This is a genomic window from Falsirhodobacter xinxiangensis (assembly GCF_004959935.1).
GTDB classification, from domain to species: Bacteria; Pseudomonadota; Alphaproteobacteria; order Rhodobacterales; family Rhodobacteraceae; genus Falsirhodobacter; species Falsirhodobacter xinxiangensis.
The window spans coordinates 1-55,949 of record NZ_SMYN01000013.1 but is presented as its reverse complement, the minus strand read 5'-3'; the positions used below and the strand labels follow the sequence as shown (position 1 = coordinate 55,949).

Sequence of the window (55,949 nt, the reverse complement as noted above, 5' to 3'; positions counted from 1 at the left end):
CGGGCCAGTCACCGCCAATCCTGCGGCCAGAGGCCATGCAGAACGAAGCCCCGCTGCTGCTCGCACTGCGCGCCCTCGTTCCCTTGGGCGCACCATGTCGGCGACCATGACAACGATAGGATGTAATGGTCGAACGCTGCCGCCGGGGATGCCAGCAGCATCAGCGCAAGGATCAGACGCATTTTCCCTTCCCCTTCGCTGCGGCCCGGACTATATAACGGGTCAATTCCCGAAAACGAAACCTCGCGGGTCCCGCCCGCAACCGTTTTCCCGGTGCGGGAGAGATTTGTAAAGGAGTGATCCCATGTCCAAGCCCCTGATGTCCAAGGCGACGGCTGTCTGGCTTGTCGATAACACCACGCTGACGTTCCGGCAGGTCGCGGATTTCTGCGGCATGCACGAATTGGAAGTGCAGGGCATCGCGGATGGCGACGTGGCGACCGGCGTTAAGGGGTTCGATCCCGTCGCCAACAACCAGCTTGACGCGATCGAGATCGAGAAGGGCCAGAAAGACCCGCTCTACAAGCTGAAGCTGAAATTCAACGCGGCGGCGCAGGGCGAGGACAAACGCCGCGGCCCGCGTTACACGCCCCTGTCGAAGCGTCAGGACCGCCCGAACGCGATCCTGTGGCTGGTGAAGTTCCACCCGGAACTGTCCGACGGGCAGATCGCGAAACTGGTCGGCACCACGAAGCCGACGATCCAGTCCATCCGCGAACGCACGCATTGGAACATCGCGTCGATGACGCCGATCGACCCGGTCGCGCTGGGCCTGTGCCGCCAGTCGGAACTGGACACCGCCGTGCAGCAGGCCGCCCGCAAGCGCGCAGCCGAAGGCGGGGTGATGTCGGATGACGAACGCCGCAAGCTGGTCTCGACCGAGCAGTCGCTGGGCATGACGGACGAGCCGCGCGTGCCGTCGGCGCTGGACATCTTCAAGAAGGACGAGGTCGAGGAAGAAGAAAAGTCGCCCGCGGACTTCTCGGACGCGGAAAGCTTCTTCAACCTGCCGCAATCTGACGATGACGAGGATGAGGACGACGACCACCGTCGCTGATCCTGAAGGGGCCGAAAGGCCCCTTTTTCAATCGCGCCAGGGCAGCACGCCCTCGCGCCCCCGGCAGGCCCGGTCCAGCACCAGCGCCAGCCCCGCGACCAGCAGCAGCGACAGCACCGACAGCGCGGCGGCCCCGGTCGAATTCCCTTCGTATTGCAGCGAAAAGATCATCACGCCCAAGGTCTCGTTCCCGCTGGACCACAGCAGGGCGGACAGGGTCAGTTCGTTGAAGGCGGTCATGAAGATCAGCACGGCCCCCGCCAGCGCCGGGGCGGCGACGGGCGGGGCGAAGATGCGCGCGATCCGGGCGCGGACGGGGGCGCCGAAGATGCGGGCCGCCTCGTCCAGCGCGGGGTCCGTGCTGGCGGCGGCGGCGGAAAGCGGGCGCAGCGCCAGCGGCAGGAACCGCGCCAGATAGGCGAGCAGCAGGATCGCGGGCGTGCCATAGACCGAGACGCCGAGGATCGGCAGCGGCGGCAGGAAGGTCAGGATCACCGCCAGCGCCAGCACCGTGCCCGGCACGACGAAGGGCGCATCGGCCAGCCAGTCCAGAAGGCGCATCGCCCGGCTTCGCGCCACCTGCGCCAGCCATGCGAAGGGCAGGGCGATCGCCGTGGAGATCACCGCCGCCGCAACCGACAGCAGCAGCGAGTTGACGAAGGCGCGGCGGATGGTCGGGCTGGCCGCCACCTGCGCGAAATTGGAAAGGCTGGCGGTGTCCAGCGACAGCTTCACCCCCAAGGCGGGCGCGAGCGCCGTGCCCAAGAGGGCCAGCATCGGCGTCACCATCAGCAGCACAAGCCCCGCCCAGACCGCCATCGTCACCTTGCGCGGGGCAGGCGGGCGGTCGAACGCGCGGCCTTGCGGCACCGGAACGGCCAGCCGCAGCGTCAGCGCGCGCAGGGCCAGTGCCGCGCCCGCCAGCGCCACCAGCAGCAAGGCCAGCACCGCCACTTGCCCAAGGATCGACGGCCCGAACCCGTTCAGCCTTTGATAGATCAGCGTGGTCAGCATCGGGAACCGCCCCGGAATGCCCAGCAATGCGGGCACCCCGAAATTGCCCACCGCCGCCGCAAAGGCCAGCGCCGACCCCGCCCCGCAGGCCGGAAAGCACAGCGGCAGGATCACCCGCCGCAGGATCGCCCCTTGCGAGGCGCCACCGATCCGCGCCGCCTCGACCAGATCCGCCGGGATCGCCTTCAGCGCCGCGCGCACGGCGATGAAAACCAGCGGCATATGCTCGACCCCCATCAGCAGCGCGATGCCGGTGCCGGAATAGATCGGGTTCGGGCCGGGGATCAGCATGCCCGCAAGCTCGATCCACGCCAGCGCCATGATCTGCGACGGGATCAGCAGCGGCGACAGCGCCAGAAACGTCATCGCCACCCGCCCGCGCATGCGGAACGCGCCCAGTGCCAGCGCCAGCGCGGTGCCAAGCACGACCGAGATGACCACCGACCCGGCAGAGGCGGTCAGCGTGTTCTCCAGCGCGCGCCATGTTGCACGGCTGTCCCACGCCTCGGCGATCACGGTGGCATCGGCGGCGCGGGCGAACAGGCGCAACAGCGGCCACAGCCCGATGGCGATGACATAGAATGCGATCAGGGCGGCAAGCAGATGCCCGCCGCCCCGTCGCCGGATGCCCGTGATGTCAGCCGCCGAAAAGATCTGCGAATTCCTGCTTGTTGGCCTGATCGTCCGCCAGCATCTTGGCCGGGTCGGCCTCCAGCACCTTGATCGTGGCCGGGTCGGGATAGCCTTCGGGCGGGGTCATGCCTTCGAGGATCGGGAAATATCCCTGCGCGACCGACTGTTCCTGCGCCGCCTGTCCAAGCTGCCAATCGACGAAGACCTTCGCTGCCTCGACATTGTCGCTGCCCGCGATGATCGCGACGGGCTGCGTGATGGTGGACACGCCTTCCTCGGGGAAGACGAAATCGACGGGCGAGCCTTTGGCCTTGGCGTTCATCGCCATGTATTCGACGATCATGCCATAGGCCTTCTCGCCGCGGGCGACGGCTTCCAGAACGGTGCCGTTGCCCTGACCCGCGACCGCGCCGTTATCGGCCAGCGTCTCGAAATACTCCCACCCGAAGTCGGGCTGCTGGACCATCGTGCCGACATGGACGACCGCCGCCCCGGAATAAAGCGGGCTGGGCATGATCGTCTGTGCCGCAGCCTCGGGGGTCGAAAGGTCGGCCCATTTCGTCGGCGCGGTCTTCACCAGATCGGTGTTGTAGATGATGCCCGTGGTCAGCAGCTTGGTGCCGAAGAAGGTCTTGTCGGGATCGACCAGCGCGGCGGGGATGCCGTCCAGCGGCGCATCCGCATAGGCCAGCAGACGGTCCTGATCCTTCAGCTGCGTCATCGCCAGCGTGTCGGCGATCAGCATGATGTCGGCCTGCGGCGCACCGGCGGCATATTCGGCCTCCAGCTTCGACATCAGCTCGGTCGTACCCGAACGGAAGACTTCGACCGTGATCTCGGGATGGTCGGCGTTGAACGCTTCGACCACCGCCGCCATCTGGTCGTTCGGCTGCGAGGTATAGACGGTGATCGTGCCCGACGCCTGCGCCAGCGCCGCGAAGGGCAGCGCGGTCGAGAGCAGAAGGCCGAGGGAGATGGAGCGGAGGGTCATGTCGTATGTCCGGTTCTTGATGCTGCGCGCGTTCTATTGCGCGGGTGCGACGGAAAGGTGACAGGCCGCGGCGCCTTCGCGTGGAATGACCCAGCCGCCCGCGATCGCGATGCGGATCGGCCCCGGCGGCACCGGCCCGCGCGAGGGCACGTCCACCTCGGCATCGGCCAGAAGCGCGTGGACCATGTGCATCCCATTCTCGAACCGCTGGCCCGTGGCTTCGGCCGGGATGCCCGCCGGGTCGAGCGCCAGATCGCGGGCGTGCAGGCACAGCCAGCCGGGGCCGGGGGGCGCATCGCCCGGCAGGGTCAGCCGATGCCCCGCCAGCAGCAGATCGCAATGCCCGTCGCGACTGCCCAGCACATCCACCGGCACCGTCCGCCCCGCGCCGACGAACCGCGCGACCATCGCGGATGCGGGACGGTCGAACAGCACCTGCGGGCTGGCCACCTGCTGCAGCCGTCCGGCATCCATCACGGCCACCAGATCGGAAATCGCCATCGCTTCGTTCTGGTCGTGGGTGACGAAGACGAAGGTCGTCCCGGACTGGCGATGGATGCGCCGGAATTCGGCCAGCATCGACTGGCGCAGATGCGCGTCGAGGTTCGCCAGCGGCTCGTCCAACAGGATCAGGCGGGGGCGCACGGCAAGGCTTCGGGCCAGCGCGACCCGCTGGCGCTGCCCACCCGAAAGCTGATGCGGGCGGCGATCCGCCAGATGCGACAGGCCGACCATCGCCAGCGCCTCGGCCACGCGATCCTTGGCGGGGATGCGCCGCATCTGAAGCCCGAAGGCGACGTTGGCGGCGACGGTCATATGCGGCCACAGGGCATAGGACTGGAACACCATGCCCAGATCCCGCTCGCCCGGTTCGACAAAGCGCCGCCCTTCTGCGACGACCTGCCCGTCCAGCGCGATGCGGCCCGTCTCCGGCCGCTCCAGCCCCGCGATCAGGCGCAGAAGCGTGGTCTTGCCGCAGCCCGACGGCCCCAGAAGCGAGAAGAACGCCCCCGAGGGCATGGACAGCGACACGCGGTCCACCGCGCGGGTGCCGCCGAAGCTGAGTGTCACATCCGTAAGGTCTATGCTGGCCATCGCGCCCCGCCTATACACCGGATGTGACAGGGTGTTGAAGCCGAAAGGGGAGACGATGGAGCTTGCACTGGACCGCGTTTCGCGCCGTTTCGGCGGGGTGCAGGCATTGTCGGACGTCTCGCTGGGCGCGGGTCGGGGCGAGGTGGTCTGCCTTGTCGGGCCGTCCGGATGCGGGAAATCGACGCTTCTTCGCCTGATCGCGGGGGTGGACAGGCCGGATGCGGGCACGATCAGCCTGCTGGGACAGGACATCACCCATGTCGCCCCCGAGGATCGCCATGTCGGGTTCATGTTTCAGGACTATGCGCTGTTCCCGCATCTGACGGCCCGTGACAACATCCTTTTCGGGCTGAAACGCCACAGGGATGCGGGGGCCATGGCCGAGGAGATCATCCGCCGGCTTGGCATCGGCCATCTGGCCGCACGGTTTCCCCACATGCTGTCGGGGGGCGAGCAACAGCGGGTCGCGCTGGCCCGCGCGCTGGCCCCGCGCCCGCATGTGCTGCTGATGGACGAGCCGTTCTCCAACCTCGACCGGACCTTGCGCGACGGCATCCGCGAGGAGACGCTGGCGATCCTTGCCGCGCTGGAGGCGACGGTCGTGATGGTGACCCACGACCCTGAGGAGGCGCTGTCCTCGGGCGACCGGGTGGTGCTGATGCGCGCGGGTCGCGTGGTGCAGGCAGGGCGGGGCGAGGATGTCTATGACCGGCCCCGGACCGCCTATGCCGCCGGGTTCTTCTGCGACTTCAACCGTTTTGACGGAACGACCCGTGGCGGCGCGGTGGCGACACCCTTCGGCCCGGTCGCGGCCGGTTTCGTGGACGGCACGGCGGTGCAGGTCTTGCTGCGCCCGCAATCGCTGCATCCGGCGGACAGCGGCACGCCCGCGACCGTCACCACGGTCACGCTGATGGGAGAGATCGAGCAGACCCGCCTGCGTCTTGCCTGCGGGCAAGAGATGCGGATGCGGTCCAGCAGGCGGCACGGGCTGCGGCAGGGCGATGGCGTCTTCCTGCGGGCCGATCCGGCGGGCGTGCTGGTCTTCCCGGCAGATGCGGCATAGGGGCGCATCCGAATTTCTTTACTGTTTAAGTCGGATGACGCAAAAATTGCGCATCATCCGCTTGGGGAGGCTGAAATGAAACATCTGGCACTGGGCACCGCCCTTTCGTTTCTGGCGGGCGCCACCGCCGCGCAGGAACTGAACCTGTACACCACGCGCGAGCCGGGGCTGGTCGAGCCGCTGCTGGCAGCGTTCACCGCATCCAGCGGGATCGAGGTGAACACCATCTTTCTGAAGGAAGGTCTGCCCGAACGGGTGGAGGCCGAGGGCGACCGTTCGCCCGCCGATGTGATGATGACGGTGGATATCGGCAATCTGGTCGATCTGGTGGATCGCGGCCTGACCCAGCCCGTGGAATCGGAGGTGCTGGAGGCGGCGATCCCCGAAAGCATGCGCGATGCGGATGGCCAGTGGTTCGCCCTGTCGCTGCGCGCCCGCGCGCTTTACGCCGCCAAGGATCTGGAGTTGACCGAATTCCATTACGAGGATCTGGCAGATCCCGAATGGAAGGGCCGCGTCTGCATCCGTTCCGGCCAGCACCCTTACAACATCGCACTGACCGCGGCCTATATCGCCCACTATGACGAGGCGGAGGCCGAGGCCTGGCTGACCGGGGTTCACGACAATCTGGCCCGCAAGGCCGGGGGCGGCGACCGGGACGTGGCACGCGACATCATGGGCGGGCTGTGCGACATCGGCATCGCCAATTCCTACTACGTCGGGCAGATGCTCTCGGGCAATGGCGGACCGGATCAGCTGGAATGGGTGAACGCCATCCGGCTCGTCTTCCCCACGTTCGAAAATGGCGGCACGCAGATCAACGTGTCGGGGGCGGCGGTGGCGAAACATGCGCCCAACCGCGACGAGGCCGTCGCGCTGCTGGAATACCTCGTCTCGCCCGAGGCGCAGAAAATCTATGCCGAGGCCAATTTCGAACATCCGGTGAATGCCACCGCCGCCGTCAGCCCGCTGATCGTGCAATTCGGCGATCTGGTGCCCGACACGATCAGCCTGACCGAAGTGGCCCGCAACCGTAAGGCCGCGAGCGAGCTGGCCGAGAAGGTCGGTTTCGACAATTGACGCGGGCATGGCTGGGCGGGGCGGCCGCGGTCGCCCTGCTGGTCTGCCTTCCGGTCGTATCGCTTCTGGCAATCGCGGCGCAGGGCAGCGCGGGGCTGTGGTCGCATCTGGCGGCCAATGTCCTGCCCGCGGCGCTGCGCGATACGCTAATTCTGCTGGCCGGGGTCGGCGTTCTGGTGGCCGTGGTCGGCACGGGGACGGCTTGGCTGGTCACGGCGCATGACTTTGCGGGGCGGCGGCTGTTCGAATGGGCGCTGCTGCTGCCGCTGGCGGTGCCGACCTATATCTCGGCCTATGCCTGGCTGGACATCCTGCATCCGGTGGGTGCGGTGCAGGGCTGGGTGCGGGCCGTCCTTGGCTATTCATCCCCGCGCGAATTCCGGCTGCCTGATGTGCGGTCGATGACGGGCTGCGTGCTGCTGCTTGGGCTGGTGCTGTATCCCTATGTCTATCTGACGGCGCGGGCGATGTTCGTCACGCAGGCCGCGGGGCTGATCGAGGCGGCGCGCACCTTGGGCGAGCGGCGGGTGTTTCGCCGCGTCGCCCTGCCGCTGGCGCGTCCGGCGGTGGCGGTGGGCGTGTCGCTGGCGTTGATGGAGGCGTTGAACGACATCGGCGCGTCGGAGTTTCTGGGCGTTCGGACGATGACGGTGTCCGTCTACAGCACATGGATCGGGCGGGCGGATTTGCCGGGGGCGGCGCAGATCTCGCTTGCGATGCTGGCGCTGGTCGTGGCTCTGGTGATGCTGGAGCGTTGGGCGCGGCGGAACCAGCGCTATGCCGTCGGGCAGCGGCCCCGGCCCATCGGGCGCAGCGCCCTGCGTGGCTGGCGGGCGGGGCTGGCGATGCTGGCCTGCGCGGTCCCGGTGCTGCTGGGCTTTGCCGCCCCTGCGACCTATCTGATGGTCGAGGCGTGGAAGCGCGTCGCCTTCGCCGGCATCTCGCCCACGTTGTGGACCGAGGCGCTGAACACGGTGCTGCTGGCAAGCGCGGCGACGGTGATGGTGCTTATCTGCGGCACGGTCGCGGCCTATGCCGCGCGGCTGCATGGGCGGGGCGGGCTTTTGGCGCGGGCAACGACGCTGGGCTATGCCGTGCCGGGAACGGTTCTGGCGATCGGGCTGTTGCCGCTGGTGGCGGCGCTGGACCGGGGGTTGATCGCGGCGGGGCTTCCAGCGGTGCTTTTGCTGGGCGGCAGCGGGGCGGTGCTGCTGGCCTATATGGTGCGGTTCATGGCCATTGCGACCGGCGGGGTCGAATCCGGGTTCGCGCGTATCCCGCCGTCCCTTGACCACGCCTCGCGCAGTCTGGGGCAGGGGCCGTCGGGGACGTTCCTGCGGGTCCACCTGCCGCTGTCGCGCCCCGCGCTGGTGGCGTTGGCGCTGCTGGTCTTCGTCGATTGCGCCAAGGAGCTTCCGGCGACGCTGCTGCTGCGGCCGCTGAACGTGGAGACGCTGGCAACGCATCTGTATGGCGAGGCGGCGCGCGGTACCTACGAGGAAGCCGCGATCGCCGCGCTGGTCATCGTGGCCATCGGCATGGCCCCGGTCATCCTGCTGGCGCGTCAGCCGCGCCCGCGATACCCCGGCACGCCCTGATCCGGCACCCACACACCGTTCGGCACCGGCCCGGTCTGATAGAAGACGTCGATCGGGATGCCCCCGCGCGGATACCAGTAGCCACCGATCCGCAGCCATTGCGGTTCGAGGAAATCGGCCAGACGCCGGGCGATGGACACCGTGCAATCTTCGTGGAAGGCGCCGTGGTTGCGGAATGCGCCAAGGTAAAGCTTCAGCGATTTCGATTCGACCAGCCAGCCACCGGGGACATAGTCGATCACCAGATGCGCGAAATCGGGCTGCCCCGTCATCGGGCAAAGCGAGGTGAATTCGGGCGCGGTGAAGCGCACGCAATAGGCGACCTCGGCCTGCGGGTTGAAGACACGCTCCAGCACCGCGTCTTCGGGCGATGCGGGCAATTCGGTCTTGCCGCCCAGTTGCGTCAGGTTGTCGTAGATCGTCGTCATGTCAAACCCATTGCCCCGGCTCCATCAGCCCAAGGTCCATCAGCTGTTGCGAATGCCAGCGGAACTCGACCGAGTTGTGCCAGCGCATATCGGCGACCCCGTATCGCGAGGCGGGGTTGGTCTTCAATGCCTTTGCCGTGCGGAAGGAACAGGTGGCGATGGTGGCGCTGTGGTGCCACGGACAGGAATAAGTGTTGTATTCCTGATCGTTGAAGGTGAAATCGGGGCCCAGGACCAACCCCTCTTTCGCACGAAAAAGTGCGATCCGGTCGATCTTGCGCCGCACGACGGGGATATGTTCCTCGTATCGCCAGCGCAGCCCGCCGAAGAAATCCAGCTGTCTTTCGCGTGGATCGCCATCCGGCCCCTTTCGGCCCAGCGCGTAATAGCCGGACTTGTCCAGCAGCGCCTCCTCCAGCGAAACCGCCAGCGGAAAGCGGTGCAGATCGCCCGTGTAAAGATCGACGACATAGCTGAGAAAGGCATCGCGCCGTTCTTCGGCATGGAATGCGATCAACTCGCGCACGCGCCGCGTCTCGCAGAAGGGGAAGAACAGGTATTCGGCGTTGAAGCAATAATGGATCCAGACGCCCGGCGCGGCGGCGATCAACCGGTTCACCGCACGGGGCAAGGCATTGTCGGCATGGGCGTCATGGCCGATGCGGACGGCCCTTGCGTCGATTTCCACCCGGATCTCGGACGGGGCGAGCAGCAGGACCGTGGGAAACCCGATCTTCAGGCAGTGGGCGACGGTGGATGCGATCTCCACCTCGTCCTCGGCCATGACCATTGCGACCGGGCCTTTCGGAGTGCCGATGGCAAGGTAACTGTCCAGACTGTCGTATCGCATGTATGCCCCGGCCCGTTTGCAACCACAAAAAGCGATGGCGCCGGGATGGGCAAGGGGGGTCCGTTGCCCCTTCCCCCGGTTTTCGTGTAGAAGGCCCCAATTCAGCGGGATTTGCCACCATGTCGGAAGCGAAGAAACTGTTCATCAAGACCTATGGGTGCCAGATGAACGTCTATGACAGCGAGCGTATGGCCGAGGCCATGGGCGCGAGCGGCTATGTGCTGACCGACACTGCCGAAGATGCCGACATGGTGCTGCTGAACACCTGCCACATCCGCGAAAAGGCGTCGGAGAAGCTCTATTCCGACCTTGGCCGTCTGCGTCCGCTGAAGAATGCCAAGCCCGACCTGAAGATCGGTGTCGCGGGCTGCGTCGCACAGGCCGAGGGGCAGGAGATCATCCGCCGGATGCCGCTGGTCGATCTGGTGGTCGGCCCGCAGACCTATCACCGCCTGCCCGAGATGGTGGCCGGAACCGCGCCCGCCGTGGATACCGAGTTCCCGCTGGAGGACAAGTTCGACCACCTGCCCAAGCGCAAGGCGCTGCGCGGGCCGACCGCGTTCCTGACGGTGCAGGAGGGCTGCGACAAGTTCTGCGCGTTTTGCGTGGTTCCCTATACCCGCGGGGCGGAGGTGTCGCGCCCGCCGGAACGTCTGCTGACCGAGGCGCGCGATTTGGTGGAGCGTGGCGTCCGCGAGATCACGCTTTTGGGTCAGAACGTCAACGCCTATCACGGCGGGGACTGGACGCTGGCGAAGCTGGTTCGCGAACTGGCCAGGATCGATGGGCTGGAGCGTATCCGCTATACCACCAGCCATCCCAACGACATGGAGGATGACCTGATCGCCGCCCATGGCGACGAGCCGAAGTTGATGCCCTATCTGCATCTGCCGGTTCAGTCGGGGTCGGATCGCATCCTGAAGGCGATGAATCGCAAGCACACGGCCGAGCAATATTTGCGCGTGATCGAACGCATCCGCGCGGCGCGGCCCGACATCGTGCTGACCTCGGACTTCATCGTGGCCTTTCCGGGCGAGACGGATGCCGATCATGCCGCGACGCTGGATCTGATCCGGGCCGTCGGCTATGGCGCGGCGTTCAGCTTCAAATATTCCGCGCGTCCCGGCACCCCGGCTGCGGAAAAGCCGGAACTGCCCGCCGAAGTGGCCGACGCGCGGTTGCAGGAATTGCAGGCGCTGATCACCCAGCAGCAGCAGGCTGTGCAGCAGGCGATGGTGGGTCGCGAAGTCGGCGTGCTGTATGAGAAGGTCGGGCGGCTTCCGGGGCAGATGGTTGGCAAATCGGACCATCTGCACGCAGTGCATGTGGACGATCCCGCAGGACGCGTGGGGGAACTGGTGCGGGTGCGCGTCACCGGGGCTTCGACCAACTCGCTCGCGGCGGTGCGAATCGGCTGACAAGATGATGTGGGTGGCTTTGCACTGCCCACGTCATCTGGGTGTCATGGCGCAGGTTCACAGTTTGCCTGTCCCGAAGGCAGAATCGGGGCGATTGCGGGGGCGATGCTGCATAATCCTTGCCAGATGCCCTCCGCGATCCCACATTGAAGACATGGCACCTCGCCTGTTCAAAAGGAGACTTCCTTGGGCATCAGCGCGCTGACCCCCCCGACCCGTCCCGAAGACATCGTGGAAACCCTGCTGGAATTTCCCGACAACCGCCTCCTGATCGACCTGTGCGGCGAATTCGACCGCAATCTGGCACAGATCGAACATCAGCTTGGCGTCCACATCCTGCGAAGGGGCAACCGATTGGCGGTGATAGGGGACAAGGCGGCGCGGGAACAGGCGGCGGCAGTCTTGCGCGGCATCTATGCCCGGCTTGAATCGGGGCGCGGGATCGCGGCGGGCGACATCGACGGCGCGTTGCGCATGGGCATTCCGATGTCCGGCGAGGCGCAGGAACAGATCGAGATGTTCCAGCCAGGTAAATACGAGATCCGCACCCGCAAGAAGCCGGTGGAGCCGCGGACCGAGGCGCAGAAAGCCTATGTCCAGAACCTGTTCGACAATGAACTGGCCTTCGGCATCGGGCCTGCGGGCACGGGGAAAACCTATCTGGCGGTCGCGGTCGGTGTGACCATGCTGATCGGCGGTGCGGTGGACAAGATCATCCTGTCGCGTCCGGCGGTGGAGGCGGGGGAACGGCTCGGCTTCCTGCCCGGCGACATGAAGGAGAAGGTCGATCCCTATATGCAGCCGCTCTATGACGCGCTGAACGACTTTCTGCCGCAGAAGCAGCTTGCCAAGCTGATGGAGGAGAAGCGGATCGAGATCGCACCGCTGGCCTTCATGCGCGGGCGCACCCTGTCGAGCGCCTTTGTGGTGCTGGACGAGGCGCAGAACGCGACGACCATGCAGATGAAGATGTTCCTGACCCGCTTGGGCGAGGGATCACGCATGGTCATCACCGGGGATAGGACGCAGATCGACCTTCCGCGCGGCACGGCCTCGGGCTTGCAGGACGCCGAACGCATCCTGAAGGACGTGCGCGGGATCAGCTTCAACTACTTCACGTCGAAGGACGTGGTGCGTCACCCGCTTGTGGGCCGCATCATCGAGGCTTATGAAGCCGACGATGGAACCGCTGGTTGATACCGTAATCGAAGACGACCGCTGGGAGGCTTTCGGCCTTCCGGCCCTGGCAACCCGCGCGGCAGAGGCAACCTTTGCCGCGCTTGGCGTTCATGGCGTGACGCTGGCCCTGATGGGCTGCGACGATGCCGAGATCGCCGAGTTGAACGCCCAGTTCCGCCAGAAGGGCAAGCCGACCAACGTGCTGTCATGGCCGTCAGAGGATCGGGCGGCGGGCGAGCCGGGCGGCATTCCCGACTTGTCGGGCGGCGATGCGGATGATCCGGACGAGCTGGGCGATATCGCCATCGCGTGGGAAACCTGCATGGCCGAGGCTGCGGATCAGGGGAAGACCCCCGAGGCGCATGTGACGCATCTGGTGATCCACGGTATCCTGCACCTTTTGGGATACGACCATATCGAGGACGCCGATGCCGAGCTGATGGAGGCGACGGAGACGCGCATTCTTGCCGGCATGGGCATCGCCGACCCTTACGCGTAGCGCTCCCGCCCGTCATCGACGGCTTTGCCATCTCTTCCCGTTGGGCCGGGCCGGACTTCGTCCGGCGTTGTGGCGCTTATGTCCACGGCGGCCCTTGTCAGGGCAGCGATTCGTGACCCATATTGGCAGACAGGCGCCCCTTGGAGGGTGTCGTTTCCGGATAAAGGACCAATGGGAAGTAGCACCGACGGCTCTCCTGCGGCGCAAGGCGCGCAGGACACCGCAGAGGACGAGTCGCGACAGGCGTATGAGTCCACCGGCGACAGGGAACAGCGTGGGTTCTTTGGCCGCCTTTTCGACGCCTTTTCGCCCAATGACGATCGCGAGGCAGAGCGCGACGCACCGCGCGAGGAAGGCCACGGGATCGCCAACCTTCGCCGCCTTCGCGTCGATGACGTGGCCGTTCCGAAGGCCGAGATCGCCGCAGTTCCGGTCGAGATCGGGCTGAAGGATCTGGTCGGCACCTTCCGCGAGCAGGGCTATTCGCGTCTGCCGGTCTATGAAGGCTCGCTCGACAATCCGCTGGGCATGATCCTGCTGAAGGATCTGGCGCTGCATCACGACTTCACCTCGACCGAGCCGTTCGATCTGCGCAAGCTTCTGCGTCCGATCATGTTCGCGCCGCCGTCGATGTCGGCTGGCACCCTGCTGCAGAAGATGCAGCGCGAACGGATGCATCTTGCGCTGGTGATCGACGAATATGGCGGGGTGGACGGGCTGGTCACGATCGAGGACCTGATCGAGACCATTATCGGCGAGATCGACGACGAGCATGACGAGGTCGCGGGTGCCCTGTGGATACAGGAAAAGCCGGGCAGCTATGTCGTGCAGTCGCGCGCATCCCTTGATGCGTTCGAGGCGGAGACGGGGCTGGAGCTGCGCCGCGACGACGATGACGAGGATGTGAACACCCTTGGCGGGCTGATCTTCGTGCGCACGGGCCGCGTTCCGCGCAAGGGCGAAGTGATCGAGCATGAAAGCGGCGCAAGCTTCGAGATCCTTGACGGCGACCCCCGCCGGATCAAACGGCTGCGCGTGCGCCTGCCGGAGCCTGCCCATAACTGACCTTGACGGCCCCGTCCAAGGGGGGTGAAAACACCCGCGACCCTTGGGCGGAGGCTTTCCATGCGTTCATTTCCCGGCTGGCGCGTGGTTGGCGCGGCCTTCGCGCTTGGCGCGGTGGCGGCGCTTGGACAGGCCCCGCTGGGTTGGTGGCCCGCGACGATCGCGGGGCTGGCCGGTCTTGCGTGGATGCTGGGGCGGGGCGGCGGCTGGATCGGCTGGTTCGGCGGCGCGGGGTATTTCGCATTGGCCTTGAACTGGATTATCGAGCCTTTTCTGATCGACATCGCGCGTCACGGTTGGATGGCCCCGTTCGCGGTGGTGCTGATTTCCTTCGGGCTGGCGCTGTTCTGGGCGGTGGCGGCCGAGGCGGCCGTGCGTCTGCCGCGGCCCGCGCTTGGCTTTTCGGTGACCCTGACGCTGGCAGAGTTCGCGCGGGGGCATGTGTTGACCGGGTTTCCCTGGGCGATGCCGGGGCATGTCTGGATCGGCTGGGCTCCGGCGCAGGTCGCGGCGCTGATCGGGCCGAACGGGCTGACGCTGATGACGGTGCTGATCGCGGTTCTGGCGCTGACATGGCGCTGGGCAGCGGTCGCGCTTCTGGCTGCGGCTTTCGCCTTCGGCTTCTGGCGGCTGGATCAGGCAGAACCTGCCCCGATGGACGTGACTGTCCGGCTGGTGCAGCCCAATGCCGACCAACATCTGAAATGGGACCCGCAGCAGGCGCAGATCTTCTTCGACCGCGCGATGGCCCTGACGGCAGAGCCGGGATCGCCCGATCTGGTCATCTGGCCGGAAACCTCGGTGCCCTATCTGCTGGATACGGAATCTGGGCTGCTGCCCGCCATTGCGCGCGCGGGGCAGGGGGCGACGGTGGCGGTGGGCATCCAGCGGGTCGATGGGGCGCGCGGGTTCAACAGCCTGGCCGTGATCGCGCCGGATGGGCGGCTGGTCGATACCTATGACAAGCATCATCTGGTGCCGTTCGGGGAATACATCCCGTTCGGTGACACGCTGGCTCGGGTCGGGATCACGGCCTTCGCCTCGCAGCTTGGCAACGGGTATTCGGCGGGGCCGGGGGCGCGGGTGCTGGACCTTGGGGCGGCGGGCCGGGCGCTGCCGCTGATCTGCTACGAGGCGGTGTTCCCGCAGGACGTCGCCGCCGCGCCGGAACGGCCCGGCTGGCTGATGCAGGTCACGAACGATGCGTGGTTCGGCACGCTGACCGGCCCGTATCAGCATCTGGCGCAGGCGCGGCTGCGGGCGATCGAACAAGGGCTGCCCTTGCTGCGCGCGGCCAATACGGGCGTGACGGCGGTGATCGACGCAAAGGGCCGGGTTCTGGACAGCCTGCCGATGGGCGAGGCGGGCAAGCTGGACACCCCGTTGCCCGCTGCGCTGGCGCCCACGCCTTATGCACGCTGGGGTGAATGGGCCGCGCTTGTGCTTATTCTGGCGCTTGTGCCGCTGGCGCTTGGCAGGCGCAGGGTTGACCCAAGCGCACAGGTCCGTTAGCGCGGTGTGATCGAACCGTCACAACGGCTTCCTGGCGTGGCGGGGATAACCCAACGGAGCACTTTTCCATGTCGCGCAAGAACTTCATCTTCACCTCCGAATCGGTTTCGGAGGGGCACCCGGACAAGGTCTGCGACCGCATTTCCGATGCCATCCTCGACGCTTTCCTGGCCGAGGAGCCGAACGCCCGCGTTGCCTGCGAAACCTTCGCCACCACCAATCAGGTCGTTGTCGGCGGCGAGGTGGGGCTGTCGGATCAGGGACGCCTGCATGAATATCTGGGCAAGATCGACGGCATCGTGCGCGATTGCGTCAAGGATATCGGATACGAGCAGGACAAGTTTCACTGGAATACGGTGAACGTGCTGAACCTGCTGCACCCGCAATCGGCCCATATCTCCCAGGGCGTGGACAAGGACGGCGCGGGCGATCAGGGCATCATGTTCGGTTACGCCGTGGATGAAACCCCCGAGCTGATGCCGGCGCCCATCCTCTATTCCCACGCGATCCTGCGGAAGCTTGCCGAAGTTCGCAAATCGGGCGAACAGCCGACGCTTGGCCCGGATGCGAAATCCCAGCTTTCCCTGCGTTACGTCGATGGCAAGCCGGTGGAGGTCACGTCGATCGTGCTGTCGACCCAGCACACGCATGACCACCAGACCTCGGACGATATCCGTGCCATCGTGGAGCCTTATATCCGCGAGATCCTTCCTGCGGGCTGGCTGACGAACCAGACCGAATGGTGGGTCAATCCGACGGGCAAGTTCGTGATCGGCGGTCCTGACGGCGATGCGGGCCTGACGGGCCGCAAGATCATCGTGGACACCTATGGCGGTGCGGCCCCGCATGGCGGCGGCGCGTTTTCGGGCAAGGACCCGACCAAGGTGGACCGTTCGGCAGCCTATGCCGCGCGGTATCTGGCCAAGAACGTGGTGGCCGCCGGTCTGGCGACGCGCTGCACCATTCAGGTCAGCTATGCCATCGGCGTTGCAAAACCGCTGTCGGTCTATGTCGATACCTTCGGCACGGGCGAGGTCGATCCCGCCGCGATCGAAGCTGCGATCCCCAAGGTCATGGACCTGTCGCCCCGCGGCATCCGCGAACATCTGTCGCTGAACCGTCCGATCTATGCCCGCACGGCGGCCTACGGCCATTTCGGGCGCGCGCCCGAGGCCGATGGCGGTTTTTCGTGGGAACGGACCGATCTGGTCGATGCGCTGAAAGCTGCGATCTGACGTGACAATCGCGTGATGCTGGTGCAGCATCGCGCTATGCCCGCCGGGTTCGCCCGGCTGGCCATCCCCACGGGGGCGGCCTGAAACCAGCGACGAGCAAGGCATGAAACTCTCTGATCTCATCCGCCCCGAGGGGCTTCTTCTGGACGTGGCGGCAAAGGACAAGGACAAGGTCCTGCGTCTGCTGGCGGCGAAGTCGGCGGAACTTTGGGGGTTGGAGGAGGAGCGCGTGTTCGACAAGCTGAACGCGCGCGAAGATCTGGGATCGACCGGGGTGGGCGGCGGCATCGCCCTGCCGCACAGCCCGATCCCGGGGCTGGAGGAGCCGGCGCTGCTGCTGGCGCGGCTGAAGACCCCGGTGGATTTTCACGCTGTGGACGATCACAAGGTCGATCTGGTGCTGATGTTGCTGCTGCCGGAAAACAACGCCTCGCAGCACCTGAACATCCTGTCCAGTGCGGCACGGGCGCTGCGCAGCGAGGGGTTTGCGCGCGAATTGCGCAATGCCGATGCGGGCCGCGTCCACGCGCTGCTGCTGGAAGCCGCTACCGAGGCTTGCGAGCGCTGAGGGCTTTCCAAGCCCCGCGATCGGCGTTAATCGCGGGGCATGAGCGATACACCCAAACCCGACGCCCCCAAGTCTCATGGCCGCCTTTCGATCCGCGCTTCGGCGAAGCCGCGCGATCTGATGGCCGATGTCCACGTGCAGGGCGCATGGCGGGCCAAGGTCATCACCCTGTTCCCCGAGGCGTTTCCCGGCACGCTGGGGCTGAGCCTGACCGGCAAGGCGCTGGATTTCGGGCTTTGGGCGCTGGAGACGGTGGACCTGCGCCCCTTCGGCGAGGGCAAGCACAAGAACGTCGATGACACGCCTGCGGGCGGTGGGGCGGGAATGGTGCTGCGCGCCGACGTGGTCTCGAAGGCGCTGGATGCCGCGGCCGAGGGGGCGGACTGGCCGGTCATCTACCTTTCGCCGCGTGGCAAGCCGTTCACGCAGGCGATGGCGCAGAAATGGTCCGAAAGGCCGGGGATAACCATGCTCTGCGGCCGGTTCGAGGGCGTGGACCAGCGTGTGATCGACCATTACGGGATCGAGGAAGTCAGCCTTGGCGACTTCGTCATGACCGGGGGCGAGATCGCAGCGCAGGCCTTGATCGACGCAACGGTTCGCCTTATACCGCGCGTCATCGGGAATCATGTGTCCACCGAGGAGGAGTCCTTCTCGGATGGACTTCTTGAATTTCCGCAATACACGAAACCGCCCGTCTGGCAGGGTCGCGAGATACCGGAAGTGCTTCTGTCCGGCCATCACGCGAAGATCACCCGCTGGCGGAAGGGAATGGCCGAAAGGCTGACAAAGGAACGCCGACCTGATCTCTGGCGGGCTTATTGCGAAGATCGCGATAGGGACCCGGATGAAGACCGAGAGCTCTGAGGCTGGCATCAACATCCGCGGGAAAACCGCGCGTCAGAAAGGAACAGCGATGAACCTGATCGCACAGATCGAGGCGGAGCAGATTGCCGCACTCGGCAAGACCATCCCGGATTTCAAAGCCGGCGACACCGTTCGCGTCGGCTACAAAGTGACCGAAGGCACGCGTTCGCGCGTCCAGAACTATGAAGGCGTCGTGATCGGCCGCAAGGGCGGCGCGACCATCTCGGCTTCGTTCACGGTCCGCAAGATCTCGTTCGGCGAAGGCGTGGAGCGTCAGTTCCCGCTGTATTCGACCAACATCGAGGCGATCGAGGTCGTTCGTCGTGGCCGCGTGCGCCGCGCGAAACTCTACTACCTCCGTACGCGTCGCGGCAAATCGGCCCGGATCGCGGAAGACACCAACTACAAAGCCAAAGCCTGAGGATCGGACCGATGAAAGCAGACATCCATCCCGACTATCACTTCATCGACGTGAAGATGACCGACGGCACCGTGTATCAGGTCCGTTCGACCTGGGGCAAAGAAGGCGACCAGATGGCGCTGGATATCGACCCGCTGGCACACCCGGCCTGGACCGGCGGCTCGGCCCGCCTGATGGACACCGGCGGCCGCGTGTCGAAGTTCAAGAACAAATACGCCGGCCTCGGCTTCTAAGACACAGGCGCACCCTCGGGTGCGCCTTTTCCGTTTCGCCTCTTGCGCGACTTCCTGCCAGCCGTTAGCCCTGTTCACGGAATAGAGAGGGCTGCCGTGGCGCATATCATCGTCGTGGGGAACGAGAAGGGCGGGTCGGGCAAGTCCACCACCTGCATGCATGTCGCGACCGCGCTGGTTCGCATGGGCCACCGGGTCGGCGCGCTGGACCTTGATGTTCGCCAACGCAGCTTCGGCCGTTACGTCGAAAACCGGAAAGCCTTCGTGGAGCGGACCGGGCTGGCTATCCCCTCGCCGAATTATCTTATGCTGCCGGAACTGGACCCGGCGCTGGCAAATCCCGGCGAAAACCCTTTCGATCAGCGCCTGTCGGCTGCCGTGGCGCAGTTGGAGCCGGTTTCGGATTTCATCTTCATCGACTGCCCCGGATCGCACACGCGTCTGGCGCAGGTGGCGCATACGCTGGCCGACACGCTGATCACGCCGCTGAACGACAGTTTCATCGATTTCGACCTGCTGGCGCGCGTGGATGCGGAAACGGGCAAGGTCAAGGGGCCGTCGATCTATTCCGAGATGGTCTGGAATGCGCGGCAGATGCGGGCGCAGGCGGGGCTGAAGCCGATCGACTGGATCGTTCTGCGCAACCGCCTTGGCGCGCAGCAGATGCACAACAAGAAGAAGGTCGGCGCCGCGCTGGAGGAACTCTCGCGCCGCATCGGCTTCCGCGTGTCGCCCGGCTTTTCCGAACGGGTGATCTTCCGCGAGCTGTTTCCGCGCGGGCTGACGCTGCTGGATCTGAAGGATACCGGGGTGGAAAGCCTGAACCTGTCGAACATCGCCGCCCGGCAGGAGGTGCGCGATCTGGTGACGGAACTTCAGCTTCCGGGCGTGTCGGTCAATTTCTGATCGACGAGGAATGCCTCGAACGCATCGAGGTCCACGGGGTCGAACTGTCCGAACCCCTGCATCCAGACCGAGGCCGCGCGCAGGGCGTCCGGCTCCAGCTTGCACCATTTCACCCGCCCGCGCTTTTCCTGCGTGATCAGGCCCGCATCGGCCAGAACCGAAAGGTGTTTGGAAATCGCCGCCAGCGACATCTGAAAGGGTTCGGCCACATCGGTCACGGCCATGTCATCCTCCAGCAGCATCGAGAGGATCGCGCGGCGGGTCGGGTCGGCAAGGGCGGAAAAGACGGTGTCGAGCGCGTTCATCGCCGCAGCTTTGGGGGTGGGGAAGGGGGGCGTCAATGGGCGATGCTAAACCACCGGGTTGAACTTCGTTCACGGGGGCGAGAGGTGATGAGAGAGGGTGCTGTCTTAAGGTGCTGTATTGATTGGTTTTCCTTCGTGTTGACTCGGAGGGGTTTGCCCATTAGCAAGCTGGCAACTGCTAAAGGGACGTTTTCTATGTCGGAGGACCCCGATCACCAACGCATGCGCGACCTTGAGGCGCGGATTGCGAAGGTCAAAGGGGGTCCGAAGGCGCGGACCGAGGCGGGCAAGGCGTTCTCCGGTGGAGAGATCGGCTGGCGGATGGTGACGGAGCTTCTCTCGGGAATGCTGATCGGGCTGTCCATCGGATACGGTCTGGACTGGCTGTTCGGCACGATGCCGATCTTTCTGGTCACGTTCTGCCTGTTCGGCTTTGCTGCCGGCGTGAAGACGATGCTCGGCACCGCGAAAATGGTGCAGGAACAACACGAAAAGGGTGGCGACACCCCGAAGAAAGGGAACTGAGATCGTGGCGACGGAAGCGGCAGGCGGCAGCGGTTTTGCGATCCATCCGATGGATCAGTTCATCGTCAGGCCGCTGTTCGGCGACGGGCCGATCCAGTGGTACACCGTTACCAACGTGACGCTTTGGCTCGCACTGGCCGTCGTTTGCGTCGTGCTGGTCATGGTCTTCGGCACCAGCCGCCGCGCCATCATCCCCTCGCGCAGCCAGTCGGTGGCCGAGATGATCTATGGCTTCGTGCACAACATGGTCGAGGAAGTGACCGGCCACGAAGGGGTGAAATACTTCCCCTATGTGATGACGGTGTTCCTGTTCATCCTGTTCGCCAACCTTCTGGGCCTGATCCCGATGTCCTTCACCACGACCAGCTCGCTGGCGGTGACGATCACGCTGGCGCTGCTGGTGTTCTTCGGGATCACGATCCTCGGCCTCGTCCGCAAGGGTCCGGCGTTCCTCGCGATGTTCTGGGTCACCTCGGCCCCGCTGGCGCTGCGTCCGATCCTGGCCGTGATCGAGGTCATCTCCTACTTCGTGCGCCCCGTCAGCCACTCCATTCGTCTTGCGGGCAACCTGATGGCTGGCCACGCCGTCATCAAGGTGTTCGCCGGCTTCGCGTCGATGGCGATCCTGTCGCCGATCGCCGTTGGTGCCGTGACCGCGATCTATGGTCTCGAACTGCTGGTTGCAGTCGTTCAGGCTTACGTTTTCACCATTCTGACCTGCGTCTATCTGAAGGACGCGGTGGGCGACGCCCACCACTAAGGTCCGATCCCCTCCAGCCATTCCAGATACAAGGAGCATCACTATGGAAGGCGAACTCGCGCTTATGGGCAAATACATCGGTGCCGGTCTTGCGGCATTCGGTCTGGCAGGCGCTGGCCTCGGTGTTGGTAACATCGCTGGCAAGTTCCTCGAAGGCGCCCTGCGCAACCCGTCGGCTGCTCCGTCGCAGACCGCCAACCTCTTCGTCGGCATCGCATTTGCCGAAGCTCTGGGCATCTTCTCGTTCCTGATCGCCCTGCTGCTGATGTTCGCCGTCTGATAACGGTCTGCATCGATCTTCCGGCCGGGGGGGCTTTCGCCCTTCCGGCCTGATCCTTGACGCCAGCCGGAGAAGACCATGGCAACCGTAGTTGATGATGTAGCCGACGCGGCCGCCGGACACGCCGCTCCTGCCGGGGGTATGCCCCAGCTGGACGTGACGAACTGGCCGAACCAGATCTTCTGGCTGCTCGTCGCCCTCGTGGCGATTTACCTCGTGCTGACGCGCGTGGCCCTTCCCCGGATCGGGGCGGTTCTGGCCGAACGTCGCGGCACGATCACGAATGACCTGCTGGCGGCAGAAGAGCTGAAGCAGAAGGCGCTGGACGCCGAGAAAGCCTATAACGCGGCGCTGGCCAAGGCGCGCGAAGATGCGGCGAAGATCGTGGCCGAGGCGAAGGCTTCGATCCAGGCCGATCTGGACGTGGCGACGGCGAAGGCCGATGCCGAGATCGCGGCCCGTTCGGCTGAGTCCGAGCGCCGCATCGCCGAGATTCGCGACAACGCGCTGGCAAGCGTGACCGAAGTTGCGAAAGACACGACCGGCGCGCTGGTTTCGGCGCTTGGCGGTCAGGCGGATCAGGCAGCGGTCGAAGCGGCCGTTGCCGAGCGGATGAAGGGGTGATCCGATGAAATATCTGACCATCCTGCTGGCACTTGCCGCAACGCCCGCGCTGGCTGCGGAAGGCCCGTTCTTCTCGCTCGCGAACACGAACCTGATCGTTCTGATCGCGTTCATCGTCTTCGTGGCGATCCTGGTTTGGGCTGGGGTTCCGGCGAAGCTGTCCGGTCTGCTGGACAAGCGCGCGGTGACCATCCGCACCGAGCTGGACGAGGCGAAGGCACTGCGCGAAGAGGCGAAGACGCTTCTGGCGTCCTATGAGCGCAAGCAGAAGGAAGTGCTGGAGCAGTCCGAGCGGATCGTGTCGAAAGCACGCGAGGAAGCTCTGGCCGCTGCCGAGCAGGCGAAGGCCGACCTTGCGTCCTCGATCGCACGCCGTCTTCAGGCTGCCGAGGAGCAGATCGCTGCCGCCGAAGCTGGTGCGGTGCGCGAGGTGCGCGAGCGTGCGGTTTCCGTCGCTGTCGCCGCTGCTGCGGACGTGCTGTCGCGTCAGATGACGCCGGGTGCGCGTTCGGCTTCGGTCGATGCGGCCATCGATCAGGTCGGTGCGAAGCTGCACTGAATCGCTGCTGATCCCAATGAAAAAAGGCCGGTCGAAAGACCGGCCTTTTTGCTGTGATGCTTGGGCTGGCCCTGCGGCCAGCCCCGGTGATCAACGCTGGATCGGGCGGATGACGATATCCACGCGGCGGTTCTGCGCGCGACCCTCGGCGGTGTTGTTCGACGCGATCGGCTGCGACAGGCCCACGCCGTAGGACGAGACGCGGTTCGACGGCACACCGTTCGAGATGAGCGACGAGGCGACCGAACGGGCGCGGCGTTCCGACAGGTCCTGGTTATAGGCGGCGCTGCCCGTATTGTCGGTGTGGCCGACGATCTGGATGACCGAGTTCGGGTATTGGATCAGGTTCTGCGACACGGCTTGCAGGTCGCGCAGCAGGTCGGGGCGCAGGTTGGCGCTGTCGGTCGCGAACAGGATGTCCTGCGGCATGGTCACGACCAATTGGTTGCCCTGGTTCGTCACGCCGACGTTGGAGCTGGTGGCGTTGCGCAAGGCTGCAGCCTGTCGGTCCATCTCGGCCCCGACCGCGCCGCCCAGTGCGCCGCCGACCAATGCGCCCGCGATGCCCTTGGCCAGCTTGTCTTCGCTGGAGGATGCGCCGATCAGGCCGCCGATGAGCGCGCCGCCGGCTGCGCCTGCAGCGGTGCGCTGCTGCTGTCCGGCGGGAACGCCGGTGCCGTAGGGATCGGCGCAACCTGCAAGAGCCAGCATGGCCACGGTGCCCAGAAGAATGGGGGTTTTGAAATTCATCTTGCCGCCTCGTTATGTGCGTCCGCGCGATTTGCGCGCAAATGTGCTATATCAACGCGCGCCGGTTTCCGATAGTTCCGGCGCGGCTGTGGCGGGATCACGCCTATGTGCGTCATGGCGCGCGGCTTCCCATGCCAGCATCGACCGCTTGCGGGGCAGGCCCCAGTGATAGCCGCCAAGCTCGCCCGTCTTGCGCAGGGCACGGTGGCAGGGGATCAGCCAGCTGACGGGGTTGCGGCCGATGGCGGTGCCAACGGCGCGGACGGCCTTGGGGTTTCCGATGGCTTCGGCGACGGAGGAATAGGTCGAGACATGGCCGGTGGGGATGCGCAGCAGTGCCTCCCACACCTTGATCTGGAAGGGCGCGCCGATCAGGTGCAGCGGCACTTCGGAAAGATCCAGCAGCGCGGCGACCGACGGTTCGGGGCGATAATCCGCGCGGGGCCAGCGGCGGGTCAGATCCTCCATCGCGGCGTCGAAGCCCGTTTCGTCCGTGAAGCCGATGCCGCAGATGCCGCGGTCGGTGGCCATCACCAGCGCCTCGCCGAAGGGGGTGGGGGCCAGCGCCCACCCGATCCGCAGGCCCGCGCCGCCCAGCGCGTATTCGCCGGGGCTCATCGCCTCCCACCGCAGGAACAGATCGTGCAGGCGGCTGGTGCCGGACAGGCCGGTGTCCTGCGCCGCCTCCAGCAAGGTGAAGCGGCGTTGCAGAAGTTCGCGCGCGTGGCCAAGCAGCAGATATTGCTGATAGCGTTTGGGCGACACCCCGACCCAGGCCGAGAATACCCGTTGAAAATGCGCCGCGCTCATCCCCATGCGGGTGGCAAGCGCGTCCAGCGACAGGCCGGGGGCGCGGTCGATCTCCTCCAGCGCGCGGCCGATGACGGCGTAGTGATATGGCTCGGTCATGGCGGGCCTCCTTTCGGTGGAAGATAAGGCGGCGGGCGCTGCCGCGCGACCCGGAACTTGCGGGAAGGGGCGGGCGCTGTCATACCCCGGATCATGGCACGCCAGCTTCCATATCAGACCATCCACGCGATCTTCTCGCGGCTGCACGAGATTGATCCCGAGCCGAAGGGCGAGTTGGATCACGTCAACGCCTATACGCTTGTGGTTGCGGTGGCGCTTTCGGCGCAGGCGACGGATGTGGGCGTGAACCGCGCCACGCATCGGCTGTTCCAGCAGGTGACGACGCCGCAGCAGATGCTGGACTTCGGCGAGGAGAACCTGCTGGAGGCGATCAAGACCATCGGCCTGTTCCGCCAGAAGGCGAAGAACGTGATGAAGCTGTCGCGCATTCTGGTGGACGATTTCGGCGGCGAGGTGCCGTCGTCGCGCGCCGCGCTGCAATCGCTGCCGGGGGTGGGGCGCAAGACGGCGAATGTCGTGCTGAACATGTGGTTCCACCAGCCCGCCCAAGCGGTCGATACGCATATCTTCCGTGTCGGCAATCGCACCGGGATCTGCCCCGGCAAGGATGTGGACGTGGTCGAGCGCGCGCTGGAGGATAACATCCCCGCCGAATTCGCCCACCATGCGCATCACTGGCTGATCCTGCATGGCCGTTACATCTGCATCGCGCGCAAGCCCAAATGCGGCATCTGCCCGATCTACGAACACTGTCCCTATGAGGAAAAGACCGCATGAAGAAGTTTCAGGTCGTCGGCATCGGCAATGCGATGGTCGATGTGCTGGCCCGCGCCGACGAAGCGTTTCTGGCCGCCCATGGCATCGAAAAGGGCATCATGCAGCTGATCGACATGCCCCGAGCGGTCGAGCTTTACGCCCATATCGGCCCGGCGCGCGAAATCTCGGGCGGGTCTGCGGCGAACACCATCGCGGGCATCGCGCATCTGGGCGGGCGGACGGCCTATGTGGGCAAGGTCAAGGACGACCAGCTTGGCGCGATCTTCGCCCACGACCTGCGCGCGCAGGGGGCGGTCTATGAAACGCCGCTGGCGACGGGGGGCGAGGAGACGGGGCGCTGCATCGTGCTGGTGACGCCGGATGGCGAGCGGTCGATGAACACCTATCTGGGCTGGTCGGAATTCCTGACGCCGGGTGACATCGACGAATCGATGATGGCCGAGTCCGAATGGATCTATCTGGAGGGCTATCGTTTCGACGGGCCGGACAGCCATGCGGCCTTTGCCAAGGCGATCGCGGCGTGCAAGACCGCGGGCGGGCGCGTGTCGGTCACGCTGTCCGATCCGTTCTGCGTCGGGCGTCACCGCGATGCGTTCCGGGCGATGATTCGCGACCATGTGGACTTGCTGTTCGCCAATCGCGCAGAACTGCTGTCATTGTATGAGACGGATGATTTCGCCGCCGCACTCAAGGCCGCCAGCAATGATGTCGCCATCGTCGCCTGCACCGAATCGGAAAAAGGCGCGCATGTGTTGGCCGAGGGGCAGCATTGGCATGTTCCCGCGATCCCGACCGACATTCAGGACGCGACCGGCGCGGGCGATCTTTTCGCGGCGGGCTTCCTCTGGGGCATCACCAACGGCCACGGATATGAGGCTGCGGGCCGGATGGGCAACATCGCCGCGTCCGAGGTGATCAGCCATATCGGCGCGCGGCCAGAAACCGACCTGACCGCGCTGTTCAAGGAAAAGGGCGTGCTTTAATCGCCCAGCTTGCGGTGGACCTCGTCCAGGTCCACCTCTCCCTTCGGCATCTTGTTCGCCGGGTTGTCGAAGTCATAGCGGAACAGTTGGAAATCGCGCTTATAGATTTCCCACATCAGGTGCATCGACAGATCGTCGAAATAATCCTCGACCGGGTGGGCACGTTTCGGACCATGCCCTTCGGATTCGTTGAAGCGCGGAATGGTTGCCAGATCGACGGCGTGGCGCGGCTCCATCACGTCAAGGACGCGCTGCATTCCGTCGTTGAACTTCTCGGTAAAGAAGATCTGGTCGTATTTTCCACCGTTGACGATGAAGGTCGCGATATGGCCCGACATGGCCGACCAATGGATGTCCGGCTCCATCGGTTTCTTCCAGCGGATGGTGTCGCGCACGAACAGCAAGAACCGGCGGAAGCTGCGGATCTGGTCGAAATCGTCGGTGCCGTCCGGGCCGCCCACCTCGATCCCGTATTTCTGGATCAGCAGCGGCACGAGGTTGCCGCGATACCGCCGCCCGTTGCGCTGGATGCCGCAGATCTTGTCGAAGAAAGAGGACAGCACGCGGGTATATGGATTGCGGACGCAGGTGAAGGTCGGGCTGTTATGCGCGCGGACGTTCGCCTCGATCAGCGGTTGGCTTTCGGCTTGCGCCCATTTGTGCAGGCCGGACGTGGAATCATGGATGTCGCCGTCAAAGAAGCGGCCATGGTCGGAAAAGAACATGATCTGCCCGATGGTCGAACAGGCGCATTTCGGCACCACGCGGTAAACCACGCTTTCGCTTTCCGTCATCCATGTGCCGGGAAATCCCATTCGCCGTCCTCCGCTGTCCTTGCACCAGAAAACAGAGCCATCGGCTGTTTTCAATCGCCTGCAAAGCGATTTATGCAAGTGTGAGTGAAAGACGACATTCGGGGTTCTGCCATATGGCGAAGATTGCCTACATCCTTCTGTGCCACAAGGACCCCGCCGGGATCATCGCGCAGGCCCAGCGCCTGACGGCCGCAGGCGATTTCATCGCCATCCACTTCGACGCGCGGGCCCCGCGCGAGGCGTTCGAGCAGATCCGGTCGGCGCTGGCGGCCAACCCTTCGGTCGCCTTTGCGGCAAAGCGCCTGAAATGCGGGTGGGGGGAGTGGAGCCTCGTCGCCGCCAGCCTGCTTGCCGTGCGTGCAGCCGCCGAGGCGTTTCCCGATGCCAGCCATTTCTACATGCTGTCGGGCGACTGCATGCCGATCAAATCGGCGGAATACGCGCATCGGCTGCTTGATTCGCGCGATGTCGATTACGTCGAATCCTTCGATTTCTTTCGATCGGACTGGATCAAGACGGGCATCAAGGCGGAACGGCTGCACTATCGCCACTGGTTCAACGAACGCACGCATAAACGCTGGTTCTATGCCTCGCTGGACTGGCAGAAACGGCTTGGCCTGTCGCGCGATGTTCCCGAGGGGCTGGAGGTCCAGATCGGCAGCCAATGGTGGTGCCTGCGCCGCCGCACGATCGAAGCGATCATCGACTATTGCGACCGGAACCCGCAGGTGCTGCGCTTCTTCGCGACGACATGGATACCGGACGAGACGTTCTTCCAGACGCTGGTGCGGCATCTGGTGCCCGATCACGAGATTCAAAGCCGCACGCTGACCTTCCTGATGTTCAGCGATTACGGGATGCCGCTGACCTTCTATAACGACCATTTCGACATGCTGCTGAGCCAGGATTACCTGTTCGCGCGCAAGATCTCGCCCGACGCGGCAGAGCTCAAGGAGCGGCTGGGCGATATCTATGCCGCGCAGGGGATGGAGTTCACCATCTCGAACGAGGGGCGGCGGCTGTTGACCTTCCTGCGCCAGCGGGGGCGCATCGGACGCCGTTTCGCGCCGCGCTTCTGGGAACGAGAATCCAGCATCGGGCGCGAGCGGCAACTCGTGTTGGTCGTCTGCAAGAAATGGCACGTCGCGAAACGGCTGGTGGACCGGGTGCGGGACGTAACCGGCATTCCTTCGGTCCATTACCTGTTCAACGAAGTGTCCACCGCGTTGCCGGGCCTTGGCGGGATCGAGACGACGCTGGAAAAACGCACCCGTCATCGCCGCGCGCTGGTTCGGATGCTGTTCGATTACTGGAACACGGAACGGCTGGTGATCTGTCTCGATCCGGCGAATCTGGATCTGATGCAGGACTTCATGGCCGACAAGGCATCCGTGCGCCTTCTGGAGATCGAATGCGACTTCACTGACGAATACCTGAGCGGCCATGCGCGCCGCGTCGGTCTGGCCGGAGAGCGCACCCCGGCGGAGACGATGGCCCGGCTGCTGCCGACGATCCGCTATGACATCCGCTATGAAAGCGACCGTATCCGCGATGCCGGATTCCAGCGATATCGCCGCCTGCGACAGCGGGCAAGCGCCGACGAAAACGCCGCGCCCCTTGCAGAATTTCTCGAGATTTCCGAGGATAAGGCGCGCGAGATCGCGTCCACCCATTACCTGTTCACGGATTGACCCGATGGCCTATGCCTATGACGACCAGAACGTCTTTGCCCGTATCCTGCGCGGAGAGATTCCGAACAAGACGGTTCTGGAAAGCGAGCATTCGCTGGCCTTCCACGACATCGCGCCGCACGCGCCGGGCCATGTGCTGGTGATCCCGAAGGGGCCTTACGTCAATTTCGACCACTTCTGCCTTGATGCCACCCCGGCGGAGATCGTCGATTTCCACCGTCTGGCCGGACAGGTCTGCGCCTTTCTGGAGGCGCAGCCGTCCGAAGGCGGGGCGGGCTACCGCACCATATCCAACGCCGGACCGCACGGGGGGCAGGAGGTGCCGCATTACCACCTTCACATCCTGTCGGGCCGCCCCCTGGGGCCGATGGTCCAGCGTTAATGCGCCGCGGCCCAGTTCGGGCCGCGCCCCGCCTCCACCGTCAGGGGCACCGACAGCTTCACCGCCGGATCGGCTGCCCCTTCCATCACATCGCGCGCGCGGGTGATGAGGGTTTCCACCGCAGCCTCATCCACCTCGAACAGCAATTCGTCGTGTACCTGCAGCAGCATCTTGGCGGGAAGGTCGGCGATGGCCTTCGGCATACGGATCATCGCGCGGCGGATCACGTCGGCGGCGGTCCCCTGAATCGGCGCGTTGATCGCGGCACGGCGGGCGAACCCTGCGCCGGGGCCCTTGGCGTTGATCTCGGGCGTGTTGATGCGGCGACCGAACAGGGTCAGGACGTGGCCGTGTTCCTTCGCAAAGGCGATGGTGTCGTCCATATAGGTGCGGATGCCGGGGAACCGTTCGAAATACCGGTCGATGAAGCCCTGCGCATCGGCGCGGGGAATCCGCAGGTTCCGCGCCAGCCCGAAGCCCGAGATGCCATAGATGACGCCGAAGTTGATCGCTTTGGCCTGACGGCGGATCATCGGGTCCATGCCTTCCAGCGGGACATTGAACATCTCGGATGCCGTCATGGCGTGGATGTCGTGGCCGTCGCGGAAGGCGTCCTTCAGCGCGGGAATGTCGGCGATATGCGCCAGAATCCGCAGCTCGATCTGTGAGTAATCCAGCGAGACCAGCACCTTGCCCGGACCCGCCACGAAAGCCTCGCGGATGCGGCGGCCTTCCTCGGACCGGACGGGGATGTTCTGCAGGTTCGGATCGGTCGAGGCCAGACGCCCGGTGTTCGCCCCCGCGATGGAGTAGGACGTATGCACGCGCCCCGTCTCGGGGTGAACGTGATCCTGAAGCGCGTCGGTATAGGTCGATTTCAGCTTCGACAACTGCCGCCAATCCAGCACTCGGGCGGGCAGGTCGTGCCCCTCGGCGGCCAGATCCTCCAGAATGTCCGCGCCGGTGGCATAGGCGCCGTTCTTGCCCTTGGTGCCGCCGGGCAGCGACATCTCGTCGAACAGCACTTCGCCCAACTGTTTCGGCGATCCCACGTTGAAGGGGCGGCCCGCCAGTTCGTGGATCTCGGCCTCCAGCCCCGCCATCTTCTGCGCAAAGGCGTTGGACATGCGCGACAGCGTATCGCGGTCCACGCGGATGCCCGCCATCTCCATATCCGCCAGAACCGGGACCAATGGCCGCTCCAGCGTCTCATACACTGTCGTCACCTTCGCGCGGTGAAGCTGCGGCTTGAACATCTGCCAGAAGCGCAGCGTCACATCCGCGTCCTCGGCGGCATAGGGGGTGGCCTTGTCCAGCGGCACGCGGTCGAAGGTGATCGCGGATTTGCCGGACCCGAGCAGCGGTTTGATCGGGATCGGCGTATGGCCCAGATATTGCTCCGACAGCGCATCCATGCCGTGATTGTGTAGCCCCGCGTGCAGGGCGTAGGACATCAGCATGGTGTCGTCGATCGGGGCCACGTCGATGCCGATCCGCGCCAGCATCTTGCAGTCGTATTTGGCGTTATGCGCGATCTTCAGGATCGCCGGGTCTTTCATCACCGGCTTCAGTTGCGCAAGCACTTCGGAAATCAGCATCTGCCCTTCGACCAGCTTCGCGCCGCCGAACAGGTCATCCTCGCCCACCGTATGGGCCAGCGGGATATAGCAAGCGCGGCCAGCGGTCACGCAAAGCGAGATGCCGACCAGATCGGCCTGCATCTCGTCCAGCCCGGTGGTCTCGGTATCGAAGGCGACATGGCCGACCTCGCGGATCAGCGCGATCCATTCGGCAAGCTGTGCGGGTTCGGTGACGGTTTCGTAAGCCGCGTGGTCGAAGGGCAGGGCGACCGTCTCCTCCGCCTCGACCACCGGCGTCGGCGCGGGGACCGGCGCCACGACGCCCATCTTGTCCGACACCCGCTTCGTCAGCGTGCGGAACTCCATCGCGTTCAGGAAATCCATCAGCAGGGATGCGTCGGCATCCTTCTGCTCCAAACTCTCCAGCGTGAAATCGAGTGGCGTGTTGCAGTCCAGCTCCACCAGCCGCTTGGACACCCGGATCTGTTCGGCATTGTCGATCAGCACCTGACGGCGCTTGGGCTGCTTGATCTCGCCCGCCCGTTCCAGCAGGGATTCCAGATCGCCGTATTCGTTGATCAGCAGCGCGGCGGTCTTCAGCCCGATCCCCGGCGCGCCCGGCACGTTATCGACGGAATCGCCCGCAAGCGACTGCACATCGACGACACGTTCCGGGCCGACGCCGAACTTCTCGATCACCTCGTCCCGCCCGATGCGCTTGTTCTTCATCGGGTCCAGCATCTCGACCCCGCCGCCGACAAGCTGCATCAGGTCCTTGTCGGACGACACGATGGTCACGCGGCCCCCGGCATCGCGCGCCTTGCAGGACAGGGCGGCGATGATGTCGTCAGCCTCATAGCCCTCGGTCTCGATGCAGGCGATGTTGAAGGCGCGGGTCGCTTCTCGCGTCAGGGGGAACTGGGGCTTGAGGTCTTCGGGCAGGTCGGGGCGGTTGGCCTTGTAGGCGGGATAGATGTCGTTGCGGAAGGTTTTCGACGAATGGTCGAAGATCACCGCGACATGGGTGGGCTGGTCGCCCGACTTGTTCCCCTCGACATAGCGGAACAGCATGTTGCAAAAACCGGCAACCGCGCCGATCGGCAGCCCGTCCGATTTCCGCGTCAGCGGCGGCAGGGCGTGATAGGCGCGGAAGATGAAGGCGGAGCCGTCGATCAGGTGAAGGTGGTGGCCTTTGCCGAATGTCATGGGTCCGCTCCTTGTCTCAGGCTACGGATATGGCACGGGTGGCCCCAAGCCTCAATGATCCCCGTTCTTAATGGTCATCGTGGGCGTGTTCGCGGTCGATGACGTAACGCTTGTCGCAATAGCCGCATTCGACGAAGCCCGTGTCATGCGGGATGGTCAGCCAGACGCGCGGATGGCCCAATGCGCCCTCGCCGCCGTCGCAAGCGACTTTCCAATGGGTGACAAGCTGGGTTTCGGGCGCGTCGATGGGCATGGCTTACTCCTGCTGGCGTGGGCCGCATTCTACTGCATACGGCGGCGCGGGCAAGTCAGCCCGGATGGATCGCGAAGAACATCCCGCCCGATGCGATGCCGTGAACCCCGCCGCGCTCCTCGGCCAGTTCCACGAGGCGATAGAAGGTCTTGCGGTCGATCCTCGCCTCCATCCCGCCGCGTATCATGACATAGGGCGCATCGCCCATGCGGATCGGATGGTCCGGCCCGGCGATCACGCGTTCGTCCATATTGGTCAGAAAGCTGACGCCCTCCGGCTCGACATCGCAATCGACGGCGATGAAGGGCGTATCCTCGACGGTGATTCCCACCTTTTCGACCGGGGTAACAAGGAAATACCGGTCTGCCTCGCGTTTCAGGATCGAGGCGAACAGCCGCACCATTGCCTGCCGCCCGATGGGGGTGCCTTCGTGAAACCAAGTGCCGCCCTTGTCGATGCGGATGTCGATCTCGCCGCAGTAGGGCGGGTTCCACAGATGGACCGGAGCGGGGCCGCGCGCGCTGGCGTGGCGGATGAGGGTGTCCGGTTTCACGTCATTTTGTCCCATCGGAGTTTTTGCCATTTGTGCCGTCGGGCTAATGTCGGTCTAATGGACAGGTTAAGCCCCAGCCGGAGGAATGTCATGGCCCAACACGCATCCCTGATCGCCGATATCGAGACGCTGGGCGGCAAGCTGGCCGAGGCGAAGGCCTCGATCAACCGCCGCTTCATCGGACAGGAAGGGGTGGTGGACCTTGTCTTGGGCGCGATGCTGTGCGGCGGACATGCGCTGCTGGTGGGCTTGCCGGGGCTGGGCAAGACGCGGCTGGTCGATACGCTGTCCACGGTGATGGGCCTGTCGGGCAACCGCATCCAGTTCACGCCCGACCTGATGCCCGCCGACATCCTGGGGTCGGAAGTGCTGGACACGGCGGATGGCACGCGCGCCTTCCGCTTCATCGAGGGGCCGATCTTCTGCCAGCTTCTTCTGGCGGACGAGATCAACCGCGCCTCGCCGCGCACCCAGTCGGCGCTGTTGCAGGCGATGCAGGAACATGAGGTGACGATCGCGGGGCAGCACCGCGCGCTCGGCGCGCCTTTCCACGTTCTGGCGACGCAGAACCCGATCGAGCAGGAAGGGACCTATCCGCTGCCCGAGGCGCAGCTGGACCGTTTCCTCGTGCAGGTGGATGTTGCCTATCCCGACCGCGCGACCGAGCGGGACATCCTGCTGGCGACGACCGGGATCGACGACGCGCAGGTGCATCAGGTCTTCACCGCCGAAGAACTGATCGCCGCGCAGGGGGTGCTGCGGCGGATGCCGGTGGGCGATGCTGTCGTGGATGCGATCCTCGATCTGGTTCGCGCCTGCCGTCCGGGCGAACCCGAGGGCGCGGCGCTGGCCGATGTGCTGGCATGGGGCCCGGGGCCGCGCGCGGCGCAGGCGTTGATGCTGATGGTGCGGGCGCGGGCGCTGCTGGACGGGCGGCTTGCGCCTTCGGTGGCCGATGTGGCGGCGCTGGCGCGTCCGGTGCTGATCCACCGCATGTCGCTGGGCTTCGCCGCCCGCGCGCGGGGCGAGACGCTGGCCGGGGTGATCGACCGCGTGACCGCGCCGCTGGATGTCGCCGCGTGAGCTTGCCGCTGCGCCTCCGGGCCGAGGCGCTTGGCCAGTCGCTGCCACCGCTCCTGGCCTCGGCCGAGCATCTGGCACAGACGGTGATGCTGGGCGAACATGGTCGCCGCCGGGCGGGCGCGGGGGATGAATTCTGGCAATACCGCCCGGCAGGGTCGGGTGATACGGCGCGGATGGTGGATTGGCGGCGTTCGGCCCGGTCCGACGCGCATTTCGTGCGCGAACGCGAATGGCAGGCGGCGCAGACGGTGACGATCTGGGTCGATGCCGCGCAATCGATGGCGTTTTCGGGCGATGCCTCGCGCCCGCCCAAATCCGACCGGGCGCAGCTTCTGGCGCTGGCGCTGTCGGTGCTGCTGCTGCGGGCCGGGGAACGTGTGGGGATGCCCGGCACGCCCGCCCGCTCGGGCCGCGCGCAGCTTCTGCGCCTGCTGGACGCGCTTGGGACCGAGCATGACGCCGATTATGGCGAGGCCGAGACGCGAGGCGTCACCAGCCATGGCCGCGTCGTGCTGATCTCGGATTTTCTGGGCGATCTGGCTTCGGTCGAACGGGCCATCGGGCGAGCGTCGGACCGCAATGCCCGCGGCGCGATCCTTCAGGTGCTGGACCCGGCCGAGGAGGTGTTCCCCTTCGACGGCCGCACGATCTTCGAATCCATGGGCGGCACGCTGCGCCACGAAACCCTGCGCGCTTCGGATCTGCGCGTGCGCTATCTGGAACGGCTGGCCGAACGCAAGAACCGGCTGGCGGCGCTGGCCCGCGCATCGGGCTGGCACTACCATTGCCACCACACGGGCGAGGCGGCGCAATCGGCGCTGCTGTGGCTTTATCGCGCGATGGAGGCGGGCTGAATGTGGACCATCGGCCCTTTGGGTTTCACCGCGCCGCTGCTCCTGTTGGGGCTGATTGCGCTGCCGATCCTGTGGCTGCTGCTGCGTGCCGTGCCGCCTGCGCCGATCCGGCGGCGGTTTCCGGGCGTGGCGCTGCTGCTGGGGCTGAAGGATGACGATGCGGAAACCGACAAGACGCCGTGGTGGCTCTTGGCCCTGCGGATGCTGGCGGTGGCGGCGGCGATCTTCGCCTTTGCGGGGCCGGTGCTGAACCCCGCGCAGCGTCAGGCCGGGACAGGGCCGCTTCTGGTCGTGCTGGATGCAAGCTGGGCCGATGCCCGCGACTGGCCGCGCCGGATCGAACGGGCGCGCGCCTTGCTGGACGAGGCTGGGCGCGAAGGTCGCGCCGTTGCCGTGATCCGGGCGACCGATGCGCCGGACGCGCCCGATTTCCAGACCGCCGAGGCTTGGACCCCACGGCTTGACGGGCTGTCGCCGCAGCCTTGGTCGCCGGGGTTCGCAGGCTGGGCCGAGGCCTTGCCCGAAGGCGACTTCGCCACCTATTGGCTGTCGGATGGGGTGGACCATCCGGGGCGCGCGGACCTGCTGGCCGCGTTGGAGCAGCATGGAGAGGTCAGCGTGTTCCAGTCCCCCCGTGCCGTCACCGCCCTGCGCCCTGCCACGTTCGAGGATGGGGCGATCCGTCTGCGCGCCTCGCGCCTGCCCGTGGCCGACCCGTCCGAGGTTGCCGTGGTCGCGACGGGGCCGGACCCGTCCGGGGCCGAACGCGAGCTTGCCCGCGCGACGCTGCCCTTCGCCGCCGATGGGACCGAGGCCGAAGCCGCGCTGTCCCTTCCACCCGAGCTTCGCAACCGCATAACCCGGTTCCAGATCGAGGGCGTCCGCTCTGCCGGGGCGGTCAGCCTGACCGATGACAGCCTTCAGCGCCGCAAGGTCGCGCTGATCGGCGGCACGGTGGACGAGGGCTTGCAGCTTCTGGCGCCGACCCACTTTCTGCGTCAGGCGCTGGCCCCCGTTGCCGACCTGTATGAAGGATCACTGGCCGATGCGCTTCTGGCCAGCCCCGATGTGGTGGTTCTGGCCGATGTCGCGCAGCTTTCGCAGGGCGAGACGGACGATCTGCTGGACTGGCTGGACCGCGGCGGGCTGCTGCTGCGTTTCGCCGGCCCGCGTCTGGCCGCGTCCGAAGTCAGCCGCAGCGCCGAAGACCCGCTGATGCCCGTGCGCCTGCGCGAAGGCGGTCGCAGCGTCGGCGGCGCGATGAGCTGGGGCGAGCCGAAGGCGCTTGCCCCGTTCCCCGAGACATCCCCCTTCCACGGTCTGCCCGTCCCGGCAGAGGTCGAGGTTGGCGCGCAGGTTCTGGCCCAGCCGGACCCCGAGCTTGCATCCCGCACCATCGCCGCGCTGTCGGACGGAACGCCGCTGGTCACGCGCAAGCCGGTGGGGCAGGGTCAGGTGGTGCTGTTCCATGTGACGGCGAATGCCGAATGGTCCACGCTGCCGCTGTCGGGCCTTTTCGTGCAGATGCTGGAACGGCTGGCGGTCTCCACCCGCGCCAGCAGCGATCCCGCCGATCTGGCCGGGCGCATCTGGACGCCCGAGCAGGTTCTGGACGGCTTCGGCGCGCTAAACGATGCCGGGGAACTGCCGGGCGTTCAGGGCGAGGCGCTGGCTGCGGGTCAGCCGGGGCCGGATCTGCCGCCGGGACTGTATCAGGCCGAAGACCGCCGCGTGGCGCTGAACGTGATCGGGGCGGACACGCCGCTGGCCCCTGCCATCTGGCCCGACGGCCAAAGGATCGAAGGGCTGGAGACGGAGGGCGAGCAGCCGCTGAAAGGGTTCTTCCTTGCCGGGGCGCTGGTTCTGCTGATGGCCGACATCGTGGCGGCGCTGGGCGTCTCGGGGCGGCTTGCCTCGGCCGTGCTGGTGCTGGCGCTCATGCAAGTGCCGCAGGCCCGCGCGCAGGATGCCCGCGCGATCGAGGCGACGGACACGGTCCGGCTGGCCTTCGTCGAAACGGGCGACGCCCGCGTGAACGATCTGGCCGAAGCGGGGCTGCGTGGCGTGTCGATGCGCCTTTACGAACGCACCTCGGTCGAGCCGGGGCAGCCTTTGGGCGTCGATATCGAAACGGACGAGCTTGCGTTCTTCCCGTTCCTTTACTGGCCGATCACGGCGGACCAGCCGACGCCCTCGGCAGAAGCCTATGCCAAGCTGAACGATTATCTGCGCACCGGCGGGATGATCCTGTTCGACACACGCGACGGCGACGTGTCCGGCATGGGCGATGCCACCCCCGAGGGCCGCGCGCTGCAACGCATCGCTGCGGGGCTGGACATTCCGCCGCTGGAGCCGATGCCCGAGGATCACGTCCTGACGCGCACCTTCTATCTGCTTCAGGACTTTCCGGGGCGGTTCAACAACCCGAACGTCTGGGTCGAGGCGTCGGTCCCGACCGAGGCGGCCGACGGTATGCCCTTCCGCAACCTGAACGACGGGGTGACGCCCGTGGTGATCGGCGGAAACGACTGGGCCTCGGCCTGGGCGGTGGACCCGAACGGCATTCCCATGGTGCCGGTGGGGCGGGGCTTCGGCGGCGACCGCCAGCGCGAGATCGCGTGGCGTTTCGGCGTCAACCTCGTGATGCATGTGCTGACGGGCAACTACAAATCCGATCAGGTCCATGTGCCTGCATTGCTTGAAAGGCTGGGGAATTGACCGGGACGCTGATCTTCGATCCGCTGCTGCCGTGGACACTGATCTGGGTGGTCGCGGCGGTTGGCGCGGTGATGCTGGGGTTTGCGCTGTGGCGCGGGCTGCGCGGCTGGTGGCTGCGCGGGCTGGCGGCGGCGGTGCTGCTGCTGGCGCTGGCCAATCCTGCGGTGCAGGAGGAAGACCGCGCGCCCTTGTCCGACATCGTGATCGCGGTGGTGGATGACAGCGCCAGCCAGCGTATCGGCACCCGTCCCGCCCAGACCGCCGAGGCGCTGTCTTCGCTTGAGGCAGAGGTCGCCGCTCTGGACAACACCGAACTGCGCGTGATCCGGGTCGGCGACGGCGACGACAATTCCGGCACGCTGCTGATGCAGGCGCTGTCCGAGGCGCTGGCCGAAGAACCGCGTGCCCGCATCGCCGGGGCGTTCCTGATCTCGGACGGGCAGGTGCATGATGCGGGGCTGGCCCCCGAGATGCCCGCGCCGTTGCACTTGATCCAAACGGGCGAGGAGGATGACTGGGACCGCCGCCTGATCGTCAAGAACGCCCCCGCCTTCGCCATCATCGGCGAGGAGGTCCGCCTGACCCTGCGCGTCGAGGATCAGGGAGCGGTTCCGCCCGGCAATGCCGCCGCCCCCCTGACCATTCGCGTCGGCGCCGAGCCGCCAGTGACCGTCAACGTCCCGGTGGGCGAGGATATGGAGTTGCCCGTGACCCTGCCGCATGGCGGGATGAACGTGCTGCAATTCTCGGTGGCAACGGCAGAGGGCGAGATCACCGACCGCAACAACGCCGCGATGGTGCAGATCAACGGCGTGCGCGATCGTCTGCGCGTCTTGCTGGTGTCGGGCGAGCCGCATGCCGGGGAACGTGTTTGGCGCAACCTGCTGAAATCCGACGCCTCGGTGGATCTGGTGCATTTCACAATCCTGCGTCCGCCGGAAAAACAGGACGGTATTCCGGTGTCGGAACTGTCGCTGATCGCCTTTCCCACGCGCGAATTGTTCGTCGAAAAGGTCAGCGAGTTCGACCTGATCATCTTCGACCGATACCGTCTGCGGGGCATCCTGCCGAATTCCTATCTGGAGAATGTGCGCGATTACGTCACCAATGGCGGCACGGTGCTGGTGGCGGCAGGGCCGGAGTTCGGGACGGCGGACAGCCTCTACCGCTCTCCTTTGGGGCAGATCCTGCCGGTCGAGGCTTCGGGCCGGGTGATGGAGGGCGGGTTCCGGCCCGAGTTGACCGATCTTGGCCGCCGCCATCCCGTGACCGAGGGGCTGGAGGATCTGGCCCCCGAAGGCGGTTGGGGCCGCTGGTTCCGCCATATCGACATGCGGGCCACCCGCGGCCAGACGGTGATGGAGGCGGATGGCACGCCGCTTCTGGTGCTGGACCGCGTGGGCGAGGGGCGGGTGGCCGTCATGGGCTCGGACCAGCTTTGGCTGTGGGGGCGCGGATACGAGGGCGGCGGGCCGCAGCTTGAACTGACGCGGCGGCTGGCCCACTGGATGATGAAGGAGCCGGAACTGGAGGAGGAGGCGCTGACCGCCACCACCGAGGACGAGACGCTGACCATCCAGCGCCGCACCGTGCAGGACACGCCGTCCGGCGACGTGACCGTGACGGGGCCGGACGGCGAGTCCGTGGTCCTGCCGATGGAGGAGGTGTCGCCCGGTCGCTGGCAGGCGGAATGGCAGGCGCCGGAGCTTGGGCTCTACCAACTCTCGCAAGGCGATCTGGAAACGGTGGTCGCAGTCGGCCCAAGCGCGCCGAAGGAGTTCGAGGAAACCATCGCGACGAACGAAAAGCTGGCCGGGGTGATCACAGGAACGGCACGGATCGAGCAGGGCGAGCCGGACATCCGCGCCGTGGGCGAGGGGCGCGTCGCGGCAGGGCGCGGCTGGCTGGGGATCACCCCGCGCGGCGCCTATCTGACGCAGGACGTGACGGTTGCGGCGCTGCTTCCGGGATGGCTCTATCTGCTGATTGCGGCGGCGCTGATCCTGACGGCATGGCTGCGCGAGGGGCGGTTCACGGGCCGGGCGGCATGAGGGCTCTTTCATTTGGCAATCATCCGATGATTGGCTAAATCAGGCGTCATGAATCAAGCTGCGCTCTATCACTTCACCTACGTCGACGGCATGGGCGTCCTTCTGCTCTGGGTGGGCTGGTTCGTGATCGGCCGGCTGGTGGAACATCCGCCAAAGGGGCGGCCATCCGTTTCCGTGATCATGCGCGATTTCCGTCGCGACTGGATGAGGCAGCTTGTCACCCGGTCGCCGCGCATCTTCGATGCCAATGTCATCGACAATCTTCGTCAGGCGACCAGCTTCTATGTCTCGGCCACGATGATCGCGATCGGGGGTGGGCTTGCCTTGCTGGGCAAGGGCGAGCAGCTGTCGAATCTGGCACGGGATTTCACCGCGCAACCGACCCCCGAGGTGGTGTGGGACGTGAAGATCCTCGTCACGCTGCTTTTCGTGACCGACGCCTTCCTGCGCTTCGTCTGGGCGCACCGTCTGTTCGGGTATTGCGCTATCCTCATGGCGGCGGTGCCCAACGATCCCGAGGACCCCGAGGCATTTCCCCGGGCGGATCAGGCGGCGGAGGTAAATATCCACGCGGCAAAGAACTTCAACGCGGCGCTCAGATCGGTCTATTTCGCGCTGGCATGTCTGCCGTGGCTGATCGGCCCTCTGCCTCTTCTGGTTGCGGCCACCGCCACCGTCTATGTGCTTTGGCGGCGGGAGTTCGCGTCGCTTTCCCGACAGGCGATGTTGGTCAGGGTTCGGACGCAGTAACCGGATCGTTCCGCACGATCATCATCAGGGTGGCGCATTGGGAGCCAGATCCTCCGACGCGATTTCGGTTGGCGCCCCTGCGGCGATGAGGCTTTCGCCCGTCAGAGCCGCAACGTGATCGACGAAACGGAATCGCGCGTCGGCAAGGAGCAGCAGGGCGTCGAGGCCCGCGCTCATCGGCAGGACCAGACGGTGCTTCGCGCCGATCATGGCGGGGGCGGGGTTCGGTGCCATCAGCCTCAGAAAGGCGGCGGCCCCGGAAACCGCAAAGATCGGAAGGCTCCGGCAGACACCACGTGCCCGCACGGTTTCAGCCCCGAGGATCACGAGGGTCAGCGCGGGGAAGCGAGTGCCACAAGGATGGCGGCGATGGCCTGGGTCCAGCCCATGTCGGTGAGTCCGGCCACCGCGCATCCTTGAGCGATCCTGCCAGCCTGTCGGCGCGCCCAGCCCCTGTTCCTGGGCCGGAAGTGTCACAAGGCGAGCCATTCCGGCGCAAAGCGCCTCGCTCCATTCGTCGTCGATCGAGGGGCGGCGGTGATGTCCGGCCAGCAGATATTCGAGGGCGAGCGCGAGAAGCCCTCCTCGCGCGCCGCGCCGAAGATCATCATCGTCGCCCGTTCCTGCACCGTGGCGGCATAGTCCGCCATGGACGGTCGGTCATTTCGGGGACCTTGCCGATCGCTTCGCCGATCACGGCTGCCGACTGCAGGCGGCATCCGTAATCCTCGCCGCGCGAGGGGCGCAGCAGAGCGATGGCGTTGAGCGCGTCGTAGCTGCCGGCGTGGCGCTTCAGATCGGCGATGATCAGGTCCGGCTTGAGGGCAGCGGTCCCCTCGATGCTCGGCTGGGCGCGGAGGCCGACCGAGGTCCAGTCGCCGACGATATTGCGCACATCCGCAGGCAGGCGCGCAGGGTCGTCATCATCCGCGACACCGATCGGCGAGATGGCAACCGAAGCCAGCGGATCGACGAACGAGAATCCCAGCGCCACGACCTGCGTCTGCGCGGTGGGAGGCGCGGTGCGGGCTCTTTAGACCTCCTTGTGACTTCGCACTTCCCCGCGCAGGCAGCTAGGCAAGCGATTTGCTCGGGGAGGGTGTCGCACCGATGGACAGCGCCGCAAGCCGGGAGGCGCTGTTTCGGTGCAGGATCAGGCCCAGGTGTCCCCGACAGTGAATCCTTCGGTGAAGGGATCGTCGTGATCAAGCACGATGGTATTGTAGCCGAAGATCCAGCTTGTCCCGCTGACGGTCGGAACGACGGCCTTGCGATCGCCGATCGTCGTTTCTTCGACCAGTTGCCCCGTATAGATGTTTCCCAGAATGCCCTGATGGCGGAACTTCTGGCCAAGCGGCAATTCCCCCTTGGCATGCAGCGTCGCCATTTTGGCGCAAGTGCCCGTCCCGCATGGGCAACGATCGAGTGCCCCCGTCCAGGTCGCGGGGTTATCCCACGAGAAATTGCCGGTGGACATCGTGACCGCGTTCTTCCAATCGGCGTTCGGGTCCTGCGACGGGCCGGAAAGCTGCGAGATGGTGATGCCCACTCCGGGGTAGTCGGGATGCGCGACGGGCAGCTGTTCGATGGCCGCTTCCCGGATCATCGAGGAAATGCGGGCAATCTCCTTTCCATGGTCGGGGATGATCTCCAGCCCTTTGAACTGGCGGACGTCGGCGATGACATAGAACATGCCGCCCCAGCCGACATCCACGCGGACCTTGCCCAGATGCGGCACGTCGATTTCGGCATCCAGATGTGCGGCGAAAGCCGGAACGTTCTTGAACGTGACGCTCTTGACCTTGTTGTCCTTGCATTCCGCGGTGATGCGGATCAGCCCCGCAGGCGCTTCCAGTTTCAGTTCCGTCACGGGTTCCTTCATCGGCAGCATCCCGGTTTCCAGAAGGACGGTCACGACCGAGATCGTGTTTCCCCCCGACATGACCGGGTATTCGATCTGCTCCATGATCACATACCCGGCATCCGCCTCGGGATGCGAAGGGGGCACGATGATGTTGCAGCAATGCGCCGGATAGCCGCGCGGCTCGCGGAGCATGAGAAGGCGCAGCTGGTCGTCGTTCTGCTGCAGCCACTTCATCTTTTCATAGACGCTGGCACCGGGGATCTTCGGCACGCCGCCGGTGATGACGCGCATCGGCGTTCCGGCATGCGTATCCACCGCGTGAATCATACGCTTGAAGGCCATGAGGATTTCTCGATCTGTTCGGGGAGTTGGAGGTGCCCCGCCCGGTGCTCGGGCGGGGCTGATGGATCAAAGTGCCGAGGAGATTTTCTCTGCCGCGTCGGGGGATACCCAAGGCGTCCAGATATCGGCGTTTTCTTCCAGGAAGTGATAGGCGGCATCTTCGCCGGTGGCCTGGTTGTCAGTCATCCAGGCAAGGATTTCGGCGACCTTTTCGTTACCCCAACTGCGCGTATCAAGGTATTTGACCACCTCGGGGCTGGTACTTTCGCTGAAGCTCTTGGTCATGATGGAATAGACGCGATCGACCGGCCATGCGCTGACCTTGGGGTCGGGGCAATCGACGACGGTGATGCACCGCGTCCATTCCGCCGGATCGTGTTCGACCGACGCCTCCAGCTTGACCAGAGGGTATTTCGCCAGCAGACCCGTCGGCGCCCAGTAATAGGTGATAAACCCTTGCTCGCGCTCGTAGGCGCGGGCGATCAGGCCGTCCAGACCTGCGGCCGATCCCGGTTCGACAAGCCCGAAGCCCTTGTTCTCGGCGTCATAGGCCTTGAACAGCTGTCCGGTGACGACCGTCGCGCCCCAGCCCTGCGCGCCGTTGAAGATTGCCCCCTGCGACGGATCGTCCGGGTGCGGGAAAAGTTCGGGATGCGCGAGCGCGTCATCCACGGTCTTGATGTCGGGATGGGCGTCGGCGACGTATTTCGGAATCCACCAACCTTGAACACCGCCGTCATGCAAAGCAGGGGCGCCCTGAACGATCTTGCCTTCTTCCAGACCGCGCGGAATGATCTCGGGCAAGAGGTCCACCCAGGTTTCCGGCGAAAGGTCCGGACCACCCTTTTCGACCATGGACGTTCCTGTCGGAACCGTATCGCCCGGCACCAGCGAAACGTCGCAGTCGTAGCCTTCTTCAAGAATGATCTTGTCGATGTTGGCAAGGATTTCGGCGCTTTGCACGTTCATGTTGGCAATGCTGACGGAACCGCAGTCTTGAGCGCTGGCAACCCCGGCAGCACAGACTACAGACAGTGCTGTAGAAGCAAGCAGTGTTTTCATGGCAGACCCCTGTTATGTTTTATTATAGGAATCGTATACGAGTCCTGACATCAGAGTTTGCCAACTTGACTGTTATGTCAAGTTCGTCGAGGGCACCCCGAGCAAGGCGGCCCTTACTGCGAAATTTTAAGGATTGGCCCATGACTACCCAATCGCTCATCAAACCGGAACCCGAGGCAGGATCATCCACGGCTGACGCGATTCTGAACTACATCCGCGGTGCGATCGCCGACGGATCGCTCAACGATGGGGAGCCGATACGTCAGGACGAGGTGGCGCGCCGGTTCAACGTCAGCAAGATCCCGGTTCGCGAGGCGCTGAAACGCCTTGAGGCCGAAGGATTTGTCGCCTTCATTCCAAATCGCGGCGTCGTGGTTCGTGCGGTTTCCGATCCCGAGATCGCGCAGATATTCGAGACCCGGGCGATCCTCGAATCGAATGCGATTGGCTTTTCGGTGCCGATGATGACCGCCGAAAGCCTTGCGCGTGCCAGCGCCTGCTGCGCCGCCTTCGACGAGGCGGGGGATGTGGCGCAGTGGTCGGCGCTGAACTGGCAGTTCCACAGCAGCCTCTATCTGGACGCGCAGCGACCCTATCTGGTCGAACTGATCCGGACGATCAACGTCAGGCTGGAACGCTATCTTCGCATCCAGTTGACGCTGTCCGTCGGCAAAGGGATCGCGAACGAGGAACATCACGCGATCCTTGATGCGTGCCGGGCGGGGGACGCGGGGCTGGCCTCGCGTCTGACCTATGACCACATCATGGGTGCGAACAAATCGCTCCACCGCTTTCTGCCCGGGGCCCGGTTCTAGGGCAGGGTCTTGGCCCCTGGATAGATCTTGGCCGTGTCGGCAAGAAACTCGGCGACCTCGGCCGCGCGGCGGGTTTCGGACCAGCCGAGCGCGGCCGCCGCTGTGTGCGACAGATCCTCGATCCCATCGCGCCCTAGGTCGGGGTCCAGCCCGTTCGGCAATCTGCGGCGGACGAGGTCACCCAGCCTGACGACATGTTCGTCGCGCAGGATGTCGGTCACGTCGGGCGGACCCAGAGGGATCGACCCCGAAGGACCGGCACCTCTCTTGCCAAGCCGCTTTTCGACCGCTCGCGCGGCAAGCCGTCCGGCGTGTCGGTGAAGCATGATCGTCGAACCCGTGACCGCGATCAAACCGGGCGATCCGTCGCGCTCTACCACGCGGACGGGAAGGGCGGTGGTCTTGCCATCAATGGTGGAGGTCGGCCGGACACCGCACCAGCAATGGGCCACGTCGTTCCGCGACAGGTGAAGGTCGGGGAACAGCCGATTTGCCTCGGACAGAACGTAATCCACCTCCTCGGGCAACACCGAGACGTCGTCCGGATCATCCGTGACGACGGTTTCCGTCGGGCCGACGAAATGCAGATCGCGCCACGGGAAGACGTAGAACGGCTCGCCCTTGCTTGAGAATGCCTCTAGCCCCTGCCCATGAAAGCTTTCGGGCAGGCGCACCATCACATTGACGCCTTTTATACCCCGGACGCGCGGGGCGCCCGCATCTCCGGCAATACGGTCTATCCATGGCCCGGCGGCATTCACGATCATCTTGGCGGATACGGTCGCCGGTCCGGCGCGGTCCGGGCTTCGATCCTCCAGCCGCAGCGTACAGCCCGATGCCTCGCGTTCGACCCCCACGACGGCGGTATAGGTTCGGATCGTGGCACCCCGGCGTTCGGCATCCAACGCGGTATCGACGCAGGTACGCTCGGGCCAAGCATACATGTATTCATCGAAACTGCCGATGCCCGTCACCGGACCGAGGCGATCGACCAACCCGCTGGAGGCCTCGGCGCGCGACGATCGGCGGTAATGAAGCGGCACGCGCCAACCGCCAAGCATCTCCATCATGCGAAAGCCGATATCGACCAGCCAAGGCGGATACCGATCGCCCCGCCGGAAGGGATAGAAGAAACGGTGCCGCGTCAGGTGCTGCGGCATCGTCTCGACCAGTTCGGCGCGGCAGCGCATCACGTCGCGCGCATAGATCAGCCGACGCATCATATCGACCGGATGAAGCGCCATCTGCCAAAGGGGATAGCGCACGGCCAGATAACCCAGGCCGGAATACAGCATCCTGCTGGAGCGTGAGGAGGTTCCCGAGCCGATGTCGGCTCGGTCCAGAAGGAGCGTTCGGTATCCGCGCGCGGCCAATTCCCGCGCGGTCGTGCAGCCTACCGCCCCCGCGCCGACGATGACGACGTCGAAGGACTGCCCATCGAGGCTTTGTCGCACGTTCGTCATGCGGGCAGGCTCAGGCTGCGCCTGCCGAAACCGCGATCGCCCGTTCCAGCGAAAGCTGTCCGACCGGGCGATTTGCCATGTCATTCACGTCGATCACCTGAAGCCTGCTGCTCAGCATCTGGCGCAGGGCTTCGGAAAGGGTCGTATGCTCGGGGATGGCATGTCCATTGGTGTTGCTGGCCGACATCGGCTCCATGATCGAGCCGACCTGCACGACCTTGCCGCGATCCACATGCTGCACGAAGTTCGACACATAGTCGTCGGCGGGGCGAAGGACGATATCCTGTCCCGTGCCCTGCTGGATGATCGAGCCGTCGCGAAGCAGCGCGATCCGGTCGCCGATGCGCAGGGCTTCGTCCAGATCATGCGTGATGAAGACGATGGTCTTGCGGACCTCGCTTTGCAGGTCCAGCAACACCGTCTGCATGTCGTACCGGATCAGCGGGTCGAGCGCGGAATACGCCTCGTCCATCAACAGGATCGGCGCATCGTTGGTCAGCGCGCGGGCAAGTCCGACGCGCTGCTGCATCCCGCCGGAAAGCTGGCTGGGGTATTTCGTCTCGAACCCGCGAAGGCCGACACGCTCGATCCAGCGCATGGCGATCTCGTTGCGGGCGGCAGCGTCCATGCCTTGGACTTCCAGACCATATCCGACGTTGTTCAGCACGGTGCGGTGCGGAAGAAGTCCGAATTTCTGGAACACCATCGCGGTCTTGTGGCGACGGAAGCTTCGCAATGCCGCGGGGGGCATGCGCACGACGTCCTGCCCTTCGATCATGATCTCACCCGCGGTGGGGTCGATCAGGCGGTTGATATGGCGGATCAGGGTGGATTTGCCCGATCCCGACAGCCCCATGATCACCTGAATGCGGCCCGCGGGAATGTCGAGGTTGATGTCGCGCAGGCCAAGGACGTGCCGGTGCTTGTCGTTCAGTTCCTGCTTGGACATGCCGCCCTGCACGGCGCTGACGAACTCGCCCCCGCGCGGGCCGAAGATCTTGTAGAGATTGCGGATCTGGATGCCGATCGGATCAGACATTGTGGCCTCCGCGGTGCTTTTGAAGACGGTGGCCGAAAGCCTGGCTGACCCGATCGAACAGGATCGCGATGCCGACGATGGCAAGTCCGTTGAACAGGCCAAGCGTGAAGTATTGGTTCGAGATGGCGCGAAGGACCGGCAGCCCGAGGCCTTCCACACCGATCATCGAGGCGATGACGACCATGGCCAGTGCCATCATGATAGTCTGGTTGATGCCTGCCATGATGGTGGGCATGGCCAATGGCAACTCCGCCTTCACGAGCCGTTGCCAGCGGGACGAGCCGAACGCATCCGCCGCCTCGAGCACTTCGCCGTCGACCTGCCTGATCCCCAGATTGGTCAGACGGATCATGGGCGGCAGCGCATAGATCACGACGGCGATGAGGCCGGGAACCTTGCCGATGCCCAGAAGCATCACGACGGGGATGAGATAGACGAAGGGCGGCATCGTCTGCATCACGTCGAGGATCGGGCTGACGAAGGACTGAACCCGGTCGGAGCGCGACATCAGCACCCCGATCGGAATGCCAAGCGCGATCGCCATCAACGTGGAGGTGAGGATCATCGAAATGGTCTTCATCGTGTCCTCCCACATCCCGAAGGCACCGATCAGGCACAGCGTGCCGACACAGGCGAAGACGATGCGAAAGCTGCGGCTTGCCCCCCAGGCAAGAAGGCCCACGACCAGCAGCACGATGGGCCAGGGCGTATCGGTCAGCAGATTTTCCGACCAGGACAGGAAGTGGCGCAGCGGATCGAACACGGCCTCGATCGCGTCACCATAGGAGCGGGAGAAATTGCGGAAACCATCATCGATGGCGCGTTTCAGATCGCGGAGCATGCCGTTGTCGATCTGTGGGAATTCCGTAAGCCAAGTCATGGCGACCTCACTGGTGGGTATGGCTACGACATAAGGAAAAGGACGGCGCGGGCGCGCCGGTCGTCAGGCTGTCATTCGTGCCTGCGGCCGGGAGTGCTGGATGCGGCCCAAACGATGCGCTTGATCCGATTTCGATCGGTCGGTGCTGGTATCCTCGGGATGGCAAGGTCTGGCATGTTCATCTCAACTCTCCTGTTGGTGGTTGGCCGCGTTGCGGTCCTGCCGATCAGTTGCCGGCGTTGTGCGGGTTATCCCCGCATGTCAGTCATCGGACTGATTGCGAAAGCTCATGTCACGCGCCTTTCGCGTCGCGGCGGACAGTGCGTTTGTTATCGAAGCGTCGAAACCGGATTCTTGGGCGGCGCAAAGACCTGCCGCCGTGGTTCCGCGATAGTCATGATATGCGGCAAGAAGGGCAGGGGCGTTGGAAATGCGCCCCGACAACAAGGCTGCGCCGCCGCAGATCGCGCCTTCTGCAGCCCGCCATGCGATGTCAGGCGGCACGTCTTGCGATTTTGCGTATTCGAACATGGCAACGGCCATAAGCGCGGGATAGGCGGCACCCGATCCCGGCAGGGCGGTCATGACATCGACCTGCTTTTCGTCCTCAAGTTCGTCCGAAGTCCCGACGGAGGACAGTATCCTTGTGACGGCCGATTTGTCAGCGTCCGTTATTCCCGGGCCAGCATACCACGGCGAATAGGACGCGCCGATCTCGGCGGCGGCGTTCGGGACTGCCCTGACGATGCGACCCTTACACCGCGCCAGATCGGCGCAATCGATGCCCGCCATGAAGGACAGCACGAGCTTTCCGGAGGCGTCGAGGTCGAAGGTCCGCCACGTCTCGGGGCGAATGGACAGGATGATGATATCGCTGCGCTGCACCAAATCCTTGGGGTCCGCGGCCCATCCCACCCGATACCCCGCATAGTCGGCGCGCGGCCCGCTGCGATTTAGTATCGTCAGATCGGAGGGCGCCACGATCCGATCATCCAGCAAGCGGCGGCCAAGCGCGAAGCCGAGCCATCCGGTGCCTCCTGCGATGCCGACCCTCATGCCCATCCTCCGTGCAGTCGATCTTCCGCGTATCCCGCAGGATTACCGCATTAATCGTATACGCACAATAAAATGTTCACTGCTGTATGAGGCGGGTTCAGACGCGTCCACGCAAAGGCCAGTTGCGTCCAAACCCGGTGCTTTGTCAGGTGAGCGTGGAAACCCTGCCGAATCTGCCGTTGAAGCGGGCGATCTCGTTCAAGGACACAGGTTGCCCGGTATAGATCTCGACATATGGCGGGACCCTTGGAAGCCGGACCTCCAGATCTTCCTGCACTTGCATCGAGATGTATCCGATCTGGACAAGATAGACCGTTCGCGCCCTGACATCGGCCTGAACGGCATCATGGCCCCACCGCGTCAGCATCTCGGACAAGGCCTGCAGGCGCACGACATCGGCCTGCCGAACACGTTCGGCAACCTTGTCATCTTGCAAAGCCCAGCTGCGGACAGCGAATTCCAGCTTGGAATCAAAGGCTTTCGCATCGATGAACGTGCCGATGACGTTGAACATCGCCTCGGTCTGCGTTTCGGCATACTGGGTCGTGGACGCGACGAGCGGCGTCGTCGTGCGGGCTTCCCAACCGTCAAGCAGCGCCGCCAGCAGCGATTCCCGATCCTCGAAGAACCAATAGAAGCTTGTGCGCGACAGGTTCAGCTGCTTGGCCAGAGGCAGGATCTTGACCGCGTCGATACCGTTCTCGATCAAGGCTTTATAGCCCGCGTCGAGCCATCCCTCGCGCGATCCGCGCCATCCGGTTTCGGTAGAACTTTTCTGATCCATCCCTGAGAGGTATCGGCTGCCCAATATGCCCGCAAGTCTTATGTGCACTTCGCGGCCTCAAGCGTTCACCTGTGATTTTTAATTTGACAGTGGTGAACATTATGGCGGAGTGTTGGCTCGACACCGCTCCACCGCAACAGGCAGATTCATGTCGAACGATCCACTCTTGCAGCCCTTCCAACTCAAGCATCTCATGCTTCGCAACCGGATCATGATCACCAGCCATGAACCGGCATATCCCGAGGACGGAATGCCCAAGGATCGCTATCGCGCCTATCATGTGGAGCGAGCGAAAGCCGGCGTCGCGCTTACGATGACCGCCGGTTCGGCATCCGTTTCGCGTGACAGCCCGCCCGTGTTTAACAATATCCTCGCATGGAAGGACGAGGTCGTCGGGTGGATGAAGAAGCTGACGGACGAATGCCACGATCACGGCACGGCCGTGATGATTCAGCTGACCCACCTTGGCCGCCGTACCCGTTGGGACAAGGCCGACTGGCTGCCCGTCGTCTCGCCCAGCCACGAGCGCGAGGCGGCGCACCGATCCTTCCCCAAGAAGATGGAAGATTGGGACATCCAGCGGATCATCGGCGATTATGTCGATGCGGCGGAACGGATGAAGGCGGCCGGCCTGGACGGGTTGGAGCTGCAGGCCTACGGCCACCTGATGGACCAGTTCTGGTCGCCGCTGACGAACGATCTGGACGGGCCTTACGGCGGCGATCTCGACAATCGGCTGCGTTTCACCTTTGACATCCTGCGCGGCATCCGCGAACGATGCGGCGAGGATTTCCTGCTTGGCGTGCGCTATACCGGCGACGAGGATCTGCCGGGTGGTTTCGATGCGAAGGACGGCATCGCGATTTCGCAGAAGCTGAAGGACAGCGGGCTGGTGGACTTCCTGAACGTCGTCAGGGGGCATATCGACACCGACGCGGGCCTGACCGACGTGATCCCGGTGCAGGGCATGCGCAACGCGCCGCATCTTGAATTCGCCGGGCAGATCAAGAAGGCGACGGACTTTCCGACCTTCCATGCCGCCAAGATCCCGGACGTTCCCACCGCGCGCCACGCCATCGCTGCGGGCCTGATCGACATGGTGGGCATGACCCGCGCCCACATGGCCGATCCGCATCTCGTGCGGAAGATCATCGAAAAGCGCGAGGACGACATCCGCCCCTGCGTCGGCGCGAACTACTGCCTCGACCGCATCTATCAGGGTGGCCTTGCGTTCTGCCTTCACAACGCGGCCACCGGGCGCGAGGAGACGATGCCCCAGATCATCCCGGCGGCGGATGCGCGCAAACGCATCACCATCGTCGGCGCGGGGCCTGCGGGGATGGAAGCGGCGCGGGTTGCCGCCGAACGCGGCCACGCCGTGACGGTGTTCGAAGCCGCCGATCAACCCGGCGGCCAGATCCGGCTGACGGCCTTGCAGGAACGCCGCCGCGAGATGATCTCGATCATCGCATGGCGTCAGGCGATGTGCGAAAAGCACGGGGTGACCTTCAACTTCAACACCTTCGCGGATGACGCGGACGTTCTGGCGACCAACCCGGACGAGGTCATCATCGCGACCGGCGGTCTGCCCCATACCGAAGTGCTGAGCGCGGGCGACGATCTGGTCTGTTCGGCGTGGGACATTCTTTCGGGCGATGTGAAGCCCGGCCAGAACGTGCTGATCTTTGACGATGCGGGCGATCATGCCGCGCTTCAGGCGGCGGATGCGATCGCATCGACGGGCGCGAAGGTCGAGATCGTGACGCCGGACCGGGCCTTCTCGCCCGAGGTGATGGCGATGAACCTGGTGCCGTATATGCGCAGCCTGCAAAAGCTGGACACGACCTTTACCGTGACATGGCGTCTGCTGTCGGTGGTGCGCGACGGCAACCAGCTTCGCGCGACGCTTGGCAGCGACTATGGCGGCGTCACGCGGGACCGGCTGGTCGATCAGGTGGTCGTCAACCACGGCACCCGCCCGCTGGACGAGCTTTATTTCGACCTCAAGCCGCGTTCGTCGAATTTGGGCGAGGTCGATTACGAGGCGCTGACCTCGGGACGGTTGCAAGACGTGCGCGCCAACCCGGAAGGCACGTTCCGCCTGTTCCGCATCGGCGATGCGGTTGCCGCCCGCAACACCCATGCCGCGATCTATGACGCGCTGCGGCTGGTCAAGGATCTGTAACGGAGGAGGGGAGCATGAAGATACTCGTGCCGGTGAAGCGCGTGATCGACTACAACGTGAAGCCGCGCGTCAAACCAGACGGCTCCGGCGTCGATCTGGCCGACGTCAAGATGTCGATGAACCCCTTCGACGAGATCGCGGTCGAGGAGGCGATCCGGCTGAAGGAGCAGGGGGTCGCCGAGGAGGTGATCGTCGTCTCCATCGGCGTCCGGCAGGCGCAGGAAACCTTGCGGACGGCGCTGGCGATGGGGGCGGATCGGGCCATTCTGGTCGTCGCCGCCGATGACGTCCACCAGACGACGGAACCGCTGGCGATCGCGAAGATCCTTGCCGCCGTCGCGGCCGAGCAGGGCGCCGGGTTGGTCATCGCCGGCAAGCAGGCCATCGACAGCGACATGGGCGCGACGGGCCAGATGCTGGCGGCTTTGCTGGGCTGGGGGCAGGCGACCTTCGCGTCGAAGATCGCGATTGCAGGCGGGCGCGCGACGGTCACGCGGGAAGTCGATGGCGGTCTTCAGACCATCGATGTCGCGCTGCCCGCCGTGATCACGACCGACCTGCGCCTTAACGAGCCGCGCTATGCTTCGCTGCCGAACATCATGAAGGCCAAGAAGAAGCCGCTGGAGGAGAAGACCGCCGCCGATTACGGCGTCGATCCCGCGCCCCGGCTGGAAATCCTTGCCACGCGAGAGCCGCAGGGCCGCGCGGCAGGTGTGCGGCTGGCTTCGGTGGACGAACTGGTCGGCAAGTTGAAAGAGATCGGGGTGGTGTGATGGGCGTTCTTCTTCTGGGCGAGATCGCGAATGGCGATCTGAACCGCGACGCGACGGCCAAGGCCGTGACGGCACTGCGCCCCTTGGGCGATATCACCGTGCTTTGTGCGGGGACCGGCGCGCGGGGCGCGGCGACGGCCGCTGCGTCGATCGACGGGGTGGCGCAGGTGCTGGTGGCCGATCACGAGCAATATGCCCATGGGCTGGCCGAACCCGTTGCGGCGCTGCTGGTCTCGCTTGCCGCGGGGTTCGATCACATCGCGGCACCCTCGACAGCAGGCGCCAAGAACGTCATGCCCCGCGTGGCGGCGCTTTTGGATGTCATGGTGATCCCGGACGTGTCGGCGGTGATCGACGCGCAAAAGTTCGAACGCCCGGTCTATGCCGGCAACGCGATCCAGACGGTCAGATCGCGCGATGCGCAAAAGGTTCTGACCATCCGCACCGCAGGCTTCGACGCCGCGGGCGATGGCGGCACCGCCACGATCGCCGATGCCGCGTCTGCGGACGATCCGGCCCTGTCATCCTGGCAGTCGGACGAGGTCGCGACCTCCGACCGGCCGGAGCTGACCTCGGCGGCGCGGGTCGTGTCCGGCGGGCGCGGTGTCGGCTCGAAAGAGAATTTCGCCATCATCGAGACGCTGGCCGACAAACTCGGCGCGGCGGTGGGCGCCTCGCGCGCGGCGGTCGATGCCGGATACGCGCCCAACGACTGGCAGGTCGGACAGACCGGCAAGGTCGTGGCACCCGGCCTTTACGTCGCGGTCGGCATCTCTGGCGCGATTCAGCATCTTGCCGGGATGAAGGACAGCAAGGTCATCGTCGCCATCAACAAGGACGAGGAGGCTCCGATCCTTCAGGTTGCCGATTACAGCCTCGTGGGCGATCTGTTCACGATCCTGCCCGACCTGACCCAGAAGCTGTAAGCCAGGCCTGCCAGCGGAGCTTTGCCAGCCACATGAGCGGACATCCCGAGATTGAACGCGAGTCGATGGACTATGACGTCGTGATCGTCGGCGCCGGGCCTTCGGGGCTGTCGGCGGCGATCCGGCTGAAACAGATCGACCCGGACCTGTCGGTCGTGGTGCTGGAAAAGGGATCGGAGGTCGGCGCGCATATCCTGTCCGGCGCGGTTCTGGACCCCGCCGGGCTGGACCGTCTGATCCCGGACTGGCGCGATCGTGGTGCCCCGGTCACGACCGAGGTGGTGGACGACAACTTCTTCATGCTGGGCGCGGCGGGGCAGGTCCGTATTCCGAACGCGCTGATGCCGCCGCTGATGAACAACCACGGCAATTTCATCGTCAGCATGGGCAACGTCTGCCGCTGGCTTGCCACCCAGGCCGAGGAATTGGGCGTCGAGATCTTTCCCGGCATGGCCGCAAGCCGCGTCGTCTGGGAAGGTGGGCGCGTCAAAGGCGTCGTCGCGGGCGAGATGGGGCTGGCATCGGACGGCACGCCGGGCCCGAATTACGAGCCGGGCATGGAACTGCACGGCAAGTATGTGTTCATCGCCGAAGGCGCGCGAGGATCGCTGGCCAAGAAGATCATCGCAGCGCTGAAGCTCGCACAGGGCCATGACCCGCAGAAGTTCGGCCTTGGAATGAAGGAAATCTGGGAAGTCCGCCCCGAAAAGTTCCGCAAAGGACGGGTCGTGCATACGATGGGATGGCCGCTGGGACGCAACGCGGGTGGCGGCAGCTTCATCTATCATTTCGAGAACAATCAGGTTCTGGTCGGCTTCGTCGTCCACCTGAACTACGCCAACCCCCATCTCTATCCCTATATGGAGTTCCAGCGGTTCAAGCATCATCCGATGGTGGCAGAGCTTCTGGAGGGTGGGCGGCGCGTCAGCTATGGCGCGCGGGCGATCACCGAGGGGGGGTGGCAGGCGCTTCCCGATCTGGCCTTTCAGGGCGGCGTCCTTCTGGGCTGTTCGGGCGGCATGGTGAACGTGCCGCGGATCAAGGGCAATCACAACGCGATGATGTCCGGGATCGAGGCGGCAGAGGCGGCGGCGGCGGCCATCGCGTCGGGCCGCGAGGGCGATCGTCTGGCGGAATACGATGCGGCGGTGCGCGGCGGGGCCATCGGCGCGGACCTGCGCGCGGTCCGCAACGTCAAGCCGGTATGGTCCAGGCTTGGCCTTGTCGCGTCGCTGATGCTGGGCGGGATCGACATGTGGGTTGCGAACCTGACCGGGTGGAACCCGCTTGGGACATGGCATCATGGCAAGTCGGATGCCGCCGCGACCGGCAAGGCGGCCGACTTCGCCCCCATCGATTACCCACGGCCGGATGGTCGCCTGTCGTTCGACCGGCTGACGAGCGTGGCCTTTTCCTTCACCAACCACGAAGAAAGCCAGCCCTGCCACCTTCGGCTGAAAGACCCTGCCGTGCCGATCGCCGTGAACCTGCCGCAATTTTCCGAACCCGCCCAGCGCTATTGCCCGGCAGGCGTTTACGAGGTGGTCAATGACGGCCCGACGCCCCGTTTCCAGATCAATTTCCAGAACTGCGTCCATTGCAAGACCTGCGACATCAAGGACCCGTCCCAGAATATCGACTGGACAACCCCGCAAGGCGGGGACGGACCGAACTATCCGAACATGTGACCGAGGAGCCGCGAATGGGACCGAAGATGATTGGCTATGAAGACGTCGCGGGGCGGCTCGACTGGCATGGCGCGGTTGCGTCGCTTCGGCAGGGGCATCTTCGCCCCAAGGCACAGGTGGGCGATCTGTTCCTTGGGCCGTCGGACCGCACGCTGCTGAACCGCAGCGCCTATATCGAAGGGCTGGGATTCGGCGTGAAGGCCGTGACCATCTATGATGCGAACCCGCAGAAGGGGCTGCCGAGCATTCAGGGTGGGATGCTGGTCTATGACGCCGATAACGGCCATCTGACCGCGGTCATCGACGCGCCGCTGGTCACGGAATACAAGACGGCAGGGGACTCGGTCCTCGGCGCGCAGATTCTGGCTCGCCCGGACAGCCGCCGCCTTCTGATCGTCGGTGCGGGCACGCTCGCGACCAATCTCGTGCGGGCCTATGACGCGATTTTCCCGGATCTGGAACGGATCGCGGTCTGGGCACGCCGGCGCGAGCAGGCGGAAGCGCTGGTCGCAAGCCTTGGGGATCTGAACGGGCGGCTGGTCGTCGCGGACGATCTGGCCGACGAGGTGGGCCGCGCCGACATCGTCAGCACCGCCACCATGGCCAGACAGCCCGTCATCCTTGGCGAATGGGTGCAGCCCGGCACGCATGTGGACCTGATCGGCGCCTATACCGCCGAGATGCGCGAGGCCGACGACGCGCTGATGGCAAAGGGCCGGGTCTTCGTCGACAGCTATGAGACGACCGTCGATCTTATCGGCGAGTTGATCGACCCCATCGCCTCGGGCGCGATCCGGCGCGAGGATGTCCTTGGCGATCTTTACGACCTTGCCCGCGACGACACGCAGGGCCGGACGTCGCCCGAAGACATCACGGTCTTCAAGAATGGCGGCGGCGCGCATCTCGACCTGATGATCGCCATCTGGATCGCCAACGCCGCCGCCTGAATGTTGTTGAAAAGGAGAACTGGAATGCGCACCCGTGCCGC

Annotated in this window: 57 protein-coding genes, 1 pseudogene and 1 riboswitch (1 of these 59 running past the window's edge); of the genes and pseudogenes, 35 read left to right on the top strand and 23 right to left on the bottom strand. The window is 65.1% G+C overall.

What is annotated here, in order from left to right:
* Positions 1–182 (bottom strand): annotated as a pseudogene (locus E2K76_RS14655) (ribonuclease T2 family protein) (it extends 401 nt beyond the left edge of the window).
* 122 nt (positions 183–304) lie between these two features.
* Here E2K76_RS14655 and E2K76_RS14650 point away from each other — a divergent pair.
* On the top strand, positions 305–1,057 hold the full coding sequence (locus E2K76_RS14650) for a DUF1013 domain-containing protein (RefSeq protein WP_136685101.1): 753 nt from the start codon (positions 305–307) through the stop codon (positions 1,055–1,057).
* Positions 1,058–1,084: 27 nt separating this feature from the next.
* Here E2K76_RS14650 and E2K76_RS14645 read toward each other — a convergent pair whose 3' ends face one another.
* The 3 genes from E2K76_RS14645 to E2K76_RS14635 form a co-directional block, all read right to left on the bottom strand.
* A complete protein-coding gene (locus E2K76_RS14645; protein WP_136685100.1) occupies positions 1,085–2,620 on the bottom strand; it encodes an ABC transporter permease in 1,536 nt (511 codons plus the stop codon).
* An 88-nt stretch (positions 2,621–2,708) separates the two neighbouring features.
* Positions 2,709–3,695, bottom strand: coding sequence for an ABC transporter substrate-binding protein (locus E2K76_RS14640; protein ID WP_136685099.1), 987 nt, complete (start codon positions 3,693–3,695; stop codon positions 2,709–2,711).
* Positions 3,696–3,728: 33 nt separating this feature from the next.
* Positions 3,729–4,790, bottom strand: a complete 1,062-nt coding sequence (locus tag E2K76_RS14635) for an ABC transporter ATP-binding protein (protein ID WP_136685098.1) — start codon at positions 4,788–4,790, stop codon at positions 3,729–3,731.
* A 55-nt stretch (positions 4,791–4,845) separates the two neighbouring features.
* Here E2K76_RS14635 and E2K76_RS14630 point away from each other — a divergent pair, with 55 nt between their 5' ends.
* From E2K76_RS14630 to E2K76_RS14620, 3 genes are all read left to right on the top strand, one after another.
* Positions 4,846–5,856 (top strand): ABC transporter ATP-binding protein, encoded by a 1,011-nt coding sequence (locus E2K76_RS14630; RefSeq protein ID WP_136685097.1) that lies wholly within the window; start codon positions 4,846–4,848, stop codon positions 5,854–5,856.
* A 75-nt stretch (positions 5,857–5,931) separates the two neighbouring features.
* On the top strand, positions 5,932–6,936 hold the full coding sequence (locus E2K76_RS14625; protein WP_136685096.1) for an extracellular solute-binding protein: 1,005 nt from the start codon (positions 5,932–5,934) through the stop codon (positions 6,934–6,936).
* Positions 6,933–8,534 (top strand): ABC transporter permease, encoded by a 1,602-nt coding sequence (locus tag E2K76_RS14620; RefSeq protein WP_136685095.1) that lies wholly within the window; start codon positions 6,933–6,935, stop codon positions 8,532–8,534. The genes E2K76_RS14625 and E2K76_RS14620 overlap by 4 nt, the downstream gene beginning before the upstream one ends.
* On the opposite strand, the gene queF is transcribed toward E2K76_RS14620, so the two are convergent.
* The gene (gene queF, locus E2K76_RS14615; protein WP_136685094.1) at positions 8,501–8,962 is read right to left on the bottom strand and encodes a preQ(1) synthase; all 462 of its coding nucleotides are present in this window, start codon (positions 8,960–8,962) and stop codon (positions 8,501–8,503) included. The genes E2K76_RS14620 and queF overlap by 34 nt on opposite strands.
* 1 nt (position 8,963) lies before the next feature.
* Positions 8,964–9,812 carry a hypothetical protein gene (locus tag E2K76_RS14610; RefSeq protein WP_136685093.1) on the bottom strand — a complete coding sequence of 283 codons (849 nt, stop codon included), beginning with the start codon at positions 9,810–9,812 and terminating at the stop codon, positions 8,964–8,966.
* Positions 9,813–9,931: 119 nt separating this feature from the next.
* Between E2K76_RS14610 and miaB the strand changes: the two genes are divergently transcribed.
* The 11 genes from miaB to E2K76_RS14555 all read left to right on the top strand — a co-directional run bounded on the left by miaB (position 9,932) and on the right by E2K76_RS14555 (position 19,715).
* Positions 9,932–11,230 carry a tRNA (N6-isopentenyl adenosine(37)-C2)-methylthiotransferase MiaB gene (miaB, locus tag E2K76_RS14605; protein ID WP_136685092.1) on the top strand — a complete coding sequence of 433 codons (1,299 nt, stop codon included), beginning with the start codon at positions 9,932–9,934 and terminating at the stop codon, positions 11,228–11,230.
* 186 nt (positions 11,231–11,416) lie between these two features.
* Positions 11,417–12,427, top strand: coding sequence for a PhoH family protein (locus tag E2K76_RS14600; RefSeq protein WP_136685091.1), 1,011 nt, complete (start codon positions 11,417–11,419; stop codon positions 12,425–12,427).
* The gene (ybeY, locus tag E2K76_RS14595; protein WP_136685090.1) at positions 12,411–12,908 is read left to right on the top strand and encodes an rRNA maturation RNase YbeY; all 498 of its coding nucleotides are present in this window, start codon (positions 12,411–12,413) and stop codon (positions 12,906–12,908) included. Before E2K76_RS14600 ends, ybeY begins: the two co-directional genes overlap by 17 nt.
* Positions 12,909–13,079: 171 nt before the next feature.
* The gene (locus tag E2K76_RS14590) at positions 13,080–13,973 is read left to right on the top strand and encodes a hemolysin family protein (RefSeq protein ID WP_136685089.1); all 894 of its coding nucleotides are present in this window, start codon (positions 13,080–13,082) and stop codon (positions 13,971–13,973) included.
* A 60-nt stretch (positions 13,974–14,033) separates the two neighbouring features.
* A complete protein-coding gene (gene lnt, locus E2K76_RS14585) occupies positions 14,034–15,485 on the top strand; it encodes an apolipoprotein N-acyltransferase (protein WP_136685088.1) in 1,452 nt (483 codons plus the stop codon).
* 12 nt (positions 15,486–15,497) lie between these two features.
* Positions 15,498–15,546: riboswitch (SAM-SAH riboswitch) on the top strand.
* A 7-nt stretch (positions 15,547–15,553) separates the two neighbouring features.
* The gene (gene metK / locus E2K76_RS14580; RefSeq protein WP_136685087.1) at positions 15,554–16,720 is read left to right on the top strand and encodes a methionine adenosyltransferase; all 1,167 of its coding nucleotides are present in this window, start codon (positions 15,554–15,556) and stop codon (positions 16,718–16,720) included.
* A gap of 103 nt (positions 16,721–16,823) precedes the next feature.
* Positions 16,824–17,288, top strand: coding sequence for a PTS sugar transporter subunit IIA (locus tag E2K76_RS14575; RefSeq protein ID WP_136685086.1), 465 nt, complete (start codon positions 16,824–16,826; stop codon positions 17,286–17,288).
* Between the two features lie 39 nt (positions 17,289–17,327).
* Complete coding sequence (gene trmD, locus E2K76_RS14570) at positions 17,328–18,155, top strand: tRNA (guanosine(37)-N1)-methyltransferase TrmD (RefSeq protein WP_136685085.1); 828 nt, start codon at positions 17,328–17,330, stop codon at positions 18,153–18,155.
* A gap of 49 nt (positions 18,156–18,204) precedes the next feature.
* Positions 18,205–18,576, top strand: coding sequence for a 50S ribosomal protein L19 (gene rplS, locus E2K76_RS14565; RefSeq protein ID WP_136685084.1), 372 nt, complete (start codon positions 18,205–18,207; stop codon positions 18,574–18,576).
* A gap of 11 nt (positions 18,577–18,587) precedes the next feature.
* A complete protein-coding gene (gene rpmE / locus E2K76_RS14560) occupies positions 18,588–18,809 on the top strand; it encodes a 50S ribosomal protein L31 (protein WP_136685083.1) in 222 nt (73 codons plus the stop codon).
* A gap of 96 nt (positions 18,810–18,905) precedes the next feature.
* Entirely contained in the window at positions 18,906–19,715 is an 810-nt protein-coding gene (locus tag E2K76_RS14555) for a division plane positioning ATPase MipZ (protein ID WP_136685082.1), read from the top strand.
* Here the strand turns inward: E2K76_RS14555 and E2K76_RS14550 are convergent.
* Positions 19,685–20,020 (bottom strand): ArsR/SmtB family transcription factor, encoded by a 336-nt coding sequence (locus E2K76_RS14550; RefSeq protein ID WP_136685081.1) that lies wholly within the window; start codon positions 20,018–20,020, stop codon positions 19,685–19,687. The two genes, E2K76_RS14555 and E2K76_RS14550, sit on opposite strands and share 31 nt — an antisense overlap.
* A 195-nt stretch (positions 20,021–20,215) precedes the next feature.
* Here E2K76_RS14550 and E2K76_RS14545 point away from each other — a divergent pair, with 195 nt between their 5' ends.
* The 5 genes from E2K76_RS14545 (at position 20,216) to E2K76_RS14525 (ending at position 22,768) form a co-directional block, all read left to right on the top strand.
* On the top strand, positions 20,216–20,545 hold the full coding sequence (locus E2K76_RS14545) for an AtpZ/AtpI family protein (RefSeq protein ID WP_136685080.1): 330 nt from the start codon (positions 20,216–20,218) through the stop codon (positions 20,543–20,545).
* A 49-nt stretch (positions 20,546–20,594) separates the two neighbouring features.
* A complete protein-coding gene (locus tag E2K76_RS14540; protein ID WP_136685134.1) occupies positions 20,595–21,305 on the top strand; it encodes a F0F1 ATP synthase subunit A in 711 nt (236 codons plus the stop codon).
* 43 nt (positions 21,306–21,348) lie between these two features.
* On the top strand, positions 21,349–21,585 hold the full coding sequence (locus E2K76_RS14535; RefSeq protein ID WP_136685079.1) for a F0F1 ATP synthase subunit C: 237 nt from the start codon (positions 21,349–21,351) through the stop codon (positions 21,583–21,585).
* Between the two features lie 78 nt (positions 21,586–21,663).
* Complete coding sequence (locus E2K76_RS14530) at positions 21,664–22,209, top strand: F0F1 ATP synthase subunit B' (RefSeq protein WP_136685078.1); 546 nt, start codon at positions 21,664–21,666, stop codon at positions 22,207–22,209.
* Positions 22,210–22,213: 4 nt separating this feature from the next.
* A complete protein-coding gene (locus tag E2K76_RS14525; RefSeq protein ID WP_136685077.1) occupies positions 22,214–22,768 on the top strand; it encodes a F0F1 ATP synthase subunit B in 555 nt (184 codons plus the stop codon).
* 90 nt (positions 22,769–22,858) lie between these two features.
* Here the strand turns inward: E2K76_RS14525 and E2K76_RS14520 are convergent, their stop codons facing one another.
* On the bottom strand, positions 22,859–23,518 hold the full coding sequence (locus E2K76_RS14520; protein ID WP_136685076.1) for an OmpA family protein: 660 nt from the start codon (positions 23,516–23,518) through the stop codon (positions 22,859–22,861).
* 51 nt (positions 23,519–23,569) lie between these two features.
* Entirely contained in the window at positions 23,570–24,427 is an 858-nt protein-coding gene (locus tag E2K76_RS14515; RefSeq protein WP_136685075.1) for a methylated-DNA--[protein]-cysteine S-methyltransferase, read from the bottom strand.
* 93 nt (positions 24,428–24,520) lie between these two features.
* Here E2K76_RS14515 and nth point away from each other — a divergent pair, with 93 nt between their 5' ends.
* The gene (gene nth, locus E2K76_RS14510) at positions 24,521–25,165 is read left to right on the top strand and encodes an endonuclease III (RefSeq protein WP_136685074.1); all 645 of its coding nucleotides are present in this window, start codon (positions 24,521–24,523) and stop codon (positions 25,163–25,165) included.
* Positions 25,162–26,148, top strand: a complete 987-nt coding sequence (locus E2K76_RS14505; protein WP_136685073.1) for an adenosine kinase — start codon at positions 25,162–25,164, stop codon at positions 26,146–26,148. The genes nth and E2K76_RS14505 overlap by 4 nt, the downstream gene beginning before the upstream one ends.
* On the opposite strand, the gene E2K76_RS14500 is transcribed toward E2K76_RS14505, so the two are convergent.
* Positions 26,145–26,963 (bottom strand): sulfotransferase family protein, encoded by an 819-nt coding sequence (locus E2K76_RS14500; RefSeq protein WP_136685072.1) that lies wholly within the window; start codon positions 26,961–26,963, stop codon positions 26,145–26,147. The genes E2K76_RS14505 and E2K76_RS14500 overlap by 4 nt on opposite strands.
* A 113-nt stretch (positions 26,964–27,076) precedes the next feature.
* On the opposite strand from E2K76_RS14500, the gene E2K76_RS14495 reads away from it, so the two are divergent.
* The gene (locus E2K76_RS14495) at positions 27,077–28,654 is read left to right on the top strand and encodes a DUF5928 domain-containing protein (RefSeq protein ID WP_136685071.1); all 1,578 of its coding nucleotides are present in this window, start codon (positions 27,077–27,079) and stop codon (positions 28,652–28,654) included.
* A 4-nt stretch (positions 28,655–28,658) separates the two neighbouring features.
* The gene (locus tag E2K76_RS14490) at positions 28,659–29,036 is read left to right on the top strand and encodes an HIT domain-containing protein (protein ID WP_136685070.1); all 378 of its coding nucleotides are present in this window, start codon (positions 28,659–28,661) and stop codon (positions 29,034–29,036) included.
* On the opposite strand, the gene polA is transcribed toward E2K76_RS14490, so the two are convergent.
* The 3 genes from polA to E2K76_RS14475 form a co-directional block, all read right to left on the bottom strand.
* Positions 29,033–31,822, bottom strand: a complete 2,790-nt coding sequence (gene polA / locus E2K76_RS14485; RefSeq protein ID WP_136685069.1) for a DNA polymerase I — start codon at positions 31,820–31,822, stop codon at positions 29,033–29,035. The genes E2K76_RS14490 and polA overlap by 4 nt on opposite strands.
* A 67-nt stretch (positions 31,823–31,889) precedes the next feature.
* Positions 31,890–32,075 carry a zinc-finger domain-containing protein gene (locus E2K76_RS14480; protein ID WP_136685068.1) on the bottom strand — a complete coding sequence of 62 codons (186 nt, stop codon included), beginning with the start codon at positions 32,073–32,075 and terminating at the stop codon, positions 31,890–31,892.
* 55 nt (positions 32,076–32,130) lie between these two features.
* A complete protein-coding gene (locus E2K76_RS14475) occupies positions 32,131–32,628 on the bottom strand; it encodes a DUF1285 domain-containing protein (protein ID WP_394343936.1) in 498 nt (165 codons plus the stop codon).
* A gap of 90 nt (positions 32,629–32,718) precedes the next feature.
* Here E2K76_RS14475 and E2K76_RS14470 point away from each other — a divergent pair, with 90 nt between their 5' ends.
* From E2K76_RS14470 to E2K76_RS14450, 5 genes are read left to right on the top strand one after another with little or no spacing between them, the layout of a single operon-like run.
* On the top strand, positions 32,719–33,711 hold the full coding sequence (locus E2K76_RS14470; RefSeq protein WP_136685066.1) for an AAA family ATPase: 993 nt from the start codon (positions 32,719–32,721) through the stop codon (positions 33,709–33,711).
* On the top strand, positions 33,708–34,565 hold the full coding sequence (locus E2K76_RS14465) for a DUF58 domain-containing protein (protein WP_246032976.1): 858 nt from the start codon (positions 33,708–33,710) through the stop codon (positions 34,563–34,565). Before E2K76_RS14470 ends, E2K76_RS14465 begins: the two co-directional genes overlap by 4 nt.
* Complete coding sequence (locus E2K76_RS14460) at positions 34,566–37,283, top strand: DUF4159 domain-containing protein (RefSeq protein ID WP_136685065.1); 2,718 nt, start codon at positions 34,566–34,568, stop codon at positions 37,281–37,283. It abuts the gene before it with no gap.
* Positions 37,280–39,334: a DUF7408 domain-containing protein gene (locus E2K76_RS14455; RefSeq protein WP_136685064.1), complete on the top strand. Its 2,055-nt coding sequence runs from the start codon at positions 37,280–37,282 to the stop codon at positions 39,332–39,334. The genes E2K76_RS14460 and E2K76_RS14455 overlap by 4 nt, the downstream gene beginning before the upstream one ends.
* Before the next feature lie 48 nt (positions 39,335–39,382).
* Positions 39,383–40,084 carry a DUF599 domain-containing protein gene (locus tag E2K76_RS14450; protein WP_246032975.1) on the top strand — a complete coding sequence of 234 codons (702 nt, stop codon included), beginning with the start codon at positions 39,383–39,385 and terminating at the stop codon, positions 40,082–40,084.
* Between the two features lie 24 nt (positions 40,085–40,108).
* On the opposite strand, the gene E2K76_RS20640 is transcribed toward E2K76_RS14450, so the two are convergent.
* From E2K76_RS20640 to E2K76_RS14430, 5 genes are all read right to left on the bottom strand, one after another.
* On the bottom strand, positions 40,109–40,561 hold the full coding sequence (locus tag E2K76_RS20640) for a hypothetical protein (RefSeq protein ID WP_136685063.1): 453 nt from the start codon (positions 40,559–40,561) through the stop codon (positions 40,109–40,111).
* The gene (locus E2K76_RS20385) at positions 40,558–40,734 is read right to left on the bottom strand and encodes a hypothetical protein (protein WP_169053325.1); all 177 of its coding nucleotides are present in this window, start codon (positions 40,732–40,734) and stop codon (positions 40,558–40,560) included. The genes E2K76_RS20640 and E2K76_RS20385 overlap by 4 nt, the downstream gene beginning before the upstream one ends.
* Positions 40,692–41,078, bottom strand: a complete 387-nt coding sequence (locus tag E2K76_RS14440) for a hypothetical protein (protein WP_136685062.1) — start codon at positions 41,076–41,078, stop codon at positions 40,692–40,694. The genes E2K76_RS20385 and E2K76_RS14440 overlap by 43 nt, the downstream gene beginning before the upstream one ends.
* Positions 41,079–41,237: 159 nt before the next feature.
* On the bottom strand, positions 41,238–42,290 hold the full coding sequence (locus tag E2K76_RS14435; protein WP_136685061.1) for a proline racemase family protein: 1,053 nt from the start codon (positions 42,288–42,290) through the stop codon (positions 41,238–41,240).
* Positions 42,291–42,356: 66 nt separating this feature from the next.
* The gene (locus E2K76_RS14430; RefSeq protein WP_136685060.1) at positions 42,357–43,352 is read right to left on the bottom strand and encodes a glycine betaine ABC transporter substrate-binding protein; all 996 of its coding nucleotides are present in this window, start codon (positions 43,350–43,352) and stop codon (positions 42,357–42,359) included.
* A gap of 140 nt (positions 43,353–43,492) precedes the next feature.
* Here E2K76_RS14430 and E2K76_RS14425 point away from each other — a divergent pair, with 140 nt between their 5' ends.
* Positions 43,493–44,167, top strand: coding sequence for a GntR family transcriptional regulator (locus E2K76_RS14425; RefSeq protein WP_136685059.1), 675 nt, complete (start codon positions 43,493–43,495; stop codon positions 44,165–44,167).
* Here the strand turns inward: E2K76_RS14425 and E2K76_RS14420 are convergent.
* The 5 genes from E2K76_RS14420 to E2K76_RS14400 form a co-directional block, all read right to left on the bottom strand.
* Positions 44,164–45,714: an FAD-dependent oxidoreductase gene (locus E2K76_RS14420; protein ID WP_246032974.1), complete on the bottom strand. Its 1,551-nt coding sequence runs from the start codon at positions 45,712–45,714 to the stop codon at positions 44,164–44,166. The two genes, E2K76_RS14425 and E2K76_RS14420, sit on opposite strands and share 4 nt — an antisense overlap.
* Entirely contained in the window at positions 45,641–46,669 is a 1,029-nt protein-coding gene (locus tag E2K76_RS14415) for a quaternary amine ABC transporter ATP-binding protein (protein WP_136685058.1), read from the bottom strand. Before E2K76_RS14415 ends, E2K76_RS14420 begins: the two co-directional genes overlap by 74 nt.
* Positions 46,662–47,549 (bottom strand): ABC transporter permease, encoded by an 888-nt coding sequence (locus E2K76_RS14410; RefSeq protein WP_136685057.1) that lies wholly within the window; start codon positions 47,547–47,549, stop codon positions 46,662–46,664. The genes E2K76_RS14415 and E2K76_RS14410 overlap by 8 nt, the downstream gene beginning before the upstream one ends.
* A 261-nt stretch (positions 47,550–47,810) precedes the next feature.
* Positions 47,811–48,605: a pyrroline-5-carboxylate reductase family protein gene (locus E2K76_RS14405; protein ID WP_136685056.1), complete on the bottom strand. Its 795-nt coding sequence runs from the start codon at positions 48,603–48,605 to the stop codon at positions 47,811–47,813.
* A 145-nt stretch (positions 48,606–48,750) separates the two neighbouring features.
* On the bottom strand, positions 48,751–49,389 hold the full coding sequence (locus E2K76_RS14400; RefSeq protein WP_136685055.1) for a TetR/AcrR family transcriptional regulator: 639 nt from the start codon (positions 49,387–49,389) through the stop codon (positions 48,751–48,753).
* A gap of 148 nt (positions 49,390–49,537) precedes the next feature.
* Here E2K76_RS14400 and hpbA point away from each other — a divergent pair, with 148 nt between their 5' ends.
* From hpbA to E2K76_RS14375, 5 genes are read left to right on the top strand one after another with little or no spacing between them, the layout of a single operon-like run.
* Complete coding sequence (gene hpbA / locus E2K76_RS14395; protein ID WP_136685054.1) at positions 49,538–51,574, top strand: N-methyl-L-proline N-demethylase HpbA; 2,037 nt, start codon at positions 49,538–49,540, stop codon at positions 51,572–51,574.
* Between the two features lie 14 nt (positions 51,575–51,588).
* Positions 51,589–52,347 carry an electron transfer flavoprotein subunit beta/FixA family protein gene (locus tag E2K76_RS14390; RefSeq protein WP_136685053.1) on the top strand — a complete coding sequence of 253 codons (759 nt, stop codon included), beginning with the start codon at positions 51,589–51,591 and terminating at the stop codon, positions 52,345–52,347.
* Entirely contained in the window at positions 52,347–53,273 is a 927-nt protein-coding gene (locus tag E2K76_RS14385) for an electron transfer flavoprotein subunit alpha/FixB family protein (RefSeq protein ID WP_136685052.1), read from the top strand. Before E2K76_RS14390 ends, E2K76_RS14385 begins: the two co-directional genes overlap by 1 nt.
* 32 nt (positions 53,274–53,305) lie before the next feature.
* Positions 53,306–54,961: an electron transfer flavoprotein-ubiquinone oxidoreductase gene (locus tag E2K76_RS14380; protein ID WP_136685051.1), complete on the top strand. Its 1,656-nt coding sequence runs from the start codon at positions 53,306–53,308 to the stop codon at positions 54,959–54,961.
* A gap of 14 nt (positions 54,962–54,975) precedes the next feature.
* On the top strand, positions 54,976–55,908 hold the full coding sequence (locus tag E2K76_RS14375) for an ornithine cyclodeaminase family protein (RefSeq protein WP_136685050.1): 933 nt from the start codon (positions 54,976–54,978) through the stop codon (positions 55,906–55,908).
* The last annotated feature ends 41 nt before the right edge of the window (positions 55,909–55,949 follow it).

Coding starts and splice junctions, on each gene's coding strand:
- E2K76_RS14650 (WP_136685101.1), top strand. CDS start 305: ATGTCCAAGCCCCTGATGTCCAAGGCGACGGCTGTCTGGCTTGTCGAT.
- E2K76_RS14640 (WP_136685099.1), bottom strand. CDS start 3,695: ATGACCCTCCGCTCCATCTCCCTCGGCCTTCTGCTCTCGACCGCGCTG.
- E2K76_RS14635 (WP_136685098.1), bottom strand. CDS start 4,790: ATGGCCAGCATAGACCTTACGGATGTGACACTCAGCTTCGGCGGCACC.
- E2K76_RS14630 (WP_136685097.1), top strand. CDS start 4,846: ATGGAGCTTGCACTGGACCGCGTTTCGCGCCGTTTCGGCGGGGTGCAG.
- E2K76_RS14625 (WP_136685096.1), top strand. CDS start 5,932: ATGAAACATCTGGCACTGGGCACCGCCCTTTCGTTTCTGGCGGGCGCC.
- queF (WP_136685094.1), bottom strand. CDS start 8,962: ATGACGACGATCTACGACAACCTGACGCAACTGGGCGGCAAGACCGAA.
- E2K76_RS14610 (WP_136685093.1), bottom strand. CDS start 9,812: ATGCGATACGACAGTCTGGACAGTTACCTTGCCATCGGCACTCCGAAA.
- miaB (WP_136685092.1), top strand. CDS start 9,932: ATGTCGGAAGCGAAGAAACTGTTCATCAAGACCTATGGGTGCCAGATG.
- ybeY (WP_136685090.1), top strand. CDS start 12,411: ATGGAACCGCTGGTTGATACCGTAATCGAAGACGACCGCTGGGAGGCT.
- E2K76_RS14590 (WP_136685089.1), top strand. CDS start 13,080: ATGGGAAGTAGCACCGACGGCTCTCCTGCGGCGCAAGGCGCGCAGGAC.
- lnt (WP_136685088.1), top strand. CDS start 14,034: ATGCGTTCATTTCCCGGCTGGCGCGTGGTTGGCGCGGCCTTCGCGCTT.
- metK (WP_136685087.1), top strand. CDS start 15,554: ATGTCGCGCAAGAACTTCATCTTCACCTCCGAATCGGTTTCGGAGGGG.
- E2K76_RS14575 (WP_136685086.1), top strand. CDS start 16,824: ATGAAACTCTCTGATCTCATCCGCCCCGAGGGGCTTCTTCTGGACGTG.
- trmD (WP_136685085.1), top strand. CDS start 17,328: ATGAGCGATACACCCAAACCCGACGCCCCCAAGTCTCATGGCCGCCTT.
- rplS (WP_136685084.1), top strand. CDS start 18,205: ATGAACCTGATCGCACAGATCGAGGCGGAGCAGATTGCCGCACTCGGC.
- rpmE (WP_136685083.1), top strand. CDS start 18,588: ATGAAAGCAGACATCCATCCCGACTATCACTTCATCGACGTGAAGATG.
- E2K76_RS14550 (WP_136685081.1), bottom strand. CDS start 20,020: ATGAACGCGCTCGACACCGTCTTTTCCGCCCTTGCCGACCCGACCCGC.
- E2K76_RS14545 (WP_136685080.1), top strand. CDS start 20,216: ATGTCGGAGGACCCCGATCACCAACGCATGCGCGACCTTGAGGCGCGG.
- E2K76_RS14540 (WP_136685134.1), top strand. CDS start 20,595: ATGGATCAGTTCATCGTCAGGCCGCTGTTCGGCGACGGGCCGATCCAG.
- E2K76_RS14535 (WP_136685079.1), top strand. CDS start 21,349: ATGGAAGGCGAACTCGCGCTTATGGGCAAATACATCGGTGCCGGTCTT.
- E2K76_RS14530 (WP_136685078.1), top strand. CDS start 21,664: ATGGCAACCGTAGTTGATGATGTAGCCGACGCGGCCGCCGGACACGCC.
- E2K76_RS14525 (WP_136685077.1), top strand. CDS start 22,214: ATGAAATATCTGACCATCCTGCTGGCACTTGCCGCAACGCCCGCGCTG.
- E2K76_RS14520 (WP_136685076.1), bottom strand. CDS start 23,518: ATGAATTTCAAAACCCCCATTCTTCTGGGCACCGTGGCCATGCTGGCT.
- E2K76_RS14515 (WP_136685075.1), bottom strand. CDS start 24,427: ATGACCGAGCCATATCACTACGCCGTCATCGGCCGCGCGCTGGAGGAG.
- nth (WP_136685074.1), top strand. CDS start 24,521: ATGGCACGCCAGCTTCCATATCAGACCATCCACGCGATCTTCTCGCGG.
- E2K76_RS14505 (WP_136685073.1), top strand. CDS start 25,162: ATGAAGAAGTTTCAGGTCGTCGGCATCGGCAATGCGATGGTCGATGTG.
- E2K76_RS14500 (WP_136685072.1), bottom strand. CDS start 26,963: ATGGGATTTCCCGGCACATGGATGACGGAAAGCGAAAGCGTGGTTTAC.
- E2K76_RS14495 (WP_136685071.1), top strand. CDS start 27,077: ATGGCGAAGATTGCCTACATCCTTCTGTGCCACAAGGACCCCGCCGGG.
- E2K76_RS14490 (WP_136685070.1), top strand. CDS start 28,659: ATGGCCTATGCCTATGACGACCAGAACGTCTTTGCCCGTATCCTGCGC.
- polA (WP_136685069.1), bottom strand. CDS start 31,822: ATGACATTCGGCAAAGGCCACCACCTTCACCTGATCGACGGCTCCGCC.
- E2K76_RS14480 (WP_136685068.1), bottom strand. CDS start 32,075: ATGCCCATCGACGCGCCCGAAACCCAGCTTGTCACCCATTGGAAAGTC.
- E2K76_RS14470 (WP_136685066.1), top strand. CDS start 32,719: ATGGCCCAACACGCATCCCTGATCGCCGATATCGAGACGCTGGGCGGC.
- E2K76_RS14460 (WP_136685065.1), top strand. CDS start 34,566: ATGTGGACCATCGGCCCTTTGGGTTTCACCGCGCCGCTGCTCCTGTTG.
- E2K76_RS14450 (WP_246032975.1), top strand. CDS start 39,383: ATGAATCAAGCTGCGCTCTATCACTTCACCTACGTCGACGGCATGGGC.
- E2K76_RS20385 (WP_169053325.1), bottom strand. CDS start 40,734: ATGGCGGACTATGCCGCCACGGTGCAGGAACGGGCGACGATGATGATC.
- E2K76_RS14435 (WP_136685061.1), bottom strand. CDS start 42,290: ATGGCCTTCAAGCGTATGATTCACGCGGTGGATACGCATGCCGGAACG.
- E2K76_RS14430 (WP_136685060.1), bottom strand. CDS start 43,352: ATGAAAACACTGCTTGCTTCTACAGCACTGTCTGTAGTCTGTGCTGCC.
- E2K76_RS14425 (WP_136685059.1), top strand. CDS start 43,493: ATGACTACCCAATCGCTCATCAAACCGGAACCCGAGGCAGGATCATCC.
- E2K76_RS14420 (WP_246032974.1), bottom strand. CDS start 45,714: ATGACATGGCAAATCGCCCGGTCGGACAGCTTTCGCTGGAACGGGCGA.
- E2K76_RS14415 (WP_136685058.1), bottom strand. CDS start 46,669: ATGTCTGATCCGATCGGCATCCAGATCCGCAATCTCTACAAGATCTTC.
- E2K76_RS14410 (WP_136685057.1), bottom strand. CDS start 47,549: ATGACTTGGCTTACGGAATTCCCACAGATCGACAACGGCATGCTCCGC.
- E2K76_RS14405 (WP_136685056.1), bottom strand. CDS start 48,605: ATGAGGGTCGGCATCGCAGGAGGCACCGGATGGCTCGGCTTCGCGCTT.
- E2K76_RS14400 (WP_136685055.1), bottom strand. CDS start 49,389: ATGGATCAGAAAAGTTCTACCGAAACCGGATGGCGCGGATCGCGCGAG.
- hpbA (WP_136685054.1), top strand. CDS start 49,538: ATGTCGAACGATCCACTCTTGCAGCCCTTCCAACTCAAGCATCTCATG.
- E2K76_RS14390 (WP_136685053.1), top strand. CDS start 51,589: ATGAAGATACTCGTGCCGGTGAAGCGCGTGATCGACTACAACGTGAAG.
- E2K76_RS14385 (WP_136685052.1), top strand. CDS start 52,347: ATGGGCGTTCTTCTTCTGGGCGAGATCGCGAATGGCGATCTGAACCGC.
- E2K76_RS14380 (WP_136685051.1), top strand. CDS start 53,306: ATGAGCGGACATCCCGAGATTGAACGCGAGTCGATGGACTATGACGTC.
- E2K76_RS14375 (WP_136685050.1), top strand. CDS start 54,976: ATGGGACCGAAGATGATTGGCTATGAAGACGTCGCGGGGCGGCTCGAC.